Genomic DNA, 57,341 nt, shown 5'->3' on the forward strand with positions numbered 1-57,341 from the left:
GCGCGCTGCATGCACTGCACTCTACTCCTGGAATGTCGGCGAATGAGGTGGGGTATCGGCGACATGCCGAAATTGTCGTTGAACGGTGCTGTTGTTTCGTGCTCCGAAATGATCGACTGATCGCATGGATGATCCTCGAATTGCTGTGGCGCGCACGTACCTCGATGCGCTTCTCTCACACGACGGTAATTCAGTGCCGCTGGCTCCGGATGCCGTGCGACACGAGGCGGGGATCAAAACCGGGTTTTCGGGAAATCACTTGCGGCGCAGCCTGTCCGGCGGTCCACAGTTTCGTCTGGTGCGTGCGATCCGAGATGTGGAATGGAGCGTCGACGGCGATAATGTCGTAGCCGAGTACCTCCTCGACGCAGGGTTGTTCGGCAAGAATCTGATGACGGTCAACGTGCACGAGACCTTCCGGATACCTCCCGACGACCTCCGCATCCACCGCATCACGGCCAAGATCAAGCCCACTCGCGGCAATCGCCTGTGACCCGAGTGTCGCGATGGATACTCTGCTGTGTCCTGATCGTGACCGGTGCGTTGAGCACCGCGGCCTGGCGCTGGCTGTCGTGCGCCGGGATTATTTACACAATCAAGACATCGTGTCCCCGGATGCGGCTGTTGCAGTGTTCGACACCGTCGCGAGTTCACTGGTCAGCAGCATCCGCATCCTCCTCGCCTGCGGAGTTGCCGTCGCCGTTGTCGGTTACGTTGCCGGTGGTTCACGTTCCGCGACGTCAATGCGAAACGGGATCTCGCAACTGATCCGGCGTGAATCCGAACCCGAGGTAAGGGCCGAGGTCAGTACGCGTCGGGAAGTCCCAGGACCACGTCGGTAAGCTCGACCTCTGGTATCTGTAAACAATTTCGACCTGGAGGTAGAAACGCGTGGCTCTCGTCGTCCAGAAGTACGGCGGATCCTCGGTGGCAACCGCCGAGCGCATCCGACGAGTCGCTGAACGGATCGTCGAGACCAAGAAGGCCGGCAATGATGTCGTCGTCGTGGTGTCTGCGATGGGCGATACCACCGATGAGCTGCTCGACCTGGCTCAGCAGGTGTGCCCTTCCCCGCCGGCCCGTGAAATGGACATGCTGCTGACCTCGGGTGAGCGCATCTCCAACTCCTTGGTTGCGATGGCAATTCATTCTCTCGGCGCTGAGGCTCGTTCGTTCTCGGGCTCACAAGCCGGAGTCATCACGACCGGCAGCCACGGAAACGCCAAGATCATCGACGTCACGCCCGGCCGTGTTCGCACGGCGCTCGACGAAGGCTCGATCGTTCTGGTCGCCGGATTCCAAGGCGTCAGCCAGGACAGTAAAGACATCACGACGCTCGGACGCGGTGGCTCGGACACCACCGCCGTTGCGTTGGCAGCTGCGCTCAACGCCGACGTGTGCGAGATCTACACCGACGTCGACGGCGTTTTCTCCGCCGACCCGCGCATCGTCCCCGACGCTCACCGCCTCAAGACGGTTTCCTTCGAGGAAATGCTCGAACTCGCAGCGTGTGGTGCCAAGGTACTCATGCTCCGGTGCGTCGAGTACGCCCGTCGTTACAACGTGCCCGTGCACGTCCGTTCGTCATACACCACCAAGCCCGGAACAATCGTGTCCGGATCGATGGAGGACATTCCTGTGGAAGAGGCCCTGATCACCGGAGTCGCGCACGATCGCGGCGAAGCCAAGATCACCGTTGTCGGATTGCCGGACACACCGGGACATGCTGCCAAGGTGTTCCGCGCTGTCTCCGATGCCGAGATCAACATCGACATGGTGCTGCAGAACATCTCCAAGGTGGAGACCAACAAGACGGACATCACCTTCACGCTGCCGACCGCCGACGGCCCCCGCGCCGTCGAGATCCTGACCAAGCGTCAGGAAGACATCGGCTTCACACAGATCTTGTTCGACGACCACATCGGCAAGGTCTCCCTGGTCGGTGCCGGAATGCGGAGCCACCCGGGCGTCACGGCCACGTTCTGTGAGGCACTGGCCAAGGCCGACATCAACATCGACCTCATCTCGACCTCCGAGATCCGCATCTCCGTGCTGGTCAAGGACACCGAACTCGACGACGCCGTGCGCGTTATCCACGCCGCTTTCGGTCTCGGCGGCGACGAAGAAGCTGTAGTACACGCAGGAACAGGACGGTAATTTCTGATGACAACAATCGCTGTTGTCGGTGCGACCGGTCAGGTCGGCATCGTCATGCGCACTCTGCTCGAAGAACGTAACTTCCCCGCGGACAAGGTGCGGTTCTTTGCATCGGCACGCTCCGCCGGTAAGAAGCTGACGTTCCGCGGCGAAGAGATCGTTGTCGAGGATGCCGCAGCAACGTCCGACGAGGATCTGAAGGGCATCGACATCGCCCTCTTCTCCGCCGGTGCGACGCTGTCTCGTGCGCAGGCTCCGCGCTTTGCCGCGGCCGGTGCGACGGTTGTCGACAACTCTTCCGCATGGCGCAAGGATCCCGAGGTTCCCCTCGTGGTCAGCGAGGTCAACCCACAGGACGCGAAGAACCTGGTCAAGGGCATCATCGCGAACCCGAACTGCACCACAATGGCAGCGATGCCGGTGCTGAAGGTTCTGCACGACGAAGCCGGTCTGCAGCGATTGATCGTCTCCAGCTACCAGGCTGTGTCCGGTAGCGGCATCGCCGGCGTCGAGGAACTCCTCGGCCAGGTGCGCGCCGTTGTCGGCGACGCCGAGAAGCTGGTTCACGACGGCAGCGCTGTCGACTTCCCGGCCCCGAACAACTACGTCGCCCCCATCGCGTTCAACGTCCTGCCGCTGGCAGGTTCGCTGGTCGACGACGGCAGCGGCGAGACCGACGAGGATCAGAAGCTCCGCAACGAGAGCCGCAAGATCCTCGGGCTTCCCGATTTGTTGGTTTCGGGCACCTGCGTGCGCGTACCCGTCGTGACCGGGCACTCGCTCGCGATCAACGCGGAGTTCGCCAACCCGCTCTCGGTTGCTCGCGCCAAGGAACTGCTGGCCGACGCTCCGGGCGTCGAGCTGGTCGAGGTTCCGACGCCGCTCGCCGCCGCCGGTGGCAACGCGTCGCTGGTCGGTCGCATCCGTCAGGACGAGGGTGTCCCCGAAGGCCGCGGACTCGCGCTCTTCGTCTCGGGCGACAACCTGCGTAAGGGTGCCGCGCTCAACACGATTCAGATTGCCGAGCTGCTGGTCGGCTAGTCCTTTGTTCGGTATCGGCCCCGCACCTAGGTGTGGGGCCGATGTCGTTTCGATAGGGAGTTCTAGTCGAGTTCGGAAATAGCGACGAGTCCGCCGAGGTACTCGGCATCCGAATACGCCTTGGCGAGAAGCACACCGAGTTCACCAAGAGCTTCGTGGTCGCCGCCGTACGCAACAAACATGCCCGCTTCGGGATCGGTGCCGAATCGGCCCTCCAGATGTGGTGCGTCGCGACCAACCACTGCATGGGCTACCGAAGCCCAGTCGTAGCCGGAACCTTCGAAGCCCTCTACCTGCTCGAATACCGCTGCCACCTTGCCGAAGTGCTGGTCGGTGAGCATCAGTGACCAGTTTCCGGGAGATGTTTCGAAGAGCTGCAGCGGTTCGATCGATGGTGATGTCATGCGTGTATTGAAGCAGATCCGACCGACAGGTTTCAGTGGTCTGCTAACGCCCGACCGACTGAGCGAGCGCAACGGCAAAGGTGGAAAGTCGTTCTCGGGTATACGTTTCGGGGTCGCTGACAGCCAACCGTCCGAGCATTTCGGCAAACGACATCATGGTGTGTGCGAGGAGAACCGGATCAAGGCCTTCGAGCTTCGGTTCGAGGGCAATCCCGGCGCGCGCTAGTTCTTCGGCGCGGGCGAAGACAGCTCCGCGAGAGAGCTTCAGCAAGCCGTGATACTCGCTTGGGGCGTTTTCGGCAGACGTCAGAATCAGGCGCCAGCGCGTCGGGTTCTCGAGTACGGCGTCGACGAAGGCGCCAACGGTCCCGGTGTATGACGCCGCTGGGCCGAGCTCGCGCAGATCTGTCGGCATGGTTTCGAGCACCTGAGTGATGGCTCGCTCGTGCTCGCGGCGTAGGAGTGCGGCGACGAGATCGGTCCTGGTGTCGAAAATCGTGTAGAGGACAGGCTTGCCGACGCCGGCTTCGGCAGCGACGGATTCCATGTTGAGGTTGTGCAGGCCAACACGACCGGTGACCTCGAATGCTGCGTCGAGGAGTTGTTCGCGTCGTTGCTCGGGCGCCATGCGAGGGGCGTATTTGCGTCGCGGTGTGTCCGTTGTGTCTGCCTGTGACCTGGTCATCGTGTGCCTCACCTCCGCTCCCACCCTAATCTGCCTGCCACTTCTTCGTTAATAATACGCAACCGTTGTATTCGGCATCTGCAATTGTTACGGTGGCGTTGTATTCAATGGTGGTTGGTGGGGCGGCAGAGATGAAGGGGACCTCGAATGTCTGGACTGGCTATGGATCGACCGCGTGAGGATTACGGCTTCTTCGGCCCAGGATCACCCAGTTGGAAGATCTGGGCCGCGCCGACAGCATTGATCGGCTTCCAGCGGTCGGTGGTGCTCGAGCACTTCGACCCCTTCCTTGCCGCGGCGGTGGCAGATATGAGTGGTATCTACAGTGATCCAGCGGGGCGACTCGACCGAACACTGGCATACTTCCTGACCGTCGCGACCGCCGATGGGCGGACGGTGATGGCCTTGTCCGACCATCTCATGACGGTTCATGCTCAGGCCACGGGCATCGAACCGATCACCGGAACTCGTTACAGTGCAAACAATCCGGCCTCGCAACTCTGGATCCATGTGACTGGTTGGCATTCGGTGCTCAAGTGCTACGAAATGTACGGTCCGGGTCCACTTTCTGCCGTCGAAGAGCAGCGGTACTGGGAGGAATGTGTAGTTGCCGCGCAGTTGCAGACATGCAAGGCATCCGACGTTCCACGCTCCCGCGAAGAGGTACGTGAGTACTTTGCAGAAGTCAGGCCCAGATTGTGTACCTCCGAACGTGCCAACCGAGCGATGCACTATCTGCTGAGAACGCCCAGGGCGCAGGGGAAAACGAAGTTCGCGACTTTCAGTCGATTGGTCGCGCCGGCAACAATCGCAACATTGCCTGGCTGGATGCGAACCATGGGTGGATTTGATCAACCGGCGTTGCTGGACAAGGCAATTGCACCGGCAGTGCGAACTGCGGTGCGTGTGGGTAGTTCGCCGAAGAATATGACCGCTGCTCTGAAAGTCATTGCGCCGATGACCGGCAAGGTGCTGGAGCGTCATCTGCGTGACGAGCAACCTCTCGACCCGAGGGTGGTCACGCCGGCGGAAATTCGGGAGCGATTCCCGCGCATCACCAAAGTTCCGCAGGCAGTCTGACTGAACCCACGGCTTTTGGCACCGCATCGAGGTCTCCTTCGATGCGGTGCTCGGCCGTGTTCTGTTGTGCCTGAGACGTTTTCTCAGGTTCGATAGGTGTTGTTTGCCGGTCTGGGGTGTTGCTGCGGGTCGATCGCCGGCGGCGGAATGAACCAGGGTTTGTTGTCGGCGCCCATCCGAATCTCCCATTTGCCAACAAATCCGGTTTTGCGGTGCATGAGCCGATGATGTGAACGACACAGCAGGACAAGGTTGTTCATCACCGTCGGCCCGCCGTTCGACCAGTGACGGATATGGTGGGCGTCGGTCCATGCCGGCACGCACTCACACCCTGGGAAGGCGCAGCCTTTGTCCCGGGCGATCAATGCGACCCGTTGTTCGGCTGTGACCAATCGTTTTCCGGGTCTCGCATCGAGTGGCGCTCCGTGGTCGTCGAGTAGGACTGTCGACAGGAAGCAGTCGCAGCCGAGCAGTCTGGTCTGCGAGACCGACAGTGGTCCCATCCACGGCATGTGGCCCACGTCGAGATCGGAGAGGTCCGGATCGAGTGAAGCTTCTTCCTCTGCAACGGCTTCTTGCGCCGCGCAGTCGCGATGTTCGGCGAGATCTCGGGCATTGATGTGCACGTTCAGATGCGGCCGCTGGCCGCCGTCGATACCGGTTTTTGCGCAATCGAGATAGCGGCGGATCAGTTCGGTGAATCCGTCGGCTGTTCGCTTGGCTGCCGACCGGGCATCGGGGGTTCCATCCGCAGCGGGGGTGGGCATGGTCAGATTCGACAGGGCCGAGAGAATCATTTCGCCGGTGACGGCGTCGAAATCGCCTCGAACGACAACCCGACCGTTCAACGTCGACGCGATCCGGAGCTCGTTCCGGTCGATATCTTCGGCCGGTGGAATGTTGTCGGACTCGAACATTCGCTCCAACGTGGCGATGACGTACCGCAGCTTGGTTGTTGTCGCGTCGACTCCTGATGCTGCAGCCAGGAGAACGTCGATGCACTGGGGAAGTGCCTCGGCCGGCATTCCTTTTGGTGGGGACTCGCAGAACGAAATAATCAGTGCCGCATGATCGAACGAGCAATCTCCGGCGTCGAAGCGTTGTGCGACTGCGGGAAACGCCCGCAGTGCGACGCCAAGGGCGGCGATCTTGTTTCCGGCAGGGATCTGCAGCATCGTATTTGCTGCCAGCCATCGGCCGACGCCGCGGTAGCAGAGCACCTGGTCGTCCGGGCGTAGCGAGAGTTCGTCGACCACGGCCACGCGGATCGCTTCGAGTCGCAAAATCTCCGCGCTCGCCTCGATTGCGGCCGAACGAAGGTCAGCTACCGGCGCTTGCCACAGCCTGGACCGTAATCCCACGGCAGAACCGGAAACCACATCTGACGTATCGATACTCATAGATTCCCCCGATTCGGATCCCCCGATCCGCATAACTCCATCCTAATCGAACACAGTTTCGAGTTCAAGGGTTTTCTCGAACTCTCGACTCGGTCTCGTCGATCAGGATTTCGAGTCCTCGGCGGAAGGCAGTCGGTGTTTGACCTCGAAGCCGCAGGGGTAATCCGGTCCGGATGCCGTCAGCGATAGGGGCCTGTAGTGGATGAACCTGTGGTGGGCAAGCCGCACAAGATCCGTCGACGCGCGGTGCTGCAGGGCTTGGGATTGATGGCAGGACTTGGCGCGCTGTCGGTGGGGTCCGCTTCAGCTCGGGAATCTGCGCACGCAGCTTTGCCTGACATCGACCCGCTGCGGCCGCTCCAATTGCCTTCGCCACGGTTGGAACCCTTTCGTGAGGCGCTGGTATTTCCGCCGAAATTGGCCGGTAGCGACCTGGAGCTTCGTGCCGCGTCGTCGATGCACCGGTTCCATCCTGACCTGGCGCCTTCGCCTTCGCTGGGGTACGGCGGGATGGACTACCTCGGGCCGACGATCGAGGCTCATGTCGAGCAGTCGTTAACGCTGCGGTACGCCAACGACATCACCACGCATCCTCTTGCCGCTGATGTGGATTCGCGTCTGCACGGTCTCAGCGACAACGATCGGACACAGGTTCCCACGTCGCTGCACCTGCATGGCGGTGTCACCGCGCCGCAGTACGACGGGAATCCCGAGTTGATTCAGCGTCCGGGCGAAGGATTGGTGCACGAGTTCGGCAATGCCCCCGGTAACGGGAATCCCAGCGGTAGCGGTAATCACTGGTATCACGACCACGCCATGGGGATGACTCGGCTGAACGTCTACGCGGGCTTGGCCGGTATGTATCTGCTTCGCGACAACTACGACACCGGTACGGCCGGCAATCCGCTCGGCTTACCGTCGGGGGAGTTCGAACTGCCACTGATATTGCAGGACAAGGTATTCACCTCCGACGGACGGCAAAGCGTCAGGTCGACGTGGACAACACCACAGGGTGCCTGGGATCCAGCGACGCCCGGAGACGTTGGCGTGGTGAACGGCGTTGTGTGGCCCAGAATCGAAGTGGCGCGGGGGTTGTACCGCCTGCGTGTCCTCAATGCCGCGTCGTACTCGGTGTGGAATCTGTACTTCGGAAATCGTATGCGATTCTGGGTGATCGGCTCCGAATCCGGATTGCTCGCAGCGTCAGCGCCGACGGATCATGTGCGTCTGAGCCCGGGCGAGCGGGTTGATCTCCTGGTCGACTTCGGCTTGCTCGAACCGGGTACCAGTGTGGAACTGCGCAACGATGAACCGGTGCCTTTGGCTGTGGCGCAACGCGGTACGCAGGTGATGCCCCTGTTCGCGCGGTTCGACGTGAGTAGCGCGAAGGGTTTCACCGGGTCGGTGCCGCAGCAATTGAGTTCCGCTGCCCCACCACCCCCGGCCGTGCCCGACGTAGTCCGCAATCTGACGATCATGCAACTGTCCCGGCCGTCGAGCTATCCGTCGATCACCATGTCGCTCAACAACTTGCGGTATACCGACTCGGATATCGAATTGCCGCGTCAGGGAACCGTCGAGCAGTGGAATCTGATCAACGTCACAGCAGAGCCGCATCCGATTCACCTACACCTGGTGACTTTCCGGGTCTTGGGTAGGCAGAGCATCAACACACCTGCGTACACGGCTGCGTACCCGTTGCCGGATCTCGGGACGCGCTGGACGCCGTCGGCGGACGATTTCGTGACCTCGCCGATGCGGGCGCCGGAAGTGTGGGAGACGGGCGCCAAGGATACCGTCATCGTGGATGCCAACTCCATCACGCGCATCATCGTGCGCTTCCCGACGGCCGACGAACTGGGCTTCGATCCCGACGCCACGTTCCCCCGAGCTGCGGTGGTAGATCCTGCGATGAAGGAACCTGCGATGGAACACAGTGGACACGGTTGTGGATCAGGCGATCTGCAAGGGTACGTCTGGCACTGCCACATGCTCGATCACGAGGATCACGACATGATGTTGAGGTATCGGCTGGTGACGTAACCTTTCGTAGGGAGAGACGTTCCCACGAGGAGGCTGCTGTGTCGGAAGGTGCGCCCACCGGGCCCCTGGACGGATACCGGGTAATCGAGCTCGGCACGTTGATTGCCGGACCCTTCGCCGGGAAACTGCTCGGCGACATGGGTGCCGACGTGATCAAGATCGAGTCGCCGGATCGCCCAGACCCGCTTCGCACCTGGGGACAGGCGGAGCAGGACGGTCACCGATTCTTCTGGACGGTCCACGCCCGCAACAAGCGCTGCGTCACGCTGGATCTGCGGGTCGAGAAAGGTCGGGAACTGTTTCTGGATCTGGTCGAACACGCGGATGTCGTGGTCGAGAACTTTCGCCCGGGCACTCTCGAGAAGTGGGGTCTGGGGTTCGACGTGCTCAGCGAGCGCAATCCGAAACTGGTGCTGGCCAGAGTATCCGGGTATGGGCAGACCGGGCCGAAGGCCAAGAGCGCTGGGTATGCCTCGGTGGCCGAAGCTGTCAGCGGTTTCCGGCACCTGAACGGTTATCCCGGCCAGGCACCGCCGCGTATCGCACTCTCACTCGGGGATTCGCTCGGCGGGATGTTCGCGGCACAAGGTGTGCTGGCGGCGCTTCTGTCCCGTGAGCGAACCGGCCGCGGCCAGGTTGTGGACGTTGCACTCACAGAATCGTGTCTGGCAGTGCAGGAATCGACGATTCCCGACTACGATCGCGGTGGCATCATCCGTCAACCCTCGGGAACCAGGCTCGAAGGAATCGCGCCTTCCAACATCTATCAGACCTCCGAGGGAAACTGGGTGGTCATCGCGGCCAATCAGGACACGCTCTTCGTGCGGCTGTGCACGATAATGGGTCGACCGGAACTGGCGCAGGACGACCGATTCTCCAATCATGTTGCGCGCGGCAAACATCAGGACGAGCTCGACGAGTTGATCGGCGCGTGGGTCGCGCTGCAGGACCCCAGCAGTCTGGTGGAGCGTCTGACGGAGGTGGGAGTTGTTGCCGGACCGATCAATACCGTCGAAGACGTGGTCAAGGATCCACAGTTGATCGAGCGCGGAATGCTGGTCGGTCACTACGACGACCGGATCGGTGAGGACGTCCTGGGCTTGGGCGTTGTGCCGACCTTCAGTGAGACACCAGGTTCTGTGCGGAATGCGGGAGCGTCGTCGCCGGGTCAGGACAACGCCTCCGTCTGGGGTGGACTCCTCGGGCTTTCGGACGACGAGCAGGCAACCTTGCTCGAGAAGGGAGTGATCTGACATGACGGTTACCGACGTCAGCATTCGTGAGGTGGGTCCGCGCGACGGGCTCCAGATCGAGGCCCCGGTGCCATTGTCGGAGAAACTTCGACTCGTAGAAGCTCTTGTTGCAACCGGTGTTCCGCGCATCGAGGCCACGTCATTCGTGTCACCGCGCGCCGTGCCGGCTCTAGCCGACGCAGAAGCGCTGGCAGCAGAACTGCACCGGTGGCCAGGTGTCGAGTTCTCCGCGTTGGTGGCCGGAATCGGCGGCGCAAAACGGGCGGTAGCGGCCGGTATGGGAACCGTCGAATATGTCGTCTCGGCCTCGAACGGTCACAGTGAAGCCAATACTCGATCCACCACCGAGCAGGCTACCGAGCGGATCGGGGAGGTGGTCAAGATTGTTCACGACGCCGGAGGTCGAGTCGAAGTCATCGTTTCGACGGCGTGGGACTGCCCGTTCGACGGACCTACCCATCCTGATCGAGTGTTGCGGATTGCGGAGCAGGCCAGGGAATTCGGCGCCGATCAGTTCTCGATCGCGGATACTATCGGCACGGCAACTCCGGGACGCGTCGCGCAGTTGATCGATGCGGTTGACGCCCATGTCGGCGACTACAACCTGGGCGTTCATTTTCACAACACACGCGGCAGTGGTCTTGCCTGCGCGCTGACAGCGGTGCAGCACGGAGTTCGGAACCTCGATGCCTCCACGGGTGGGCTGGGAGGTTGCCCGTTTGCTCCCGGCGCCAGTGGAAACATCGCCACCGAAGAACTGGTCTACATGCTGGGAGACATGGGCATTGCGACGGGGATCAATCTGGCCGCGTCCATCCGCGCGGCAGGTGTCGCGGAAGAGATTGTGGGTCATGCCGTTCCCAGCAACCTCCTGCGAGCGGGTGACCGGATCAGGTAGCGGGAGCGTCGAGGTCATCGGACCGTACGATATTTCAGCATCATGTCGTGGTCCTCGTGGTCGAGAATATGGCAGTGCCACACATAGCCCTGGATCTGTTGTGCCGCAGTGTGATGGCCAGGGTGAGCTGGGTCGTCCGGGCTGAATAATGCGTCCGGATCGAATCCGAGTTCCTCGGCGGTGGGGAACCTTACGATGATTCGGGTGACGGTGCCGCCGTCGATCCGCACGGTGTCCTTCCATCCGGACTCCCACGGCGCCGGCCCGATCATGGGGCCCCCGAGAAATCCGTCGGCAGCAGGCGTCCACTTGTAGCCGATAGGCGGTTGAGGATGTGCCGCTTGATATTCGAGGGTCTTCAAGGGTGCGCGTCCGAGAATGCGGAACATCACAAGGTGAAGGTGGATGGGATGTGGATCGGGCGTGATGTTGACGATGTCCCATTGTTCTACGGTGCCCTGGCGGGGCATTTCGATGTCGGTGCTGTCGAAGCGCAGATTGTTGAGAGACATGACGGCGGGTGGCAGGCGGAGTGCGTACGGCTGAGAGACGGTGACTGTTCGGATCACCGTGGGAACCTCGAGAGGCGGAAGCGCCGACGGTTGCCGTGCGCCGCCGCGCAGCGAATCCGGCACACCGCCGGTGAACCCGCGACGGGAATCGGCGACAAAACGGCAGAACACCGGCATTGCTACCTCGCCGAGCATTGCAGCCTGGAAGGGTGGTTGCTCGTCGTTGATCAATTCGACGGCATCACCTGCGCGGAAGCCGGTGAAATCCACGAGCACGTCGATGCGTTCGCCGGGTGAAAGCCGAAAGCTTGTCGTGCGTACCGGAGCGTCGAGTAGGCCATGTTCGTTGCCGATGACCGCGAAGTGCATCCCGTTGCTGAAGTGCAGGTTCCACACGCTGTACGACCCGGCATTGATGATGCGGAAGCGGTACAAACCGCGTGCCACATTCATCCGCGGCCATACCTTGCCGTTGACCACACCGACGTCTCCGACGGCACCGCCCTCCCAGGAACCCTGCGGGACGATCGGGGTGGAACGCACGGATTGATACCCGTCGGCCGTGAAGATCTTCTCCTGGAGAATCAGGGGCATCTCGTACTCTTCGGCGGGTAGTCCCAGTGGGTTTCCCTCTCGGCCGGTGTCGAATTCGTCACGCAGGAAATACTGACCGGCCAACCCGGCGTAGACATTCAAGCGGGTGATGCCCATGGCGTGATCGTGGTACCACAAATGGCCCGCGTGCTGTTCGTTCGGAAAATGGTGAGTGATGCTGCGTCCGGGAGCTATGGCTAGAAGCGGATGCCCATCGCTGCCGGGTGGTGTGACACCGCCGTGAAGGTGCAGCGACGACGGGGGAGCCAGTCGGTGATCTTCGGTGACTCCGTGGATGCTGGTGTCCATGTCGTCTGCCAGTGGATGGCGTTCGAGCCGGTTGGTGAAGTTCAGTGTGAGTGCCTCTCCGACATGGCATTCGATGGTGGGGCCCAGGTAGTGGTCACCGCCGAACCCCAGCGACGGCACAGCATCGAAATCCCGGTGGAATTGGTGGCGGTGTACAGCAGCGTCGAGTGAGAGAGTGGTTCCTGTTCCGGAAATAACACGCGGCCGGGGGAGTTCATCGACGAAGGGCGTCATGGGAGGTGAGTGAAAGATCAGTGGACTGCGCAGTTCGCTCCGGGTCGGAGTATGCGTAGCCGACACCAAAGCCGCGCTGGTTCCAGCGAGGCCGATCGCACGAAACAAAGCACGCCTCGTGAACCTTTGGCTCACCGATTGCACCTCCTCCGAGATTCAGTCTTCCATACCGCACCGTATGGTATGGACGTCGGCTATGTCCACAACTCGGTGAAATACAGCTCGGTGCAGAAGAATTCGAAACACCCGCGACGTAGGTCAGGCAACGAACTGGCGCTGCAAAGGTGGACGTGGTGTCACGCAGTGATGCGATGGACCAGCCGTAGGCATCTATGATCGAGGAGTGAGAGTGAGAACTGAACGCGCCCGCGAGAACGGCCTGCGCTGATGGCGCGGGCCAACCGTCTGAGCGTCGAGAGTTGGCTCGACGCGGCCTTTGATCTTCTCGTGCGAGAGGGGGTTTCCGGGGTCAAGATTTCCACGTTGTGCGACGAACTCGGAGTCACCAAAGGCAGCTTCTACTGGCATTTCGACGATCTCGGCGCGCTGATGGAATCGATGGCCGACTATTGGTGCGGCACACAGAACGACGCTGTGCGAGGGCTCGCGTCCGTCGAATCCATTCCGGTGGAGCAGCGATTCGAGATGATGGCCCAACTGCTGATCGACGAGCGCAATTGGTCCGTCGAAATCGCGGTGCGAGAATGGGCACGAAGTGACGAGAAAGTAGCCGAGGCCGTACGTCAGCTCGATCAACGAATCTTCGATATCATCCAGGAAGCACTGTTGGAGTTGAATTTTGACGCCGAAGGTGCGCGCCTGCGGGCAGGTGCTCTGGTGTATGCCGGAATCGGATTCGTTCACGGCCGAGGCAGTCTCCCGACGCCCACCAGCGCCGAGCTCCGAAAAATCTTCACGTTGCTGACGCAGGAAAGCTGATGGCGCAACGTCGACACTCGAATGCCTCATCGCTCATTTGAGCGCAACCATCTCGTGCAGAGTTGATCCTGTCCGCTCGATCATTTCCCCGTCGATCGTCACCTTCAGAACGAAGTCGGAACGGAAACGAAAATATCCGGGGCGGCCGAGAAGTCGATTCAGTACGGGCTTGACCAGTCGGGTTCGGGCTACCGGAACGTCAGCCAGGAAGTCGTGCGCATGAACTACCTCGCGCACCGTCAGCGTGAGATCCACCGACCCCGGAATGTGCAGACGCAGCGTCGACGGAAACGAGCGATTCGCGACGTCGTGGAAGACCGTCGGCCCTTCGGTCATTTCCAGTTCACCGTTGCTCAGAACGACACTGTCACCGCGGGCCAGCATCAGCGGCAGCGACCAGTGCTCGCCGTATTTCTTCTGGGTGTGCACGGTGGCGTAGACCAGTGAGAAGTCGTCGACATACAACCGCCCCCAGTACCAGCGATCGATGATCCGCTTCATGTCCCCGACGCCCCAGTTGTGGTCGTGATAGCCGCGACCACGGGCATCGAGTGTGGCGCCGCCGATAGTGACGGTGCCCGTCACCGAGGCGCGCGGTGCGCCGACAACCCAGGCGAAGAACTCGGTGTCCCCGTACGTGGTCTGTCCGCGTCCGGGCATCCAACTCGGTACCTCGTTGCGAAATTCGAGATCGAACACAATGTCTTCTTCTTCGAGATGCACTCTGTGTACCGGCAGGTCTCCCGAATCGAATTCGGCTACAGCGCTGTTCGGGCCTATCCGAACATCGCACTTGTCCGTTGATGCACTGACGTCGGCGGAGGAATACGGCTTGACGACTTCCCGGCGCGTACCGTCCGGGGAATAGATATGGATTTCGATTCCGGGTTTGCGATTGACGAGTTCGCGCAGTTGTAGCATCGCAACCACGATGTGCCCACTGTCGAGGTGAGCGTCGAAGTACCAGTGTTCGAAAGCAAACTTGTTGTCTGATGGATGCGCGCCGTTGTCGCTCGGGTGCGTTCGAGTGATCTCACCGTCTTTGCGTCCCGGTCCGTTCCACGCTTCCACGATATTCATTGTGGTCATCGAGCAACTCCTATCGGCGTAGTGCGCCACTTGCATCGAATGTGGCCTCGCGGCCCTTCATTTGAGCCTGGTACCAATTTTCGCGGTGCTTGACCATTGCCGCTTCCACTATCGCGCCGGTTCCGGGGACAAAGCGCCTGATCAATTCCATCGCGGTGATGAGTGGCAATCTCAGGACGGGTATGAGTAGCCAGGGAATGACACCGGGCATCCGGTACTTGCGCCGTGTACCAGGGGCCATGAACATCGCGGCGTACACCGAATTGATGCGAAAGTTGTACGCCTCTCGTAGCCGGGTGAGTCCGCGGTGGCCGTCGCGTGGCGCAAAAGCCTTCGGGTAACTCTCGATCAACTCACTGCCGTGCTTGCCGGAGTCGTAGGACCGCGACACGATCGTCATGGCCAGTGCGCGTAGGGAATCCGTGGCAGTTTCCGGGTACCACGTGGTGCGCACCCCCAAAAGGTGTCCCATGTACTTCTGGAAGTGGATCAGAGCCCGGATCTCGGACGGCGTCGTGTGGTAGCCGAGTGTCCACAGTGCGAGGCCAGGGGTGACGCTGCCGGCGATCAAAGTCAGGAGCATGTAGCTCTGACTGATAGGAAGCCCCCACTTCGAGGTATCCCATTCCGAGTGATTGGCTACTCGCGACCGCACGGACACGTGCATCACACGAACCTTGAGAGCTGTTGCACGACCGGCAGATCCACGTTGGAGCAGTGCTCCCGGTTGGGATACGTCGATCCAGAATCGGCAGGTTTCGAGGAACCGGCGTAATGCGTTGTCGCCCGCATACCCGCCGGCGAGGGAGAGCGGCGTGGCAACTGCGGATTCGGTGTAGATTTCCAGTGTTTCCGCTCCCGCGAAACTGAACAGCATTGTGCCCCATCGTCGCCAGATTGCAGCGCCCTGCTCGACCAGTGCCGGATCAACCCAGTCCGGTATTGTTTCGAATTCCTCGAACAGTGCGCGCATGGATTCCGGAGCGTCCGGCACAGCGTCGATACCATGGGTAAGTGCGGTTTCGAGCATGGCGCGGCCGGTTTTCGCCCCGGTCTCGCCGCGATAGACCTCGTCGACAAATCGTTCGGCGACGGGATCTCCGGTGAAGAGATCATTACAGAACTGTTGTGCCTGTTCGGTAGTGGGGAAGATGTCGGCACCGGTCAGCTTTTTGACGATTGTGCGTGCGCGAGCGATTCCGGGTTTCTGTATGCCTTCCCAATAGGGGAACGCCGTAGGGGTTCGATCGCTTGCTGTCATGTCACCGCCTGATAGCAGAGTCGCGAGATAAACCATACTATACCGTATGGTACTGATTGAGAAAGTTTATTTGAAGTCAGCCTGGACTGTTTTCTGTTTTCGATCTACAGTCATCATGTGACCGAGACCACTTCCGATGTGAAAGTAAGCCGTACGCAGGCAGAACGTACAGCCACGATGCGAGGGCGGCTGCTTGACGCTGCCATTGAATCGCTGGTCGAGCTGGGCTACGCACGGACAAGTACTCAGGAGATCGCTCGTCGAGCGGGTGTATCCCGCGGTACTCAACTCCATCATTTCCCGACCAAGGAATCGCTGGTCGTCGCCGCTGTCGAATACCTGGTGGACAAACGGCTGGCGGAAATCCTTTCGGCAGAGGTGGACAGTGGCCGCGGACTGGAGATACTGGCCGACGCGTTTTCCGGTCCACTGTTCTATGCAGCCCTCGAACTGTGGGTGGCGGCGCGCACCGACCCCGCACTGCATGCGGCGACTGTGCCACTCGAGCGCAAGGTGAGTGAGGCGCTCGAGTTCGGTAGCGCCGAAGTCTTCGGTGATCGCTTCGACTCCGAGGCAGTCGAATTGACTGTCGAACTTGTCCGAGGGCTTGCGGTGTCAGCCCTGTTCCGTACCCCGGAAGCCGACGAAGCGCTGCGCGCGCGGCTGCTACCGGCCTGGCAATCCCGAGTGGAGAACAAGTGAAACTTCCCGAACATGTCGAAACACTGATCGTCGGTGCCGGATTCGCCGGTATGGGTCTGGCGGCCAGAGTTCTTCGCGATGACCCGGCAGCGGATGTGGTGTTGATCGAGCGAGCCGCCGACGTCGGTGGCACGTGGCGAGACAACACCTACCCCGGTTGTGCGTGTGATGTGCCGACGGCGTTGTACTCGTATTCCTTTGCCCCGAGCGCAGACTGGAGTCATACCTTTGCACGTCAGCCCGAGATCTATGCCTACCTGAAGAAGGTGGCCGCCGATACCGGCGTCGGAGATCGAGTGGTTCTGAACTGCGAACTCGAGGCCGCGATCTGGGACGAGGGAATGTCACTGTGGCACATACAGACGTCCCAAGGAGCGTTGACGGCGAAGGCTCTGGTCGCTGCGACCGGAGCGCTGTCCACGCCCAAGGTTCCCGACTTTCCCGGTCTCGACCAATTCTCCGGTACCACTTTCCATTCCGCGACGTGGAACCACGAGCACGACCTGCGCGGTGAGCGCATCGCGGTGATCGGTACCGGCGCCTCGGCAGTGCAATTCGTTCCCGAAATTGTGGAGGAGGCTACTCATGTAACCGTGTTCCAGCGAACTCCTGCCTGGGTGATTCCGCGGGCGGATAGATCACTCCCCCCAATTCAAAAGGCTCTGTACACCAAGGTCCCCGCTGCGCAGAAGGCTGTTCGCGGTACCGTCTACGGCTTTCGGGAAGCTTTGGGTGCGGCGATGTCGCATGCCACCTGGGTTTTACCGGCTTTCGAGATGGTGGCAAAGGCGCACCTGCGTCGGCAGGTGAAAGACCCCGGGTTGCGCCGGAAATTGACTCCCGATTTCACCATCGGCTGTAAGCGAATGCTCCTGTCCAACGACTGGTTGCGAACTCTCGATCGGGCGGACGTGAGCCTAGTCGACAGTGGGCTCGTCTCGGTCACCGAAGACGGAGTGGTCGACGGGCACGGAATCGAGCACAAAGTCGACACCATCATTTTTGCGACGGGATTCACGCCGACGGAACCACCTGTCGCACACCTGATAACGGGGAGGAGCGGTGCAACGCTGGCCGAACAGTGGAACGGTAGCCCCAGCGCGTACAAGGGAACGACGGTCAGCGGCTTCCCGAATTTGTTCCTGATGTACGGTCCCAACACCAACCTCGGCCACAGCTCGATCGTGTACATGCTCGAGTCTCAGGCCGAGTACGTCAACGACGCGTTGAACACCATGAAGCGGGAGGGGCTCGACGCCCTCGACGTCGATGAGTCGGTACAGGTGCAGTACAACAAGGGAATTCAGCACGAATTGAAGCGCACGGTGTGGAACAAGGGTGGTTGCTCGAGTTGGTACATCGATGCGGAGGGACGTAACTCGGTGCAGTGGCCGACGTTCACTTTCACATTCCGTTCTCTGCTGGGGAATTTCGATCGGGAGAACTACTCGGCCCGGAAGATCGAAAGCGTCGAGGCATGACGGCAACGCACTACGACGTCGTAGTCATCGGGTCGGGGTTCGGCGGTAGCGTCGCCGCTCTTCGTCTGACGGAGAAGGGCTATCGCGTCGGAGTGCTCGAGTCTGGTCGCAGATTCGCCGACGACGAGCTCCCCGAAACCAGCTGGCGTCTGCGAAAGTACTTGTGGGCACCGTGGATCGGGTGCTACGGGGTTCAACGTATTCACCTGCTCCCGGATGTTCTGGTCATGGCGGGTTCCGGAGTTGGTGGCGGATCACTCAACTACGCCAACACCCTGTATCAGCCGCCCAAGCGGTTCTTCGAGGATCGTCAATGGGCGCACATCACCGACTGGCATGACGAGTTGGCGCCGTACTACGACCAGGCGAAACGAATGCTCGGGGTGCGAACCAACCCTTCGTTCACGCCCTCCGACGCCGTAATGAAGGAAGTCGCGGAAGAAATGGGTGTGGGCGAGACATTCACGTCTACCCCTGTTGGCGTCTTCTTCGGGGACGCCGGAGTGTCGGTGCCCGATCCGTTCTTCGGAGGCAAAGGACCGGAGAGAACCGGGTGTACCGAATGCGGTGGCTGCATGACGGGGTGCCGTGTCGGTGCGAAGAACACATTGGTCAAGAATTATCTGCACTTGGCCGAACATGCCGGGGCGCGAGTTCATCCGCTGACCACTGTGCGGGAACTTCGGCCACGCAAGGGCGGTGGGTATCAACTTCTCGCGCGCCGGACCGACGGTATTCGAAGGCGCGAACAGATTTTCACCGCCGACCAGGTGGTAGTGGCTGCTGGTACCTACGGGACAGCGCGATTGTTGCTCGGGATGAAGGAATCCGGAGCGCTGCCGCATCTGTCGAATGCACTGGGCACTGTGGTTCGCACCAATTCCGAAGCGGTGCTTGCGGCAACATCGAAGTCCCGTCGACGCGATTTCACGCAGGGCGTTGCGATCACGTCGTCGTTCCATCCGGACGATCACACGCACATCGAACCCGTGCGATACGGCAAGGGCAGCAATGCAATAGGTCTCCTGCAGACTGTTCTCAGCGACGGCGGCGGCAAGGTGCCGCGAGTCCTGAAGACGCTGGCAGTTGCCGCACGTCACCCGAGCGCATTTGCCCGGTCTTTATCTGTGCGGAACTGGTCCGAGCGGACTGTCATCGCGCTGGTCATGCAGACGGACGACAATTCGCTCGAACTGTCGAAGAACACAAGAAGGTTCGGGCGTTCTCTGACCAGTCGCCCCGGCCCCGGTGATCCGCCACCGACGTGGATTCCACAAGGTCACACTGCTATTCGTAAAGTTGCGCAGAAGATCGACGGTGATCCAGGTGGTTCCATCGCCGAAATCGTGAATATTCCGATGACGGCACACTTCCTCGGTGGGTGCGCGATAGGTGATTCGCCGTCGACCGGCGTGGTAGATCCTTATCTGCGCGCGTACGGGCACAACGGGTTACACGTGATGGACGGCTCGGTGGTGAGTGCCAATCTTGGTGTGAACCCCTCGCTGACCATCACCGCTCAAGCTGAGCGGGCGTGCGCGCTGTGGCCGAACGCCGGCGGAGATGACGCCCGGCCGGCTGTAGGTGATCCGTACGTTCGGCTCGTCCCGACACCGCCGTCCAATCCGGTAGTGCCCGAGCATGCTTCGGGCGCCCTGAGACTTCCCCTGATTTTTCCAACCGAGAAGGTGCCCGATGTGGAGCGTCCCTGAATCTGCAAGCGAACGCACGGACTGGCCGGCGAGTGATCCGCCGCCGTGGCCGGCGCGGGTGCGGGCCACGTTGTGGTGGCATCGGAGCACGTCGGCGGCACGTGAACTCGGGCCGGAGGGCAGAACTATCCCGATGACCTTGGCGATGATGGTCGATTATCTGGACTCTCCGGTGGGGCCGTATCGAGAAATCTTGGCGAGTCCGGTCCTGCGGGCGCCGGGTAGGCGGATCGGGCCGATACCTCGGATGGCGGTGCCCTTCATCGCAGTGGATTCGGAATCTTCGGTGCACGGTGGCCGCACCCATTGGGAACTACCGAAGGTTCTCGCGCAGTTCGACGGGGATGTCCTGGGCCGTGTGGCTGCGAAGGGGGACGGTTGGCAGGTGAACACCACTGCGCGGGCAAAGGGGCCGCGCCTGCCCATCGTAGGAGCTCTGGGCTTTGCGCAACCCACCGAGGGTGGTCGGTTGGCTCTCGCGTCGGCGCGGCTAACGGGCAGATTCCGTTACGCGCGCGTCGACGTCGAATCCGAGGGATCGACCTTGCCGAACTGGCTGTTAGCAGGCTCGCACCACGGAATTGTCATCACGGACGGAAAGATGAGGACGGGCCCCGCCAAGCGCGTCTAGACCGAGAAACAGGTGAAGGCCGTACAGCAAAACGCTGTACGGCCTTCGGCGTCGACGCCCCACAGGCGCCTCTCGGCGGTAGGTCGCTCGCAGCGACAATGGGGTGGGGCCCGGGGCTTGTTCGGGCGCCGACGGAGTGATCAACGGACGCCCGAGCTGTTTTGTTCCCTGGCCAAGGCTATGAGCCGCGTCACTTATTTGGTTAGGGAACCCTTTTCTTGACTAATTCCAGAAAAGGCGCATACTGGAACCATGCAAGATGACGGGCAGGATCTCGACCTCCGGGCGCAACTGCGTGCGGCCGGGTTGCGAGTCACTGCGCCTCGTCTTGCAGTTCTGAATGCGGTTACAGCCCAACCGCATTCGGACGCAGATTCTGTTGCAGCGCAGGTGCGGCAACAGTTGGGATCCGTATCCACCCAGGCCGTTTACGACGTGCTGAAGGCATGCGTAAGCGCAGGGTTGCTACGACGCATCGAGCCTGCGGGTTCACCCGCACGATTCGAGACGAGAACCGGGGACAACCATCACCACCTCGTCTGTCGTAGCTGCGGCAAGGTCGTCGACGTCGATTGTGTTGTCGGCCAAGCTCCCTGCCTTGAACCGTCCGACCATCACGGCTTCGAGATCGATGAAGCCGAGGTCGTGTTCTGGGGCCGTTGCAACGATTGCCTGAAGAGTTCTGCCGAGTCGGGCATTGTCTCCGACGCGGTTTCACAGAATCACGATGCAGCCCGCTAGCAGTACGGCCCATATTGCCGCACAGCCCATTTGACTTTTAGGAGGCTTCGCCATGACCAAGCCCACCACGAACAACTTCGGTATTCCCGTAGCCAGCGACGACGAGTCGTTGACTGCAGGTACTCAGGGACCGGTCCTGCTTCACGACCATTACCTGATCGAGAAGCTGGCCCAGTTCAACCGTGAGCGCGTCCCGGAGCGCGTCGTTCATGCCAAGGGCGGCGGCGCTTTTGGTGAACTGGTCATCACGAACGACATCAGCAAGTACACCAAGGCCAAGTTCCTGCAGCCCGGGAAGAAGACCGAGTCGCTGGTGCGTTTCTCGACCGTCGCCGGTGAGCAAGGTTCTCCGGACACATGGCGCGACCCGCGCGGTTTTGCCATGAAGTTCTACACCGAAGAGGGCAACTACGACCTCGTCGGCAACAACACTCCCGTGTTCTTCATCAAGGACGCCATCAAGTTCCCCGACTTCATCCGTTCGCAGAAGCGTCTGCCGGGTTCGGGTCTGCGCGATCACGACATGCAGTGGGATTTCTGGACTTTGCGTCCCGAATCCGCGCACCAGGTGACGTGGCTGATGGGCGACCGCGGCATTCCGAAGACGTGGCGCAACATGGACGGCTTCGGCTCGCACACGTACCAGTGGGTCAACGCCGCCGGTGAGCGGTTCTGGGTGAAGTACCACTTCAAGACCGATCAGGGCATCGAGTTCCTGACGCAGGCAGAGGCCGACAGCCTCGCCGGCAGCGATCCCGACTACCACCGCGCGGATCTGTACAACGCAATCGAAGCCGGCAACTTCCCGAGCTGGACCATGAACGTTCAGATCATGCCGGTCGACGAGGCCGAGGGCTACCGCTTCAACCCGTTCGACCTCACGAAGGTGTGGTCCCAGAAGGACTACCCCCTCATCGAGGTCGGCAAGTGGACTCTCAATCGCAACCCGGAGAACTTCTTCGCGCAGATCGAGCAGGCGTCGTTCGAGCCGTCGAACGTCGTGCCGGGCATCGGTTTCAGCCCGGACAAGATGCTCCTCGGCCGTGTGTTCTCCTACGCCGACGCCCATCGTTACCGCATCGGCACCAACTACGCCGATCTGCCGGTCAACGCACCGAAGAACGAGGTGAACTCCTACTCCAAGGAGGGCGCCATGCGTTACAGCTTCAACTCGCCGTCGACGCCGGTGTACGCGCCGAACTCGTACGGCGGACCGCACGCCGATCCGTCGGTTGCCGGTGACGAAGGCCTGTGGTCGTTCGACGGTGAAGCAGTTCGCGCCGGATACATCGAGCACGCTGAGGACGGCGACTTCACTCAGGCCGGAACCTTGGTCCGTGAGGTCCTCGACGACGCAGCGCGTGAGCGCCTCGTGAGCAACATCGTCGGTCACGCAAGTGCCGGAGTAAGCGAAGCAGTTCTGCTGCGCGTCTTCGAGTACTGGAAGAACGTGGACGCCGATCTGGGCAAGCGCGTCGAAGAAGGCGTGCGCGCCGGTCAGTAAGAGGCAACCTCGTACGTAAGAATGCGGGCCGCTGCAAGGGAATCCAACTCCTTGCAGCGGCCCGCTTTTTCTCGTTTCAGAGCAGCCCCCACCAGTAGAACAGCGTTGCAAGAATGAATTCGACGACAAAATCCACGACGATTCTCCTTCACTTTTCACGTACATTCCATGATCCGCGCCAGCCGACACTGTTTCGACTGAGGCTTCGGCGGGCAGTCGAGTCGTAGGACTGTCAGTGCGGCCAATTCGGCACTGCGCAGCCCTTTCGGCACTCGGGTTGAGGAGATGATCGGCCATGATGCGTATCGGCTACACGTTGATGACGGAGCAGGCTGGGCCAAAGGATCTGGTCCGACATGCGGTTCGGGCCGAGCAGGCCGGGTTCGACTTCGAGGTGATGAGTGATCACTACTCGCCGTGGCTGACCGAACAGGGGCACGCCCCGTACGCCTGGTCCGTTCTCGGAGCGATTGCGCACGCCACCGGATCGGTTGATCTGATGACGTATGTGACGTGTCCGAGTATTCGCTATCACCCGGTGGTGATCGCTCAGAAGGCCGCGACGGTGCAGATACTCGCGGACGGGCGGTTCACGCTCGGATTAGGGACCGGCGAGTGTCTCAACGAGCATGTGGTCGGTGACGGATGGCCGTCGATCGATGCCAGGATGGACATGCTGGAGGAAGCGGTTGCCATCATTCGGGCGCTGCATTCCGGAGATCTGGTGACCTGGAAGGGTGAGTACTTCGACGTTCAGTCGGCACGTATCTGGGATTTGCCCGAAATCCCTGTCCCACTCGCGATTGCGATGTCCGGTGACAAGTCCGTCGAGCGATTCGGGCCGATGGCGGACGATCTGATCGGTGTGGAACCTGATTCGCGGCTCGTTCATCAGTGGAAGCATGTTCATGGTCGCGCGTTCGGACTTCCTCCGGCGCGCACGGCAATCGGTCAGATTCCGATTTCCTGGGATGACGATCGAGACGTCGCCATCGCCAGGGCGCATCAGCAATTCCGATGGTTCGGCCTCGGCTGGCCCGTCAACTCCGAGCTGCCGACCCCGGCCGGGTTTGCTGCCGCGTCGCAGTTCGTCCGCAAAGAAGATGTGGCAGAAAACATCCCGTGTGGTCCAGATCTCGACGCGATCGTCGAAGCGGTCAAAGCCTACAAGGATGCGGGCTTCACCGATGTGGCGCTGGTGCAGATCGGTGGCGATACGCAAGACCGCTTTTTCGACGAGGCTGCAAAACCGCTGTTGGAGGCCCTGCACGTCGAATTGGGTTGATCGAGAAGGTCAATCGGGTTCCGCCGAGAGGGCTTGCGTCGAGTCGTGCGCTGCCACCGTGCAATTGAGCCTGTTGAGCGACAAGGGCAAGTCCGAGGCCGCTTCCGGACTCGCCTGCACCGGTTCCGCGAACAAAGCGCTCGAACATCGCTTCTCTCTCGGTCGGGGCTATCACGGCACCGTTGTCGTCGACGACGATCGTGGCGGATCCCGTGCTCACCCCGGCCCGGACGGTGATTTCGACCGCGTCGGCGTGGCCGTGCCGGACGGAGTTGGTGACGGCGTTGGTCAGCACCAGACGAATGCCTGCGGGAAATGCCTGGACCGAAAGCTCGTCCGGCGCTTTCAAACGGACGGCGACCTGGGGGTGCAGTCGAGCGACATCTGCGACGGCGCGATCGGCTACCTCCACGAGATCGACGTCGGCGCAGTCCTTCGGATCGGCCACGTCACCCAGGGCGAGTGTTTCCAGATCGGTGAGGGTGCGCTCGATCTGGCGCTGCGCCTCCAACAACTCGCCGGCCAGTTCGCGGCGTTGACTTTCCGTGAGGTCCAGCGTCGCGAGAACTTCCAGATCGGTGCGCATCGACGTCAGCGGGGTACGCAGCTCGTGAGCGGAGACGCGAGCGAAATCGCGTGCCGACTCCAGCGCTTCCTCGGTGCGGCTTCGATCGCTTTCGATCCGGCTGAGCATGCTGTGGATTGCTTCGGACAGTTCCTCGGCTTCGCGCGTCCCACGGACTGACGGTGCCCGGAGGGAGAGTCCTTCGACGTCGAGGTTGTTGCCGATCGAACTGGTGGTCTCGGTTAATTGCTGCAGGGGGCGGACAGCTCGGCCGGTGAGGAACCAACCGAGCCCGGCCGCGGCGAGAATCGCGACCACTGCCGCAGCCGCCACCTGGAACTGCTGCTCGCGGATTGCCTGCGCGAGTGGATCTTCGGGGATGGTGACGGCGAGTGCAGCTCCGCTGTCGCCCGGGAGGAGCACATCTCGACTGCGGACGTCGGTAGTAGCCAACGCGCTGATACCCGTGGCATTGAAGCCGGGGTCGACTACGAGCGGTTGTGTTGTTGCGGTGGGTGACTCGAACAGAATTGCAGCCGGAGAAGTCGACGCAATGCCGAGAGTGACCGAATCGAGAGTGCGTTCCAGTTGTTCGGAGCCGCCCACGCGCAGGAAGACCGCAAACGCAATTCCGATCGCGGCAATGACGATGCCGGCGGCCAGACCCGACGCGATGGCTACTCGGGTCTGCAGTGACAACGGCCGCTTCACCGTTCGGCCCTCAAGACGAAGCCGACCCCGCGGACTGTGTGGATTACCCGAGGTGCACCGTCGATCTCGAGTTTCTTGCGTAGGTAGGTGACAAACACATCGACGACATTGGTGTCGGCGGCAAAATCGTAGCCCCAGACGAGTCGCAGGAGTTGTGCGCGGTTCAGCACCACGCCGGCATGCTCGGCGAGGACGGACAACAGGTCGAATTCTCGTTTGGTGAGTTCGATTCGCCGGCCGCCGATATGGGCGCGATGACCGCGGAGATCCACAGTCAGAGGTCCCACTGTGATCGGGTGATCGAGAGTCGGGGCGCTTCGCGTCGTGCGTCGTAGCAAGGCGCGCAGTCTGGCAACAAGCTCCGCCAACTCGAAAGGCTTGGTGAGGTAGTCGTCGGCGCCCGCCTCCAACCCGGCAATGCGATCACCCACCGAACTTCGGGCGCTGAGTACACAAATCGGAACGTCGTTGCCGATCGCCCGCAAGGCTGTCACTACCCCGACACCGTCAAGGCCGGGCATGTTGACATCGAGAACGAGGGCAGACGGGCACTGCTTGCTCACCGAGGCCAAGGCAGAACGGCCGTCTACCGCTGTTGCCGTGTCGAAGCCGGACAGTCGCAGTCCACGTTCGAGCGAATTCAGTACCTTTGCGTCGTCGTCAACGATCAGGATGCGCTCGCGTGTACTCACCCCAGCCATAGTGCCACCGGATTTCGGTCGACGGCCTCGCGCCGAGCGAGGGCCACCGCTTTCTCATCAACTCCTAAGAAACCGACAACAGATCTGCAGGGTTGGCTTCATAGCCTCGGGTTTCTCGGATGCGACCGCGCCGAGAATTCGAGAACGTTCGATCAAGGAGAGCAACGATGACGCGATTGACAGTGAACGGCAAGCGGGCCAGGCGGACCGGTGTGGTGGTGGCGTCCATGGCGGTACTCGGCCTGGCCGTGACTCCGGGAATCGCCTGGGCTTCCAACCCCATTGCCGACGGATCGCCGGTGGCCGTGCGATCCATCGCGACTGCTCCGTCCGAGCCCGGTGTGGAACCGGAAGTAGCGTGCGGTGCCGCGACGCCGATTTCCGACGAGGAGCTGCAGAAGCTCATCGACGAGGGCAAGGTTGTGCGCGCGGAGGAGGCCGGTACAGCGGCGCTCACGATTGAAGTACCGAGCGAAGCTGCGACCTTCATTGCACGTGAGGGAATGCCAGCGCTGCCGACCGTCGAGTGGGCCCCGGCGATCGAGGGTGTTCCGGCAGAAGTACTCGACGTGGCGGGGGTCGCTCCGCTGGTTGAAGGGGTTGCTCTGTCTTGCGCTGTCGCCGCGGGGTGACACGCGAAAGGGCTCAGCGGGGTGACACGCGAAAGGAGCTACGCATGAACCGTTTTGACCGGGAACGGTACGACCGTACTGAACTCGAGAACGACGACGGTGAAGTCTGTCGGTAGCACTTGCTACGTTCGTGGCGGTCTCGGCGAGCATGCCGAGGCCGTCGCCATCGGCGTCATGTGTGTGGTGTCTTGGGTCGAGTCCGATGGACTCGACGCAGGGCGCGTTTCGAAAGGTGTTGTGTTTCATGGTCATGGGCCCCACCCACGCGATGTCCGGTGCTGCTGTGGGTCTGGTGGTTGCCGAACTCTTGCCCCTCGACTGGGGTGGGCCTACCTCCACTGCCGAAACCCTGACGTTTGCCGGGGTGTGTGCGGGTGCTGCGTTGCTTCCGGATCTCGACACGAGCCAGTCGACGGTTTCCCGGTCGTTCGGACCACTGAGCAAGGCGCTGGCACAGGGTGTTGATGCGATATCGGTTGCCTTCTATCGGATCACCAAAGGCAAGAAGGACGGTAAGCGGCGTGGTGGTCACCGGACACTCACCCACACGGCGTTGTTTGCGGCCGGGTTGGGCGCCGGCGTTTCCGCGCTGGTTGTCCAGTTCGGAAAGCCCGCAATCGTCATCACGTTGTTCTTCTGTCTGGGGCTGGCGATTCGCGGTCTCGCGGGGGACTTTGCGAAGGACAAGGGCTGGCTGGTCGTCTCCGCGTTGGCGCTGGTCCTGTCTGCGGTGACGTGGCAGCAGTATCCGAGTGAGGCTGGGTCCACCGGATTGGGCGTCGCAGTTGCGCTCGGATGTGCGACGCATTGTCTGGGTGATGCCATCACCAAGGAAGGCGTGCCGTTTCTTGCGCCGCTCATTCCGTTGGGTGGCAAACGGTGGTGGGAACAGCGACTTCCGTCGTTCCTGTCGATCCGCGCGGGTGGCAACCTCGAAAAGGTGTTGATCGGCCCGGCGCTCACGCTCCTCACTGTCTGGCTGATCGTCGGTGCGTTCGACGGTGCGTCCGAAGCCATCTATGCGGTGTTCTCACCGACTCCGTAACCTTTTATTACGGAACCACTGGCATCGTAATGGAACTTGTTCTAGGTTCATCTCTAACGTAAGTCCGATTCGGCAGAGACGAGTAGTCCGTGGAACGCAGCGGTTCAGCAGATCAAAGCGCAGTGGATCGACCATCCAACGCCGGATCCGTCAGCAGGCGGGGATTCCTGGCGGCCGGGGTCGGCGCCGCTGCGCTCGCAGGCCTGACCTGGTCGCCGGCCGGAGCGGTGCCATGGGGCCCACAATCCACCCTCGCTCCGCCGCCCGACTTCCCGGCCGGTATCCCGCTTTCCCAGCAGGCCTACGCCAACTGGTCCAAGGAGATCGTTCTCGATCACGTGTGGACGGCAACGGCTCGCAGCTCCGATGACGTGGTGACCCTTGCCAACTGGGCGCACCGCAACGGGTACACCGTCCGCGCTCGCGGCACGATGCACGGGTGGAGCCCGCTGACAGTGGTCCCGGGTGCACCAGTGGATCGAGTGCTGTTGGTGGACACAATGGTTCACCTGAATTCCGTCGAGGTGCACAGCGACGGAGAGCAATCCGTCGTAACCGCCGGTGCCGGTGCCAGCATCGAGTCGATCCTCACGGCGCTGCAGGACCATGGCTTGGGTTGGGCCAACTCTCCGGCCATCGGGGATCTGTCCATTGCCGGCGCGCTCGCCATCGGAGCCCACGGCGCAACCTATCCTGCAGCGGGAGAAACCATTACCCCCGGACAGTCGTTCGGATCACTGAGCAACCTGATCACGGCCATGACCGTCGTGGTGTGGGACAGCAGTTCGGGTAGCTACACGCTCCGCGAATTCGCCCGCTCCGATGTCGAGAGCACGGCATTTCTGACCCATCTCGGGCGCACATTCGTCACCTCCGTCACCCTGCAAGCCGGCGAGAACTACCGGCTGCGCTGCCAGAGTTTCACCGATATCCCGTGGCAGGAACTCTTTGCGCCGCCAGGATCACCGGGTCGCACCTACGAGAGCTTTGTCGAAGCGTCCGGACGCGTCGAAGCTATCTGGTTCCCCTTCACGTCCACGCCGTGGCTGAAAATCTGGACACCGACGCCGGTCAAACCGCCCGAGTCGAGGGAAGTGCACGGCCCGTACAACTACTTCTTCTCCGATGCACTCCCCGAAGCAGTCACCACCCCACTCGGGATGGTGGCCAAGGGGTTGCAAGCGGCTACGCCGCTGTTCGGCGCTTCCCAGTTCGGCGCTGTTGCAGCCGGATTGGTGCTCACGGACACCGACGACCTGTGGGGCTGGTCCAAGGACGTGCTGTTCTATCTGCGACACACCACGGTGCGAGTAGTCGCGGGCGGCGGTGCGGTCATCACGAAGCGTTCCAACATCGCCCGTGTCATCCACGAGATGACAACGTGGTTGAACGAGCGGATGACGCACCTCGCGTCGATGGGGCAGTATCCCGTGAACATGCCCTTCGAAGTGCGCTTGTGCGGCGTCGACGACAATGGCGAAGTCCTGGTGGACAGTGCCGGCGTGCCGGATCTATCGGCGGTGCGGCCGCGGTCGGATCGCGACGACTGGGACACCGCCATCTGGATGAATGTGGTGTCCATTCCCGGAACTCCGGGTTTGCCGGCGTTCCTTCGGGATATGGAACGGTGGATGGTCGCGAACTACTCCGGTGATTACGCCACCTTCCGGCCCGAATGGTCGAAGGGTTGGGCATTCACCAACGACGCCGCCTATCAGGACGACGAATTCCTCACGCGCACAATCCCTGCCACCTTCCGGGCGGGCGGTGACGGAAATTGGGACGCCGCCCTCGCGACCTTCGACAAATACGATCCGCATCGAGTCTTCAGCAACACCTTCATCGACCGGTTCATGCCGTCTGCCTGAGTCTCACCGTGCAAGTTTTTCTGGCGTCAGCCGACGTCCGCTGCTGCCTTCGTTTCCTGCTCGGGTGACGAGAACGGCTTGTTCGGGATGAGTGCCGTGGCGATCAGGCCCACTACAACAAATCCGGCCGCAAGGTATCCGCCGAGTGTGATGCCATGTGTCATCGCGGATTGGGCTGCGTCGGCAACGAAGGCAGTGCTCGGCGAGCCGGCCAGCGAGTCGATGGCCGCGCCGGCGCTGTCGGTGACCGCCCGCGTCAACTGATCGGCCTGAGCTTGGTCGACACCGGATTCGGTGAGGTCGTTGTTCAGAGTGGAATTGAGAGTGCTGAAGAAGACCGTGGTGAGGATGGCGATACCCAGTGCGGATCCGAGTTGGCGGAACGCACTCTGAATGCCGGAGCCTTGACCGGCGCTCTGTTCGGGAATTTCCTCGAGCACGACGTTGGTTACCTGCGCCGTCGCGAAACCGACGCCGATGCCGTAGAAGAACAGCACTGCGGCAATGGTCCACCAGGGGCTGTCTGTCGCAGCGATGAATCCGAGACCAGCGAGGCCGAGCGCTTCGAGAGCCAGGCCGATACGGACCAAGCCCAACGGCGAGACCTTCGATGCCAGTCCGAAACTGGCGCCACTGGCGACAAAGCTGCCGATGGCAATGGGGACCAGGGCGAGTCCGGCTTGGAGTGCGCTGTATCCAAGCGTGAACTGAAGCCAGAGTGGAAGCACCGCAACGATTCCGAACTCACCGAGTCCGATGATCAGCGTCGCGATGTTGCCGTTGCGGAACGACGAGATGGAGAACAACCGCACGTCCATCAGTGCCCGCGACGGATCGTCACTACGGGTGAGCATGGTTTGCCGGTAGGCGAATGCGCTGAGCGAGATGACGGCGAGAACTAGCGCGATCAGAACCGGTGACGGTCCGCTGGACCATGACAGGCCGAACAGTTCGAAGGGCTGCTTCGTGGTCAGCCACCCGTATGTACGTCCCTCGACGAGGCCGAAGGCCAGCAGGCCCAGGCCGGCGACGGACAATGCCGCTCCGGTGGCGTCGATGCGCCCAGTGGTGCGCGGTGAGGGCGCGATGAACAGCACTGCGCCGATGAGAATGAGCGCAGCAAGCGGAATGTTGATCCCGAATGCCCAACGCCACGAAGCGTGTTCGGCAAGCCAGCCGCCGAGCAATGGGCCGAGGGCGGAAGCTGCACCGATGGTGGAACCCCACACTGCGAAGGCCTGGCCGCGGGCTTTGCCGGTGAACATCGCGTTCAGAAGCGACAGTGAAGTGGGCAGGATCATGGCCGCGCCGGCGCCCTGCAGGAATCGCGCCAAGATGAGCAGACCGCCGTTCGGCGCCAATCCGGCCAGCAGGCTCGTTGCGCCGAACACGACGACACCGGCGATGAAGATGCGGCGGGCGCCGACCAGGTCGGCAACTCTGCCGACCAGAAGCAGGAGTGCCGCGAACACGATTGCATAGGACTCTTGGATCCATTGAGCCTGAACGGAATTGATTCCGAGATCTTCGATGATCGAGGGGACTATGACGTTGACGATGGTGGTGTCGACGACGATCAGTGCCACGCCGAGTGCAATGGCGATCAGGCCCAACCACTTGCGGGTGGTGGGTGAGATGTTCATGAATAAACCTCCATTGTGAAGTAACTTCATCATGAAGGTATATTTGGGACGGTAAGTTGTCAATGTGCGCGCTGGGCTCGACCGGCCGCCGTCTGACACAGGAAAGGTGGGATCACCGAGGTGGATGCACCGCGCGACATCTCCGTGGAGCGGGAGCGGCTGATGGATGAATTCCGCGCGTACGGTGCGACGTTCACCGAATTCAGCCATCGATTCGCGTCGTGGCTTGGTCTGCATTCCACCGACGCAACTGCTCTGATGGAAATCACCGCGGCTGAGGAGAAAGGTGCGCCGCTCTCACCCGCACGTCTTGGAGAGCGGATCTCACTGACGTCGGGCGCCACTACCGCGTTGCTCAACCGCCTGGAGAAGGCGGGACATATCGTCCGGACCCGCGAGAATGCAGACCGTCGAGTGGTCACGCTGCACAGCAGTGCGCATGTGCAGGACCTGGCTGACGAGTTCTTCGGACCACTCGCCGTACGACTCGACGCCATGATGGAGAAATACCCGCCTGAACTGCTCAGTCGATTCGAGGAATTTCTCGTCGACCTGCACTCGACGATGAACGAACACCTCGAGCAAGACACTCGCTGAACAAAAAATGCCGCTCGACTCCGGAGAGTCGACCGGTTCACGCCCTAGTTTGCAGCGGTCCCGCGATCCACCGTTCGATGTCGGCATGGGTCCGTAGGCGGACAATCGTGAGGTCCGGTCGCCGATCTCGCAGTGCCGCGATCCGGAGTGCACTCGTACGGTGCGTGTTCCAGGCCCAGCGAACGATGTGATCTCGGTCGGAGAAGAACGTGTGTAGTGGTGGCTCGATATTGCCGTTCCACAAGACTTTTCGCCCCAGCCGCCTCTGTACCGTCCGAACGATAACCTGGCGCATCACGGTGCCGCGCGACAGGTCCAGCCACACAAGAAGATCCGCTTCATCGGCGAGTAGATCGCGAACGGACCGGTACTGCCATTCCGTCACCCACCGCGGCGCCGAACTGAATGTTGTGACGTCGACCAGGAATTGCTCACGCGGTGTCCAGTTCGGGCCGTGATAGAGACCGTCGATCTCGACGTGTTCGATGCCGAGAAGCGTTCCAATTCGGGAGGCCAAGGTCGTTTTTCCGGAACCGGATGTTCCCGCTACGAGAATGCGCTTCGGGCATCCGGGCAAGCGATCTTCTGGACCGACAAGAGGCACGAGAACACTGTAGCCATCGGCCGAATCAAAAAAACGGCGAGGGGAATAGCAATTCCCCTCGCCGTCTTCTGTCGTAACTACTTTCCGAGCTTGGCCTCCAGGTCTTCGAGAACCAAGTTGGCGCCTGTCGGTCCGAGACCCAGGAACCAGGTTTCGTCGCTGACTTCGCTGGCGCGACCGTCCTTGACGGCGTCCATCGTTGCCCACAAGGGGCCGGCCGTGACGGTGGTTTGACCGGTGTCAGCGGGACTTCCGTAACTGGAGTAGAAGATCTGATCGCCCTCGGCTTGGGTGATCGTTTCCGGGCTGACCTCGACGGCCAGTTCGTCGATGTCCTGGATTGCCGGACGGGGGAGTCCGACGTCCTTCAGGATGACGCCGATGAAGGACAGGTTTCCGTACAGACGCAGCTTGCCGGACATGAAGCGGACCAGCGAGATGGTCGGGGAACCGTCGATCGACGCGCGGACCTCGTCGGCATGGGTCTGGTAGTCGTTGAGGATCTGCTCGGCCTTCGTCTCTTCACCCAGCGCGTCACCGGCAAGGAGGAAGTTCTCCTTCCACGGGAATCCGGGACGGATGCTGAAGACCGTCGGCGCGATCGCGGACAGCTGCGGGTACAGCTTGTCCTGGCGCAGTTTGCTGCCCAGGATCAGATCGGGCTTCAGGGCAGTGATGGCTTCGAGGTTGAGATTGTTGGTGGTGCCGACATCGGGGACGCCCACCAACTTGTCGGCGAGGTACGACGGCTGGCCGGCTGCGCTTTCCGGGCTGGCGATACCGACCGGGGTGATGCCGAGTGAGAGGACTTCGTCCAACTCTCCGCTGTCCAGGACGACGACGCGGGTCGGCTTCGTCTCGAGTGTGACCTCGCCCAGTGCATGTGTGACGGTGCGCGGGAACTCGCCGGGAGCGGAGTCACTACCGAGCTTCGCGGTTTCCGTGTCGGCGGTGCTGAACAGCTTGCCGCCGGTCGCGACGTCGGTGTTTCCGTTGGCGTTACTTCCGGCGTCGGAAGTTCCACAGGCTGTTGCTGCAAATACTGTCGCCAGCGCAACCATGGCGATCCGGACCGATGTGCGGGTCCGGAATGAAGTACGAGTGAGCATTAGGCAAGGCTACGCTTGTGGTATTGGGCACTTTTAGCTGGTCTCGGGGCGAACATTGCTGATCCCGACTAACGGAACCTACTCCGCATTTTGCATTCGGCGACTCGGTAAAAGTGTTAGCTTCGCGAAAGACCTGCCAATTGTGAGCGAAGACACGTGAGGAACCCGATGACCCTGAACGTTGCCGATCTGTTCGAGGCCGTTGCCGATGCGATTCCCGATCGAACACCGCTGATTCTCGAGGAAAGGCGCCTCACTTATCGGGAACTCGAACTACGGTCCAACCGATTGGCGCACCACCTTCAGTCCGTCGGCGTCAAACCGGGGCAGCACGTCGGAATCCACATGAGGAACTGCGTTGAATATGTGGAAGCGCTACTGGCCTGCATGAAGATCAGGGCTGTTCCGATCAACGTCAACTTCCGCTACACCGACGTCGAACTTGCGTACGTCTATACCAACTCGAAGATGGTGGCATTACTGGTCGAGGACGAATTCGCGGAGATTGCATTGGGCGTTGTACCGCAGTGCCCCGAGATCGACCACGTTCTCATCGTCGGCGACGAGTACGAAACTGCACTGGCCGCAGCGTCCGACGTCCGGGATTTCGAGACTCGCTCAGACGATGACCATTTCATCATCTACACCGGCGGAACTACGGGGATGCCCAAGGGGGTTGTCTGGCGGCACGAAGACTTCTTCTTCGCTGCTCTGTCCGGAGCCAACCTCAGCGGACCGCCGCGTCATAGTCTCGAAGAAGTGGTCGATGCGGCGATTGCGAATACCAATCCCACTGTGCTGCTGCTTATTCCACCGCTCATGCATGGTGCTGCCATCTACTCGCTGCTCACTGCCTTTCTGATGGGAGCGCCGCGAGTCCTGACCCGGAGCTTCGACCCCCTCGACGTGCTCAGGCTCGTCGAGGCCGAGAAGATCACCGGCATCACTGTTGTCGGCGACGCGATCGCCCGTCCGATCGCCGATGCGATCGCCGATGCCGACGGTAAGTACGACATCTCCTCGTTGAAACTGATCGGATCCGGCGGCGCGCTGTTCTCGCCGAACCTCAAGGAAGAGTTGAAGTCTCGAATTCCCGGGTTGGTGATCAAAGATGCGTTCGGTGCCTCCGAATCCGGTAACGACGGCGTCGTCGAATTCGGCGAGGACGGAACGAAGCGAATTCGGTCCAACCCCAACATGATTCTGGTCGACGAGGAATTCCGTCGGATCGAACCGGGATCGAATACTGTCGGCTACATCGCACGAGCGGGGCATGTGCCACTGGCCTACTTCGACGATCCGGAGAAATCAGCCGCGACGTTCCCCGTTGTCGACGGTGTACGGATGGCAGTCCTGGGCGATATGGGAACGATGGAAGTGGACGGCACGATCGTGCTGCTCGGACGCGGTTCCATGTGCATCAACTCGGGCGGAGAGAAGGTGTATCCCGAAGAGGTGGAACAGGCGCTCAAAACTCACCCAGCGGTTTTCGACGCCCTGGTGGCGGGTGCACCCGACGCGCGGTTCGGGGAGAAGGTGGCTGCGGTCGTCCAGATCAGGCCTGGGTTCGAAGATGTGGAACCAGACGCCCTGTCCGAGCACTGCCGGATTCATGTGGCGGGGTACAAGATTCCCCGTTCGATCGTTCTTGTTCCGGCGATCCTTCGCTCACCGAGCGGAAAAGCGGATTACCGTTGGGCGAAGGAAACCGTCGCTGGGGTGTAGGCGCCGCGGAGCGGTTTGCGGACACCTGTGCTGGAGATCGATCGCTGGGAGTCGTGTGTGGCTGGGAACGATGCAAGTGCAGGGCATGTGTTTGTTGTCCGCGGACGGCTCGAATCGGTTGACTGGGACGCAGCTGTCGTCTCGACGAGCGGTAGTTTCCTACCACGCGAGCACTGGTGGCCTGTGCTTGGACTCACTGCACAGTTGGACTTCGCACCGGCCGGCGCTGGTCGGGTTCGGTCCTTTCCGAAGGAGGGGCGTCCAGCTTGGCTGTTGAATGTCGCGTCGCGGATTTCGGTGGACTGGTTGGTGGAGGGCGTCTACGAAGTCCTTGACGTGATCGCCAGAACTGGAATTCAGCCGGGCGGTAGCCGAGTCAAACCGCTCGTTGCATTGCCGACGTTCGGAGTGGGCTTGGGTGGCCAGGGTGGAGTACGCGGCCACGTAATCAAGGCACTGATCGACGCCGCAGCAGTGTGCGCCGACAAATACGACTTCGATATAGCATTTGTCGTTGCCAATGCCGCCGATTATGCTGCCTACCAATCTGTTCGGCGTGGGCATCTGTGTAGCGCCGGAGTACCTCCGCAGGTCCAGCAGCTAGCAGATCGACTGCGTGCCGGTGACGTCTCGTTGTTGTTGGGTGCGGGAGTCAGTATTCCGGCCGGATTGCCTTCGTGGGACAGTCTCCTTGACCGGATTCGAAGCGAAGCGCTTCCGTCTATCGATGCCGAATTGTTCTCCGGTCTCGGAGTTTTGGATCGCGCACAACTGCTGTCCAAGGCATTGCATCCTCAAGGATTGGGCGCCAGCGTTGTCGAGTTGACCGGGGGTGGCGCCAAGCCGACGCTGTCTCATTGCCTACTTGCTTCACTGGGCGTGACCAAAGTGGTCACCACCAACTACGACTCGCTCTACGAGAAAGCTTTCGAATCTGCTCACGGCCGAGGTTCGATAGCGGTGCTCCCAAGGGAGGAAGCAACCGCAAGCCGCCCCTGGATACTCAAGATGCATGGCGACAGCGGAGACCCGGACAGTATCGTGCTGAGCAGACGAGATTTCGTCAGATACGACGCAGAGCGGCGCCCGCTGGGATCAATTGTTCAGTCCCTCATGGCTACTGGTCACCTGGTTGTTGTCGGGGCTTCAATGACCGATGACAACGTGCTCAGGCTTGCTCACGAGGTGCTCGCTCTCGACGAACATAACGGTCGACAGAGAAAGATCGGAACAGTGATAACTCTGCGCCAAGACAATCTGCGAACTGAATTATGGAAGAATGACTTCGACTATGTCGCGGCGTCGGAAGCAGATAACGACTCTGCTGCCGCTCGCGATCTCGAGATATTTCTCGACAACCTTGCAATTCTGACAACCGTCGACACGCCGTATCTCTTGGATGTGAACTACAGCGGGTTGCTCGATGGTGAAGAGATCGCACTTGCAGATTCCTTGCGCGAAGTTGCCAAGATCGTTCGTTCTCTGCCGGAAGCAAGTCGCGAACGATGGGGAGTTCTGGAAGCGACGCTGCACAGGTTGGGTGCGGAGACGCAGCCTATGCGTCGTCGCCGGGGTGTAAACGATCGGGCGAACATTTCGCGAAGCGGGTAGTTGTTGTTTACCCTTTTCATGCCCGCTTTGTCTCGATTATGCTGGATCGGAGATTTGTCGTGCCTGCCAAACAACTGACTTCAGTGGATTTCGAATTGATTCCCGCAAATATGGAAACCCGCTCCACTGATGTCCTGACGATTTTCCTGTTCGATTCGGGTGACTCGACTCCGCTCGACAAGAAGGAACTACTCGAGTTCCTCGGTGCACGCGCGTCGAGGATCCCACAATTGCGGTGGACCGTGACCACAGTTCCCGGCGGGTTCGGGTTTCCCTATTGGATCGACTCCGCACCCTTCGATATCACCAAGCATGTCGAAGACAATGTCGAAATATCCTCGTGGAAAGGTGTTTTCGAATACTTCGCCGACATTGCCGCACGGATCGTCGATCCCTACGAATGTCTGTGGCGGCTGCACGTTGTTCGAGGTGTTCGTGATGCCCCAGGGGTGCAGGGTGAAGCAACGGTGGTGATCCTCAAGGGCTCGCATGCATTAGGTGACGGGCATGTGTACAACGCGATTGTTCACGACCTGTTCTCGTCGAAGCATTTACCCGACTTCATTCCGGAACTCACGGCGCCGAACCCGTGGTGGTCGTCTGTCAAAGGACTCCTCGGAACTCCGCGCCGGTATGTCCGCGCATTTCGTGCTCTGCCGGAAACCCGGAAATACGACGCACCGGATTCCGGCGGTGGTGCCGTGACCTTTACGGGTAAGCGTTCGGCTTCCGCGATCATGCTCGATCTGGTGGCGATTCGAGAAGCCAAGAAAATGTGGCCAGGCGTGACAGTGACGGCTATCGCCCAGACGATCATCTCGTTGTCACTGGAAGAACATTTTGGTGACAAGAGTCCACGCTCGATGCAGGTGATGTCGGGCGCGCCCGTAGGGGCAGAGGTGCGCGGACAGAATCACATGGGTTGCTATCACGTCGATTTGGCGATGGATAAACAAGATATTGCGGAACGACTTGCCTCGATCACCACAAACAACGACCACGGCAAAGTGGAATATCCTGACGCATATCGGGCCGTACGTGCGCTGCAATACGAACTTCCGGCTATTGCGGTCAAACCTGAATTGTCATCGGATCCGAAACTGGGAACTGTAGCGAGCAGCGTCAATCGTGGACCGGCCGTCATGACTCTCGGCGATTCAAGAATCGTTTCGACTACGTCATTTCCGTACGTGTCGCCGCGGAGCCCGTTCAATCACGGGATCTACTCGGTGGGTGACGTGCTTGCGATCTCGGTACTCAGCGGAACCCCGGACAGCGGTGACATCGACGTCTACGCGGCTGTCCTGGAGAAGAACGCGGCCCGCGTCCTGGCGTGCCTCGAGGAACGAAGTACTAAAGCCACGGCTCGATAGGCTTCTTCACCCACATGATCTTCTCGTCGGCGTGCGTGCGCTGCGCCTCAGCGCGATCAGGATGCGCCGCTGCCCACTGATCCTTCTCGTCGATGAGACCGGCTGCGATGGTCCAGGTCTCCCGGGTGCTCGGGGGATTCGCGTCGGCGGCACGCGCGAGTTTGCGCAGTCGATCGTCGGGCATGTCGAGTAGTTCGGCGGCGGTGATCCCACGATTCCATGCGAACTTGGCCAGACCCACCGCCTTCTCACGTCGACTGCGACTGGCGATGTCGTTGTGCGCGAAGTCCTCGTTCTTGCCCATGGGTAACCACCTCCTGGAGAGCACGGTACAACAAAAGAAGGCACCTTCTCCGCGAGGAAAAAGTGCCTTCTTCAAGTTCTTCACTGTCGGGGTGGCGGGATTTGAACCCACGACCTCTTCGTCCCGAACGAAGCGCGCTACCAAGCTGCGCCACACCCCGTGTCGAACCTCGGTTAGCTTACAGCACGAAGTCGGCAGGCATTAAATCCGCAGGTCAGTTGCGTAAAACCGGCGCAGCTGAGTGAGCGGAACCGCGCTCGGTGGAGTGCTCCGGTTCGCGGCCGGTAGACGGCACCAACGTCAACAGGGTTGCCTCGGGGCGGCAGCAGAAACGTACCGGAGCCCACGGCGAGGTTCCGATGCCGGCAGACACGTGAAGCTGTGTGTGAGCACCCCACTTGGACGGGCCCTTCACGCGGGAGCGGTCCAACTCGCAGTTGGTGACAAGCGCGCCGTAGAACGGCAGGCACAGCTGCCCGCCGTGTGTATGGCCGGCGAGAACAAGGTCGTAGCCGTCCTCGGCGAACCGATCCAACACCCGGGGTTCGGGGGAGTGCGTCAAACCGAGCTTGAGCTGAGCCAGGGGATTGGGCGGGCCCGCGATGGTGTCGTAACGATCGCGCTTGAGATGCGGATCGTCGACGCCTGCCGTCGCGATCTTGATGCCAGACACCTCGAGTTCGCGTCGTACATGCGTCACGTCGAGCCAACCACGTTCGGTAAATGCAGCCCGCAGGTCTCCCCACGGCAGCGGATCGCCCGTGATGCGCTTCTTCTTGTCGAAGAGGTAGCTCAACGGGTTCTTCGGCTTCGGAGCGAAGTAGTCGTTGCTGCCGAACACGAATAGACCGGGGCGTGCGAGCAGGTCGCCCAGTGCCTGGACAACTGCGGGGACACTGCGCTGGTGCGACAGGTTGTCGCCGGTGTTCACCACGAGATCCGGGTCGAGGCTTTCGAGCTCACGCAACCAGTTCTGCTTCAATCGCTGGTTAGGCATCATATGCAGATCGCTGAGGTGGAGAACCCGCAACGACGACGACCCCGGCTCGAGTACGGGCATCGTCACCTCGCGCAACGTAAAAGCATTGCGTTCGATGCCGGATGCGTACCCGATTCCGAGTGCAGCGACGCCCGCGGCACCAAGTGCGGTGCGGGTCAGGTTGGTGCGGAACTGGTCAGACACCAGTCAAGGATATAACTAAGGGGACGGGAGGCGGGGCGTGCGCGTAGCGTTTCCCCCATGTCCGACACGACAGCAACGCTCAAAGACAAACTCCGTTCCGACATGGTCGCATCCATGAAGGCCAAGGATCCGCTTCGCACCGGCACCCTCCGGATGCTCATCGCAGCAGTTCAGACCGAAGAGGTTGCCGGTAAGGAAGCGCGAGTCCTCACCGACGAAGAAATCATCAAGGTTCTTGCCAAGGAATCGAAGAAGCGCGGGGAATCCGCCGAAATCTACACCGAGAACGGCCGTGGTGAACTTGCCGCGAAAGAGCGCGCCGAAGCGCAGATCATCGACGAGTACCTGCCGACGCCGTTGACCGACGCAGAACTTGTCGACGTCGTCGACACGGCGATGGCGCAGGTAGCCGAAGAGCTCGGCGAGCGTCCGGGTATGCGTCAGATGGGTCAGGTCATCAAGGCCGCCAGTGCTTTGGCCAAGGGTAAGGCTGATGGCGCGCGTATCTCCGCTGCCGTGAAGTCTCGCCTGTAGGCGTCACCGACAGCGCTTGTCAGCTCCACCGACAAAAGAGAACGGCCGCAACCTCGTGTGAGGGTGCGGCCGTTCTTTCGTGCGGGTGCTAGCGCGGTTGTGGCGCTCCGGGTGCCGGCGAATCGGGTGCCGGTGAGGCCGGAGCAGGTGAGCCGTCCGGTGCCGCCGGTGCCGCCGGTGCGCGTACCGACCCGTCACTGATGTAGATCGTGATGGTGGAACCCGGTATCGCCGAGCCGGACGGAGATGCGCCGGTGACAGTTCCGGCACGCGCGCCCGATGCGGACGTCACCGCGTTGACGGTGAATCCCGACTCCTGCAGGCGGGACGTGGCAGCGGACTGGCTCAATCCGACAACCTCGGGAACCTGTCCGTTCTGCGAGCCACGTGCATACTTCTGATCGATCGGCGGAAGCGCCGTCGGACCGAAATTGTTGGCAACCGGCATCATCGCGGCGAACCAGCTCCGAGCCGGTTCGGTACCGCCGTACAGGTTTCCGCTGTAGCACGGGCGAAGCGGAGTCGAGCAGATCTCACCCGGAGTCGGGGAGTCGCCGAAGATGTAGACGGCCGCGGCCAGATTGTTCGTGAAGCCGAGGAACGCCGAAGACTTGTGGGTCTCCGTGGTACCAGTCTTACCGGACATCGGCAGAGACCATCCAGCGCTGCCTGCGGCACCCGCAGATGTACCTGCACCCACGTCGTCGCGGCTGAGCGCATTGGCGAGGGTATCGGCCAATCCGGGCTCGACTACCTGCTCGCAGCCCTGTTCCGTGACCGTCACCGGCTTGCCGTTGCGGTCGACGACGGAATCGATCGGACTGGGCGGGCACCACTTGCCGTGCGACGCCAATGTTGCCGCGACGTTCGACAGTTCGAGCGGATTGATCCAGGTCGGGCCGAGCGTGAACGAGCCGAGATTCTGTTCCTTCTGGAAGTCGGCCATGCTGCGATCGTCGAAGCCCGACGTATTGGGCTCGGCGTACGAACGCAGGCCGAGACGCACGGCCATATCGACTGTCGGCGTCACACCGGTTGCTGCGATGAGCTTCACGAACGCGGTGTTGGGCGACTGCGCGAGAGCATCCGTCACCGACATCGTCGCCGGATAGTTACCGACGTTCTCGACGCAGTACGTGGACACCGGACATCCCGCCGCGCCGCCACTACCGAAGCCCTTGGCGTCGAAGCGGCGGGGAACATCGAGCATCGCGTCGATGCCGAGGCCCTTCTCCATGGCGGCGGCGGTGGTGAAGACCTTGAACACCGAGCCGGCACCGTCACCGGACAGTGAATACGGCTGAGCCAGGACGGTTTCGCTGGCGTCGGCGTCGAGACCGTACGTGCGGCTGCTGGCCATCGCCACGACCTTGTGCGAGTCCTGGCCGGGCCGAATCACGCTCATGACGTTGGCGATGCCGTCGAGGTCCGCCTTGGCGTTTGCGTTGAGACCAGCCTTGGTGGATGCCTGCACCGCCGGGTCGAGCGTGGTTTTGATGAGGTAGCCGCCCTCATTGATCTGCTCGCGACTGATCCCGGCGTCCGAGAGGTATTTGAGTGCGTAGTCGCAGAAGAATCCGCGGTCACCGGCCGCGATGCATCCGCGCGGCAGCGTGTTGGGGGTGGGTAGAACACCCAACGGTTCGTCTTTGGCCGCCCGGAACTCGTTGGCCCGGTCGGAAATGTTGGTGATCATGGTGTCGAGCACGGTGTTGCGGCGCTCGGTGACACCTTCGACGTTGGTGTACGGGTTCAAGGCCGAACTCGACTGAACCATGCCGGCGAGCATCGCGGACTGCGGAACGCTCAAGTCCTTGGCGTCGATGCCGAAGTACGTCTGAGCGGCATCCTGGATTCCGAAGGAACCGTTACCGAACGGCACCAGGTTCAGGTAGCGGGTGAGGATCTCGTCCTTCGTGAGTTCCTTGTCCAGGGTGAGCGCCATCCGGATTTCGCGGATCTTGCGAGCCGGAGTGGTCTCGATCGCGGCGCGGCGCTCGGCATCGGTTTTTGCGACGACCAACAGTTGGTAGTTCTTCACGTACTGCTGATCGAGCGTCGACGCACCCTGCTGGACCTCACCGGAGGTGGTGTTGGTCAGGAAGGCGCGCAGCGTTCCCTGCCAGTCCACTCCCTTGTGATCGGGGAATCGACGGTCCTCGATGGAGACGATCGCCAACTTCATGTTGTTCGAGATCTGGTCGCTCGGGACTTCGAACCGGCGCTGCTCGTACAGCCAGGCGATGGGATTGCCCGCCGAATCGACCATCGTCGATACCGCGGGGACCGTGCCGTCGACCAACTCAGCTGAAACGTTGTCGACCGTGTCCGCGGCTCGATTGGATGCGAATCCGAGTCCGCCTGCCAGCGGAAACATCACTCCGGCAACGAGGACACCGGCCAAGGCAGAGCTTCCGGCGAGCTTCGCCACTGTTTTTGCAATCGACACGATCTACAGAGTACGTGTGCGCACCCCATGGACGTGGCACGCGAAGAATTCGTGCCGAATAAAACGTCCTGAACACCCGGTTTGTACTGCCGTACCAAAAAAGGTGGACGCCCGTCTTGCGTCTGGGCGTTTCTTTACCTAAATTGTGTGAACGGTGTGATTGACATAACACTCGATCACGAATGTGTCTCAGCTTTCGTCGTGATATCCCGCGACGGAAGCAGAGATGTTGTGCTGCTCGCCCTCGAGGCGACGGACATACTTTGTAGAGGGGACCAGAGAATGTACACAGCCACCCCGAGTAGCCGTTTGGATGTCGAACAAGCAGAGGCTCGCATCGCCTGGGTAACACAGGCACGCTGCCGCGAAGTAGATCCGGATCAGCTTTTCGTTCGAGGTGCCGCGCAACGTAAGGCAGCAACAATCTGCCGACACTGCCCGGTCCTGATGCAGTGCGGCGCCGACGCTCTCGACAACCGCGTCGAATTCGGAGTGTGGGGCGGGATGACCGAACGCCAGCGACGCGCTCTCCTCAAGCAGCACCCCGACGTCGACTCGTGGTCCGAATTCTTCGAGGATCGACGCCACCAGCAGTCAACTGCTGTCTGACCTAGCTTTTTCTGGTCTAGCCTTTCCTGATCTAGCCCTTCCGAGTGAGCTGGTCGCCCACAGCGCGCAGTGCCTCGAGGTCTGACACCTCGAACGGCAGTGACGGAACGCCGATCAGCGGCACCCTCGGATGAGCTGCGGTAAACCGGCTCAGCAGCGCCACCTCGCGTTTGGCGATTGCTGCCCGGTGAGCATGAATGCGAAGTACCGCCTCCGTCAGCGCCTCGGCGTCGGTCGGATTCTCCTTGGCTGAGAGTTTGTCCGCGGCCGTTGCCGCGTGATCAGCCGGCAGTGCGGTCAGAGTCGGATGTGTTCGGTTCAACACCAACCCGGCAAGCGGCATCGAATCTCCGGCCAGGCGGTCCACGAAAAACGCCGCTTCCCGCAACGCGTCAGGTTCCGCAGCAGCGATCACCAGAAAATGGGTGCCTGGCTGACGCAGGAGTTCGTACGTCTTGGTTGCGCGCTCGCGGAAGCCGCCGAACATCGAATCGAGCGACTGAACAAACGCCGACGCGTCAGCGAGCATCGCACTTCCGACGATCGTCGACACACCCTTGAGTGCCAATCCCATGGCGCCGGCAACAAGCTTGGTCAAACCCCGCCCCGGAGCTGAGAGCAACCGGATCATCCGGCCGTCGAGGAAGGTTCCCAGTCGCTGCGGAGCGTCCAGGAAATCGAGTGCGTTCCGGGACGGCGGCGTATCCACGATCACCAGGTCCCACTTGTCGTTCGACGCGAGCTGTCCCAGCTTCTCCATCGCCATGTATTCCTGAGTTCCGGAGAACGATGTGGCAACGGTTTGGTAGAAGGGGTTCGCGAGGATCTGCTGAGCCTTCTCGGGGCTGGAGTGCTCGAGCACCATCTCGTCGAACGTGCGCCGCATGTTGAGCATCATCGCGTGCAACTCGCCCGTTGCTTCCGGACCGAGTTTCACCGGTTGTGGTGTGTTGTCGAGTTCCGCGACGCCCAGAGCCTGAGCCAGCCGCCTCGCCGGATCGATCGTGAGAACGACGACGCGTCGGCCCTGCTCGGCCGCCCGCAACGCCAGCGATGCCGCCGTGGTGGTCTTGCCGACGCCGCCCGCGCCGCAACACACCACAATTCGTGCGGTCGGATCGTTGATGATCGCCGAGATGTCGAGCACCGGAGCACTGCGGCGGCCGGTTCTGGAACTGCCGACCATGACATTGTCAGGGACCGCGTTTTCGGTGGTTTCGGTCATCGGACACCCTGTTCCATGAGGTATTCGGCCAGTTCGTAGAGGCCACCCAGATCGACGCCGTCGGCCAGAGCAGGCAAGTGCAGTCGGGCGCCGTCGATCTCCTGCAGTTTCTCCGAACTGGATTCCTGCGCTTCGAGAACAGACGCGTGCTCGATGGTTTCGGTCAGCAGTCCGGCGAAGTCGTCGTCCGACAGTTCGAGGCCGACATCCGTGAGCGTGGATCGAATGGACGCGGCATCGATCTCTCCGGCCGCAGCACCCGCCAGAGTGCCCTCCGGCAGGAACTTCGGGCTGGTGCGGTTGACGATGATCGCGCCGAGATTGAGCTCGTCGCGCGCCAATTCCAAGGCGGCATCCGCGGTTTCCTGCACGGGCAGAGCCTCGAGTAGCGCCACCAGATGCACCACTGTTTCCGGCGAGTGCAGCAGTCGCACGACGCCCTCACTCTGCGAATGCACCGGCCCACCTTTGGCGAGATCGGCCATAGCCTTCGTGACGTCGAGGAAACTGCCGATCCGGCCCGTTGGCGGGGCGTCGACGACAACGGCGTCGTATACGCGCTTCCCGGTCCGATCGGTGCGGATGACGCACTCCTTGATCTTGCCGGTGAGCAGTACGTCACGCAGGCCAGGTGCAATGGTCGTGGCGAACTCGATGGCGCCGAACTTGCGCATCGCGCGGCCCGCGAAGCCCAGGTTGTAGAACATCTCCAAGTACTCGAGGAAAGCCGTCTCGATATCGACGGCCAACGCCATCACCTCGCCGCCACCTTCGGCAGCTGCGACTTTCGTTTCCTGCGGGGGCAGCGGTGGCACGTCGAAGAGCTGCGCAATTCCCTGGCGGCCCTCCACTTCCACCAGCAGAACGCGTCGGCCGCCTTCGGCTAACGCGAGCGCCAAGGCGGCGGCTACCGTCGACTTACCGGTCCCGCCTTTTCCCGACACAAAATGCAGGCGGGCCTTCGATGCGGACTCCGGCCAGCTCTTGCTCAGCTCATCTTGGGATGCAACCACACCGCGAGCCTATAAGTCTGGGGCCGAAGATGTGCGCGGGATAGGCTCACCGCATGAGTGAATTGACTTCCTGGGAATACACCGTTACTCCGTTGCTGGTCCACAACCCGAAGGCCATCCTCGATAATTGGGGCGTCGACGGTTGGGAGCTGGTGACGGTTCTTCCGAGCGCGTCGGGCGAACAGCACGTCGCATACCTCAAGCGTCCGAAGGTTGCAGGCGCATGACCGAAACAACACAGACCTGGTCAGCGCGTCTCGCGGAACTCGGCATCGAACTGCCCGCGGTTGCGGCGCCGGTCGCTGCCTATGTCCCTGCGGTTCGTAGTGGCGATCACGTCTACACCTCGGGCCAGTTGCCTTTTGTCGACGGAAAGCTGTCGCTGACGGGCAAGCTAGGCGCGGACGCGTCGGATGCTGACGCAAAGGCCGCCGCGCGTGTCTGCGCGCTCAACGCTCTTGCCGCGATCAACGCCCTGGTTGGCATCGACAACCTGGTTCGTGTGGTCAAGGTCGTCGGATTTGTCGCCTCCGCGCAAGGCTTCACCGGTCAGCCCGGCGTGATAAACGGCGCGTCCGAATTCCTCGTCGAGGTCTTCGGCGACGCAGGCATTCACGCTCGCTCCGCTGTCGGTGTTGCAGAACTTCCCCTCGGCTCCGCTGTCGAGGTGGAACTGATCGTAGAAGTTCGCTGATGACAACGGTTCATCCCGCATACGCGCAGCTTCGCCGCGTCACCGACATCGCGTCGGTCATGCTCGAGAACAACCCGGGCATGATGACGCTCGACGGCACCAACACCTGGATTCTGCGAGCGCCGGGCAGTGACGAGTTTGTAGTTGTCGATCCCGGTGACAACGACGAAGAACATCTGCAGCGAGTGGCCGGAGTCGGCGCGGTGGCGTTGGTCCTGATCACGCATCGGCACTTCGATCACACCGGCGGAGTGAGCCGTTTTCACGAATTGACTTCGGCGCCAGTGCGTTCCGTTTCTCCCGAGTTCCTGCGGGGCAGCGGTACGACGCTTGTCGACGGTGAACTCATCGAGGTTGCCGGGCTGCGCCTGCGTATCGTGGCAACTCCCGGTCATACCGCGGACTCGGTCTCGATCGTCATCGAGAACGAGGGCAGTGTGCTGACCGGCGACACGATACTCGGCCGTGGCACAACGGTTCTCGATGATTCGGACGGCGATCTGGGGGACTACCTCGCATCGCTGCGTGCGCTCATCGAACTCGGTGACGGGCGAACCGTTCTTCCTGGGCATGGCCCGGAATTGCCTGACCTGCAGGAGATTTCGAAGCACTACCTCGCGCATCGCGAAGAACGGCTCGATCAGGTGCGAGCGGCATTGGTCTCGCTCGGCGATTCCGCGTCGGTACGCGACGTGGTCGAGCACGTCTATTCGGATGTCGATCCGAAACTCTGGCCGGTGGCAGAAAAGTCGGTCAACGTGCAGTTGGCGTATCTGCGTCGTTGAACTGTGTTGCGGAACTGCCGCCGGGGCGAGCGAAGCGACGGGGATGTGCCTGTTATGCCAATTGAGGTATAGCTGGCGGCAGTTTTTGCATTTGTTTGATATGGGTTCGGGGCCAATAGTTAGTCCATGACCTCACAATGCGACGGATGGATCCGCAACTACGTGGATGGCTCCTACGTCGAACCCGACGCGTCGTCGAGCTTCGACCAGGTGGACCCCGCAACCGGCCGTGTTCTTGCCAAGGTCCACGAGGCCGACCGGGCCCTGGTCGATCGGGCTGTGACCTCGGCCAGACGTGCTCTGGACAACGGTTGGGCGGATACACCGGTCCGGGAGCGCACCGCGCTGCTGCGACGGGCCGCGGATCGGATCGAGGAGCGGTTCGAGGAATTTGTCGCCGCGGAGATGGCGGATACGGGCAAGCCGATCACGCAGGCGCGCGAACTCGACGTTGCTCGTGCCCTCACGAACTTCCGTACGTTTGCCGACATCGTCGCCGCAGCGGGGCAGGAATCGTTTGTCACGGATCTGGCCGGCGGCAAGCAGGCGCTGAACTACGCGATCCGCAAGCCGCTCGGTGTGGTTGCGGTCATCGTGCCGTGGAACCTGCCACTGCTTCTCCTGACCTGGAAGGTGGCGCCCGCGCTGGCGTGCGGAAACTCCGTGGTGGTCAAGCCTTCCGAAGAGACGCCGGCGACGGCGTCGTTGCTGGCCGAGGTGCTCGAAGAAGTCGGCCTGCCTGCCGGCGTCTACAACGTCGTGCACGGATTCGGTGCGAATTCTGCGGGCGAGTTCCTCACCACCCACCCCGGTATCGACGGTGTCACCTTCACCGGGTCTTCGGCAACCGGCTCGCACGTGATGAAAACCGTTGCACCACGGGTGCGTCCGGTCTCGTTCGAGCTCGGCGGCAAGAACGCCGCGATCGTGTTCGACGACGTCGACATCGACGAAGCGTTGACGGGTCTGACCAAATCGGTGTTCACCAACACAGGCCAGGTCTGCCTGTGCACCGAACGGGTGTACGTGCACCGCAGCATTTTCGACGACATCGCCGGTGGGCTGGTCGAGCGGGCAGCAGGATTGCGTCTGGGTGACCCGACGCTCACTGCGACGACGACAGGCCCGCTCATCTCGCAGGCGCACCGGAAGAAGGTTCTCGACTACTTCGAGATCGCCGAGCAGGAGGGCGCGAAAGTGCTTACCGGTGGCGGAATTCCGGATCTCGGGCAGGACTTGTCCGGTGGATCGTGGATCGAACCCACCCTGTGGACTGGCTTGACCAACAAGAATCGCGTCGTGCGCGAGGAGATCTTCGGACCCGTCGCAGCACTCATCCCGTTCGATACCGAGGCAGAAGCGATCGCCTTGGCAAACGACACCGAGTACGGCTTGGCGGCCTCCGTGTGGACCAACGACCTGCGCCGCGGACACCGCGTCGCGCAGAAGATGAACGTCGGAATCTCCTGGGTCAACACGTGGTTCACCCGTGAACTGCGATCCCCCTTCGGCGGTATGGGCCTGTCCGGCATCGGACGTGAGGGTGGCGAGTCCTCGCTGCACTTCTACACCGAACCGACAAATGTGTGTGTGCAACTGTGAACATCGAAACCGCAGGAAGTTCCAGAGAAATGAGCGAGGCGTGATGACAGCCCCAGAAGACACCGTATCCGCGCTCGCGCGTCGCCTCGACGACGCTGCGCAGAGTCTCACCGACACACCGAGTCTCGCCGACGATCACACTATCGATATCGACGACGCCTACCGGATTCAGAACGAACTCATCGAACGACGCACTGCCCGTGGCGAATCCGTCGTGGGCATCAAGCTCGGCTTCACCAGCCAGGCGAAGATGGCGCAGATGGGTGTTTCCGAAGTGATCGTCGGGCAGTTGACCGACACGATGGCGGCGGAGGACGGCGGTGATCTGGACTTGTCGGCGTTCATTCATCCCAAGATCGAACCCGAAGTCGCGTACCGGCTGTCGAAGGACGTCGATCTCGACGACCCGAGCGTGGACATCGAATCCTGCGTCGACGCGGTTGCTCCGGCGATGGAGATCATCGATTCGCGCTACCGCGACTTCCGGTTCACCTACACCGATGTTGTCGCCGACAACACCAGTGCCGCCGGATATGTCATCGGCGCGTGGCAGCCGATGCGCAGTGCCGCGAACTTGGTGGTGCGCATGGAGGTAGGCGGCGAAACGGTTACCGGTTCGACGGCAGCAATTCTCGGAGATCCCGTGCGCGCGTTGCATGCCTTAGTGGATATCGCCCGCCGTCGGCACATTCCGCTCCGGGCCGGCTACGTGATTCTGGCCGGCGCAGCGACTGCTGCCGTGCGACTCGACGAGGGAGTCGCACAGTGCAGCATCGACGGACTGGGTACCGTCTCGGTGAAGGGTGTACGGCGATGAGTGGGGCGCAGGTCATCGAGAAGCTGGCAAAGCCTCGCGGAAAATTCCCGCACGTCAAGGTGGTAGGCGACTTCGTCTACGTCTCCGGCACCAGTTCCCGCCGGCCCGACAATACGTTTGTGGGCGTCGAGGTCGACGAGATGGGCACCACGGCGCTCGACATTCGGGCGCAGACACGCGCAGTCATCGAGAACATCGCGGCGATCCTCGCCGAGGTGGGTGGTGAACTGCGTGATCTGGTTCAGGTCACGTCATACCTGGTGTCGATGAACGACTTCGGCGGATACAACGAGGTCTACGCCGAACTATTCGATGAAAACGGACCGACGAGAACCACAGTGGCAGTTCACCAATTGCCCCACCCGCACTTGCTCATCGAGATATCCGGTGTGGCCTACGTGCCTGCCTCCCGACGGCTGTCAATCGAGAACCCCGCCGCCCGACGGCTGTCAATCGAGAACACGGAGAACGCATCATGACCACCATTCCTCCCGTCATCGACTTCAAGAAATGGATCGACGACAACCGTCACCTGCTGCAACCACCCGTCAACAACCAGACGATGGCACTCGGAGACGACTTCATCGTGCAGGTTGTCGGTGGGCCCAACCAGCGGACCGACTACCACCTCGACCCGTACGAGGAGTGGTTCTACCAGGTCGAGGGCGACATTCACGTCAATGTCATGACCGAGGACGGACCGGTGCGGGTCGACATCCGCGAGGGCGAGAGCTGGCTGCTGCCGGGAAATCTGCCGCATTCACCGCAGCGCCCCACTGCAGGATCGATCGGCCTGGTGATCGAAAGAGTGAGACAGGAAGGAACATTGGAGCACTTCCAGTGGTACTGCCTGGAGTGCAATCACAAGATCTACGAAGTCGAACTTCAGGTACGCGACATCGTGGCCGACCTTCCGCCCGTCTTCGTCACGTTCTACGAGAGTGAAGACGCCCGCACATGTGACAACTGCGGCACGCTCCATCCCGGCAAGGGTTGAGCGATGAGCAACATGATCGACATTCACACCCACTACGTACCCAACGGGTGGCCTGATCTCACGGCTGATGCCGGCCCGGACGCGCCGTGGCTGAAAGTGGAGTCGGAAACCGAAGCCATGATCATGATGGGCACCAAGGAGTTCCGACGGATCCAGTCCGACGCTTGGGACGCCGAGGTGCGCCTGCGTGACATGGATGCCGACGGTATCCATACCCAGGTCGTCTCGCCGACACCGGCATTCTTCAACTACGGCCGAACAGGCGAGCAGGCCAGTCGTATCTCTCGGATCTTCAACGACCTGGCGCTCGAGATCGTTGAACCGGCAAAAGATCGACTTATCCCGTTCTGTCAGGTTCCGTTACAGGACACCGATGCTGCGTGCCGCGAACTCGAACGATGCATCGCCAACGGGCACCGAGGCGTCGAGATCGGCAATCACGTCGGCGACCTCGATCTCGACAGCGAAGGAGTCGTGACATTCCTGCAGCACTGCGCGTCACTGGATGTTCCGGTCTTCGTGCACCCGTGGGATATGGCGTCCTCGCCGCGCCTGGATCGGTGGATGGCGCAGTGGCTCACCGCAATGCCCGCAGAAACGCATCTGTCGATACTCGCGCTGATTCTCGGCGGCGTGTTCGACAAGATCGACGACCGACTCAAGATCGGATTTGCCCACGGCGGCGGATCTTTCGCGTTCTGGCTCGGTCGGATGGAAAACGCCTGGCACGGCCGCAACGACATTATCGGTACATCGGAATTCCCGCCGTCGCACTATCTGGGCCGGTTCTACGTGGATTCTGTCGTCTTCGACGAACGCGCATTGCGACTACTGGTCGACACAGTGGGCGTTGACCGGGTGATGGTGGGAAGTGATTACCCGTATCCCCTCGGCGAGCGACCGGTAGGTGAGGTGGTGCGCAAGAGTGAGTTCTTGGACGAGACTGCACGCCAACTGATCTCGCGGGGAAATGCGGAACGCTTCTTGGGGATCGGCTGATCCTTCAGCTATACCATTTCCGGTATGCCGCACGGTGATTTCGGCATTTGTGAGTCATGTCTCTAATGAGCATAATTCAGACAACCTTTGAAACATGCTCGGCAAAAACAGATTTCACCGTTCCGTACTGCCACTCATCCAATCGATAGGTATCCGCGATGACCACAAGCGTAACCAGTGACGGAAAGCCGTTGCCGGAGAAAGCTGCCCGCAGCCGGGTTGCCATGGCAACCCTCGCCGGCACAACCCTCGAATGGTACGACTTCTTTCTTTACGGAACAGCCGCAGCGCTGATCTTCAACAAGCAGTTCTTCCCGAGTCTGAGTCCGACCGCCGGCACCCTCGCAGCCTTCAGCACCTTTGCGGTCGGGTTCATCGCCAGGCCCGTCGGCGGCTTGGTGTTCGGGCACTTCGGTGACCGGATCGGTCGCAAGGCGACGCTTGTGGTGTCTCTGGTGATGATGGGAGTCGGGTCCACACTGATCGGACTCATTCCGAATTACGATTCCATCGGTTTCTGGGCGCCGGTACTTCTGGTGGCGATGAGAGTTGTCCAGGGCATCGGCCTCGGCGGTGAGGGCGCCGGTGCCACGCTGATGTCGATGGAGCACGCGCCAGCCGGACAGAAGAACCTGTATGCGGGTTTCCCGCAGATGGGCACCCCAGCCGGACTTGTTCTGGCCAATGGCATCTTCCTGACCACCAGTGCATTGATGTCGGACTCGGCCTTCCAATCGTGGGGTTGGCGCATACCGTTCCTGCTCAGCTTCGTTCTGGTGGCGATCGGTCTGGTGATCCGGTTGCGGGTTACCGAATCGCCCTCGTTTGCCGGGATCATGGAGAAGGGCGAGATAGTCCGGTTCCCGCTGCGTGAGTCGCTCAAGGTCGGGTTCCCCCGGTTGTCACTGACGCTGGCCGCGTGTTTGGCGAACTCCGCCGTGGCATATGCCTTCATGGTGTTCACTCTGTCGTACGGAACTCAACATCTGGGCTACGACAAACAATTCCTGGTTCTCAGTGTCACCGCGGCAGCGGTCCTGTGGTTCCTTTCCATCCCGATCTGGACCAAGGTGGCCGACAAGTACGGTCGACGGCACATGTTCATCGGAGGATCCGCCGCAATCCTGTTGTGGTGCATCGCGTTCTTCCCGCTGCTGAACACCGAGAACAAGGTCGTTGCAGTTGTGGCGTTCCTGGGAATGGGACTGATCATTCCGGTGACTCATTGTGTCCAGGGAAGCATCATTGCCGACACGTTCCCGGCCAAGGTTCGATACTCGGGTTCGTCGTTGATTCTGCAGAGTGGTGCAATTCTGGGCGGCGGATTGGCTCCGATGATTGCGACGGCTCTGCTGGACGCCACGGGATCATCTGTGGGCGTGACGTGGTACCTGGCGTCGATCTGCTCGATCAGTCTGGTTGGCGCGATAGCGCTGTTCAAGGTGGTGCCCGACTCATCGCGGGGATTGCAGCACGAAGAGCAGCGGGTGGCAGAAAACGCCTGACGTGTAACGATATTCGAAGCCCGCTCCCGTTCCGGGAGCGGGCTTTCGAACGTTTACTGGTTCATGAGTTCTTCCGCGAAACTGCGCAACGACGCGATAAGTGCCTGTGCCGACGGACTGGACGTCCTCGTCGCCGACGACGTGAGACCGACGCTGTGACCGATGGGATCCAGGGTGATCGGGAGTGTGGTCAAGCGGGTGTCGTCGCGATGAATCAGACTCGGAAGGACTGCGATCATGTCGGTTTCCAGCAAGAGCTGTCGCACCGTGAGGAAAGACGTTGCCTCTACCCGGTTCTCGGGTAAGGGGAGACCGTTCCTGGCGAAGAACTCCTCGAGTTCGCGTCGGAGCACCGTTTCGACGCCGGGCAGGATCCAGGGGAACTCGCGGAGTTCATCGAGCTGCACCTCGTCACGGTTAGTCAGTGGATGATCCACGCGGGTAACAAGTTCAACTGACTCGGCGTAGAGATTGCGTCTGACGGCGCGGTCGTCTGTCGGTGCTGTGAGTCGGCCGACGATGAGGTCGATACGACCGGCCTCCAAGTCGGTGAGTAACTGCTCCGGAGTGCCTTCGCGGACGATCACGGTCAGTAGCGGATGCTGAACTTTCAGCCGCGCAATGGCGCCGGGCAGCAAGACGTTGGAACCGGCGAGATGTGTTCCCACGATGACGGTTCCGCGGTGTGCGTCGGCCAATTCGACGACGTGTCGGCCCGCTTCGGTGAGCTGAGCGATGACCGCCCGAGCGTGAGTGGTGAAGGCCTCGCCGAATATTGTCGGGGTGATGCCGCGTGGTCCGCGATCGAACAGGGAGACGCCGAGGATGGACTCTATGTCGTGGAGGCTGCGGGTTGCCACAGGTTGTGTGATGTGCAGTGCGGCAGCGGCGCCGACCACGCTGCCCTGACGGCTCAGGGCGTCGACCAGAAGCAGGTGGCGAAGTTTGAGTCGCCCGTCGAGGAGCTTGGGCATGTCCATATCTGCAATCCTAGCGGGGATTGCCGCCCGAAGTTGCTCAGGTAAAGGTGATTCCGATCGGTTCGTCGGGCGAGAACTTCTTCCAGGTGTTCTCGTTGTCCGGACTTCCGTTATGTGCAAACGAAGTCCAGAGCGTGCGGATGCGTCTACCCATTTCGTCGACGGTGGGCCAGTCGGCTATGCCCAGCATGGGTGAACCGTGCCAAGACTTTTCGGTGCCGAGGATGAACGGAAGTTCGATGCAATGCGTAGCACCGAAGATGTTCTCGGGAGGTGTCCAGTCGAATCGGTAGGTGTAGACCGAGGTACCCGCCTGAGTGAAGGTATCGGCCAGTTCTGCGACCGTCTCGGCAAACATGTTCTGCGTCAACGTGGTTTCGTCGGCCATGGAGCCGCCGGGGAGCCCGCGAACGAAGGCGGATCCCTCGTCGTGGGTATATCCGATGACTACCTCTGTCACGCCACTGTCGGCGCTTCCGGTAAGTGGTGCAACGTCGGATATCGGGGCAAAGGGTGGCTGAACAACATTTTCAGACCGTCTGCCGAACTCGACGGCTGTGGCGCGGAAGGCGTCCAGGATTAGGGGGAGGGGAGCGGTATTCGGATCGCCGTCGAGCAGTCGGGCAAAGGTCCCGCCGTTCTCGATCGCAGCGGTCTTGGTGAAGTTGAGGTCCAGCCGCGGGGTGCTTTGCAGAATTGCTCGGTGGAACAAAGGCCGAGAGTTATTACTGTTCAACAGGTTCACGATGGAATGAGCGCCGGCGGACTGGCCGAACACGGTGATCGAATTGGGATCACCACCGAATCCCGCGATGTTCTCGCGTACCCACTCGAGGGCCGCGATCTGATCGTGGACGCCGAGGTTGCCCTCGCTGACGCCCTCGAGGAGGAGATAGCCGAGTACGCCTACGCGATAGTTGACCGATACGACCACGACATCGCCTTCGGCCGACAACGCGCCGCCGTCGTACCACGCCAGTGAACCTCCGCCGCTGGAGTATCCACCGCCGTGCAGCCACACCATGACGGGCCGGCTACCGGACAACGAGGGCGTCGTGACGGTGACGGTGAAACTGTCCTCACTCTGCTCAGGCTCGGGGTGCGGCGCTCCCATGACACGCTCGAGTCGCGACGGTGGTTGAGGAAACACGGTGCCTGGCATGGTGGCGTCGAGAATGCCGGTATGAGATGCGGCAGGTTCGGGCCGTTGGAATCTGGCCGCGGTTGCGTAGCGGATCGCGCCGAAATACAACGAACCGTCGCGTCGGATGCCGCGGAACTTCCCCGCCGCCGCGGAAGCGATTATCTCGGACATGCATCCCCTCGGAGTCGTATTTGCCTCCATCGAGCATGCCAGCGCTCGCACGTGACACAAATGCCTATGTGGTTGCGCGCTATACCCGTCGCGCCGAGCGTCGGAAACGACTTCGGCCGCCCCCACCGATGTGGGAGCGGCCGAAAGAGTCGAGACGGTAGAACTAGCGTGCGCGACGCGCGAGACGCTCGGAATCCGAGATCAGGACGCTCTTGCCTTCGAGGCGCAGCCATCCGCGATGAGCGAAGTCGGCCAGAGCCTTGTTGACGGTCTCACGGGAAGCGCCGACCAGCTGGGCGATCTCTTCCTGGGTGAGGTCGTGAGTGACGCGCAGCGCGCCACCTTCCTGGGTGCCGAAGCGCTGTGCGAGCTGCAGCAGTGCCTTGGCGACACGGCCGGGAACGTCCGTGAAGATCAGGTCGGCGAGCGTGTTGTTGGTACGACGCAGGCGACGTGCGAGAACGCGGAGCAGCTGCTCGGCGATCTCGGGGCGCTGCTGGATCCAAGCCTTGAGAGCGTCGCGGTCCATGCTCACGGCACGAACCTCGGTGACGGTGGTGGCCGTCGAGGTGCGGGGACCCGGGTCGAAGATGGACAGTTCGCCGAACATGTCGGACGGACCCATGATCGTCAGCAGGTTCTCGCGACCGTCAGGTGAGCGTCGACCGATCTTCACCTTGCCGGACACGATGATGTACAGGCGGTCACCGGGTTCACCCTCGTTGAAGATGACATGTCCACGGGGGAAGTCGACGGGTTGCAGCTGCTTGGTCAGCGCCGCTACCGCTGAGGGCTCGACTCCTTGGAAGATGCCGGCTCTTGCCAGGACGTCGTCCACGTGCGCTCCTTGTTGGGATTTGTTCGTTTGTGGTGTCATTTTTTGCGCTATCTAACTTTGTACCCGGTTGTGCTTGGTTTGTACTCACGAACCGCCCAGACGCCGGCCTTCACTCGTGCGAGCGAGACGCTGCGTCAGACACAGTCCGTGTTGAATACAACAGGTACGGCATCGAAGTCTACGTCCCACGCGCTCGGCACGAGTGATTGATGCCACGAAAGCGTCGAAATTATCCTGATGGCGAATAAAATTGACTACCTTGTATGCCTCTTCGATCGCCTTAGCGAGTGGGCAGTTCTTCTGCGCCCGATTGCCGCGGAGCGATGGCCGGTCGACCCTTCCGGCGCAGGTGGAAGCGGGCAAACGCATGCGGGAACCCATCGGTCGCCAGCGACGCGACGTCGTCGGGACCAGCCTGGTCGAGGAACTCCGCCACCTCGTTCTCCCGAACCGAGAGTCGACGCAGTCTCCGTTCGACCCGTTCCATGGCCAGCGCAAAAAGCATCAACAGCACTGGGAAGAGAATCACGGCGAGTCCTTGCATAGAGGAGAGTAAACACGGCCAACATCTCGGAATCGACACGACCAAATGTCATGTCGGGGAGTATCCGTACAGTTGTCTGAGTGCAGACCACCCCGACCGAGCGCTCAGCGACCCGCCGGTCTGCCGGCGCTCGCGACGAGGAATCCCATCTCGCGCTGGTCCGTCGCGCGCGTCGGATGAACCGGAAACTAGCCGTTGCCTTCCCACATGTGTACTGCGAACTCGACTTCACGACGCCCCTCGAGTTGACGGTGGCGACAATCCTGTCGGCGCAGTGCACCGACGTCCGCGTCAATATGGTCACCCCGACGTTGTTCGCCCGTTATCCCGACGCCAAGGCCTACGCCGAAGCCGACCGGACCGAGCTCGAGGAGTACATCCGGTCAACGGGCTTCTACCGGAACAAGGCCAACTCGCTGATCGGATTGGGTCAGGCGCTGCTCGAGCGTTACGACGGCGAAGTGCCGAACAAACTTGCAGACCTCGTGACGTTGCCGGGAGTCGGTCGCAAGACAGCCAACGTGGTTCTGGGAAATGCGTTCGACGTCCCGGGAATCACCGTCGACACCCACTTCGGGCGTTTGGTGCGTCGGTGGAAGTGGACGGAGGAAGAAGATGCCGTCAAGGTCGAACATGCTGTCGGGGCTTTGATCGAACGTAAGGAATGGACCCTGCTGTCACATCGAGTGATCTTCCACGGACGACGCGTCTGTCACGCGCGTAAGCCGGCGTGCGGAGTGTGCGTTCTGGCCAAGGACTGCCCGTCCTACGGCCTTGGTCCTACCGACAAAATTGAAGCTGCTGCGCTG

55 protein-coding genes and 1 tRNA gene (1 of these 56 only partly in view) are annotated in these 57,341 nt (G+C 61.3%); 35 read left to right on the forward strand and 21 right to left on the reverse strand.

Annotated features, from left to right (window positions below):
- Positions 1–124 precede the first annotated feature (124 nt).
- From R4P64_RS05425 to R4P64_RS05440, 4 genes are all read left to right on the forward strand, one after another.
- Complete coding sequence (locus R4P64_RS05425) at positions 125–493, forward strand: hypothetical protein (protein ID WP_317819644.1); 369 nt, start codon at positions 125–127, stop codon at positions 491–493.
- Between the two features lie 112 nt (positions 494–605).
- Positions 606–842 (forward strand): hypothetical protein, encoded by a 237-nt coding sequence (locus tag R4P64_RS05430; protein ID WP_233364838.1) that lies wholly within the window; start codon positions 606–608, stop codon positions 840–842.
- Between the two features lie 49 nt (positions 843–891).
- Positions 892–2,157, forward strand: a complete 1,266-nt coding sequence (locus R4P64_RS05435) for an aspartate kinase (RefSeq protein ID WP_317819646.1) — start codon at positions 892–894, stop codon at positions 2,155–2,157.
- A 6-nt stretch (positions 2,158–2,163) separates the two neighbouring features.
- On the forward strand, positions 2,164–3,198 hold the full coding sequence (locus R4P64_RS05440) for an aspartate-semialdehyde dehydrogenase (RefSeq protein ID WP_033235894.1): 1,035 nt from the start codon (positions 2,164–2,166) through the stop codon (positions 3,196–3,198).
- A gap of 62 nt (positions 3,199–3,260) precedes the next feature.
- Here the strand turns inward: R4P64_RS05440 and R4P64_RS05445 are convergent, their stop codons facing one another.
- Both R4P64_RS05445 and R4P64_RS05450 read right to left on the reverse strand, forming a co-directional pair.
- Positions 3,261–3,602 (reverse strand): Imm51 family immunity protein, encoded by a 342-nt coding sequence (locus R4P64_RS05445; protein ID WP_033235895.1) that lies wholly within the window; start codon positions 3,600–3,602, stop codon positions 3,261–3,263.
- A 43-nt stretch (positions 3,603–3,645) separates the two neighbouring features.
- Positions 3,646–4,287, reverse strand: coding sequence for a TetR/AcrR family transcriptional regulator (locus R4P64_RS05450; RefSeq protein ID WP_317819649.1), 642 nt, complete (start codon positions 4,285–4,287; stop codon positions 3,646–3,648).
- 147 nt (positions 4,288–4,434) lie between these two features.
- Between R4P64_RS05450 and R4P64_RS05455 the strand changes: the two genes are divergently transcribed.
- Positions 4,435–5,367, forward strand: coding sequence for an oxygenase MpaB family protein (locus R4P64_RS05455; RefSeq protein ID WP_317819651.1), 933 nt, complete (start codon positions 4,435–4,437; stop codon positions 5,365–5,367).
- Between the two features lie 83 nt (positions 5,368–5,450).
- Here R4P64_RS05455 and R4P64_RS05460 read toward each other — a convergent pair whose 3' ends face one another.
- A complete protein-coding gene (locus R4P64_RS05460; RefSeq protein WP_317819653.1) occupies positions 5,451–6,767 on the reverse strand; it encodes an HNH endonuclease signature motif containing protein in 1,317 nt (438 codons plus the stop codon).
- Positions 6,768–7,034: 267 nt separating this feature from the next.
- Between R4P64_RS05460 and R4P64_RS05465 the strand changes: the two genes are divergently transcribed.
- Genes R4P64_RS05465 through R4P64_RS05475 form a run of 3 tightly spaced genes read left to right on the forward strand, consistent with a single transcriptional unit; the run spans position 7,035 to position 10,961 of the window.
- A complete protein-coding gene (locus R4P64_RS05465) occupies positions 7,035–8,810 on the forward strand; it encodes a multicopper oxidase family protein (RefSeq protein ID WP_317819762.1) in 1,776 nt (591 codons plus the stop codon).
- A gap of 38 nt (positions 8,811–8,848) precedes the next feature.
- On the forward strand, positions 8,849–10,063 hold the full coding sequence (locus R4P64_RS05470; RefSeq protein ID WP_317819655.1) for a CoA transferase: 1,215 nt from the start codon (positions 8,849–8,851) through the stop codon (positions 10,061–10,063).
- A 1-nt stretch (position 10,064) separates the two neighbouring features.
- Entirely contained in the window at positions 10,065–10,961 is an 897-nt protein-coding gene (locus R4P64_RS05475; protein ID WP_317819657.1) for a hydroxymethylglutaryl-CoA lyase, read from the forward strand.
- 14 nt (positions 10,962–10,975) lie between these two features.
- Here the strand turns inward: R4P64_RS05475 and R4P64_RS05480 are convergent, their stop codons facing one another.
- Positions 10,976–12,610 (reverse strand): multicopper oxidase family protein, encoded by a 1,635-nt coding sequence (locus tag R4P64_RS05480; RefSeq protein WP_317819658.1) that lies wholly within the window; start codon positions 12,608–12,610, stop codon positions 10,976–10,978.
- 387 nt (positions 12,611–12,997) lie between these two features.
- On the opposite strand from R4P64_RS05480, the gene R4P64_RS05485 reads away from it, so the two are divergent.
- Positions 12,998–13,549 carry a TetR/AcrR family transcriptional regulator gene (locus tag R4P64_RS05485; protein WP_317819659.1) on the forward strand — a complete coding sequence of 184 codons (552 nt, stop codon included), beginning with the start codon at positions 12,998–13,000 and terminating at the stop codon, positions 13,547–13,549.
- Between the two features lie 33 nt (positions 13,550–13,582).
- Here the strand turns inward: R4P64_RS05485 and R4P64_RS05490 are convergent, their stop codons facing one another.
- Together R4P64_RS05490 and R4P64_RS05495 are read right to left on the reverse strand one after the other, a co-directional pair.
- Positions 13,583–14,638 (reverse strand): lipocalin-like domain-containing protein, encoded by a 1,056-nt coding sequence (locus R4P64_RS05490; protein WP_095887731.1) that lies wholly within the window; start codon positions 14,636–14,638, stop codon positions 13,583–13,585.
- Between the two features lie 10 nt (positions 14,639–14,648).
- Positions 14,649–15,899 (reverse strand): oxygenase MpaB family protein, encoded by a 1,251-nt coding sequence (locus tag R4P64_RS05495; RefSeq protein WP_317819661.1) that lies wholly within the window; start codon positions 15,897–15,899, stop codon positions 14,649–14,651.
- Between the two features lie 177 nt (positions 15,900–16,076).
- Here R4P64_RS05495 and R4P64_RS05500 point away from each other — a divergent pair, with 177 nt between their 5' ends.
- From R4P64_RS05500 to R4P64_RS05530, 7 genes are all read left to right on the forward strand, one after another.
- On the forward strand, positions 16,077–16,601 hold the full coding sequence (locus R4P64_RS05500; RefSeq protein ID WP_230590310.1) for a TetR/AcrR family transcriptional regulator: 525 nt from the start codon (positions 16,077–16,079) through the stop codon (positions 16,599–16,601).
- Positions 16,598–18,082 carry an NAD(P)/FAD-dependent oxidoreductase gene (locus R4P64_RS05505; protein WP_317819663.1) on the forward strand — a complete coding sequence of 495 codons (1,485 nt, stop codon included), beginning with the start codon at positions 16,598–16,600 and terminating at the stop codon, positions 18,080–18,082. The genes R4P64_RS05500 and R4P64_RS05505 overlap by 4 nt, the downstream gene beginning before the upstream one ends.
- A complete protein-coding gene (locus R4P64_RS05510; RefSeq protein ID WP_317819665.1) occupies positions 18,079–19,794 on the forward strand; it encodes a GMC family oxidoreductase in 1,716 nt (571 codons plus the stop codon). Before R4P64_RS05505 ends, R4P64_RS05510 begins: the two co-directional genes overlap by 4 nt.
- Positions 19,778–20,425 (forward strand): hypothetical protein, encoded by a 648-nt coding sequence (locus R4P64_RS05515; protein WP_116103747.1) that lies wholly within the window; start codon positions 19,778–19,780, stop codon positions 20,423–20,425. Before R4P64_RS05510 ends, R4P64_RS05515 begins: the two co-directional genes overlap by 17 nt.
- 252 nt (positions 20,426–20,677) lie before the next feature.
- On the forward strand, positions 20,678–21,166 hold the full coding sequence (locus R4P64_RS05520) for a Fur family transcriptional regulator (protein WP_033235908.1): 489 nt from the start codon (positions 20,678–20,680) through the stop codon (positions 21,164–21,166).
- 52 nt (positions 21,167–21,218) lie between these two features.
- Complete coding sequence (locus R4P64_RS05525) at positions 21,219–22,670, forward strand: catalase (protein WP_092805841.1); 1,452 nt, start codon at positions 21,219–21,221, stop codon at positions 22,668–22,670.
- Positions 22,671–22,965: 295 nt separating this feature from the next.
- Positions 22,966–23,955: an LLM class F420-dependent oxidoreductase gene (locus tag R4P64_RS05530; protein ID WP_033235910.1), complete on the forward strand. Its 990-nt coding sequence runs from the start codon at positions 22,966–22,968 to the stop codon at positions 23,953–23,955.
- Here the strand turns inward: R4P64_RS05530 and R4P64_RS05535 are convergent.
- Both R4P64_RS05535 and R4P64_RS05540 read right to left on the reverse strand, forming a co-directional pair.
- Positions 23,852–25,231 (reverse strand): HAMP domain-containing sensor histidine kinase, encoded by a 1,380-nt coding sequence (locus R4P64_RS05535; RefSeq protein WP_317819669.1) that lies wholly within the window; start codon positions 25,229–25,231, stop codon positions 23,852–23,854. The genes R4P64_RS05530 and R4P64_RS05535 overlap by 104 nt on opposite strands.
- Complete coding sequence (locus R4P64_RS05540; RefSeq protein ID WP_033235912.1) at positions 25,228–25,932, reverse strand: response regulator transcription factor; 705 nt, start codon at positions 25,930–25,932, stop codon at positions 25,228–25,230. Before R4P64_RS05540 ends, R4P64_RS05535 begins: the two co-directional genes overlap by 4 nt.
- A gap of 167 nt (positions 25,933–26,099) precedes the next feature.
- On the opposite strand from R4P64_RS05540, the gene R4P64_RS05545 reads away from it, so the two are divergent.
- The 3 genes from R4P64_RS05545 to R4P64_RS05555 all read left to right on the forward strand — a co-directional run bounded on the left by R4P64_RS05545 (position 26,100) and on the right by R4P64_RS05555 (position 29,477).
- A complete protein-coding gene (locus tag R4P64_RS05545; protein ID WP_317819671.1) occupies positions 26,100–26,564 on the forward strand; it encodes a light harvesting protein subunit alpha in 465 nt (154 codons plus the stop codon).
- A gap of 244 nt (positions 26,565–26,808) precedes the next feature.
- Positions 26,809–27,609, forward strand: a complete 801-nt coding sequence (locus tag R4P64_RS05550) for a metal-dependent hydrolase (protein ID WP_317819673.1) — start codon at positions 26,809–26,811, stop codon at positions 27,607–27,609.
- A gap of 122 nt (positions 27,610–27,731) precedes the next feature.
- The gene (locus R4P64_RS05555; protein ID WP_045066877.1) at positions 27,732–29,477 is read left to right on the forward strand and encodes a cholesterol oxidase substrate-binding domain-containing protein; all 1,746 of its coding nucleotides are present in this window, start codon (positions 27,732–27,734) and stop codon (positions 29,475–29,477) included.
- A gap of 26 nt (positions 29,478–29,503) precedes the next feature.
- Here the strand turns inward: R4P64_RS05555 and R4P64_RS05560 are convergent, their stop codons facing one another.
- Positions 29,504–31,120, reverse strand: a complete 1,617-nt coding sequence (locus R4P64_RS05560; protein WP_317819675.1) for a DHA2 family efflux MFS transporter permease subunit — start codon at positions 31,118–31,120, stop codon at positions 29,504–29,506.
- 120 nt (positions 31,121–31,240) lie between these two features.
- On the opposite strand from R4P64_RS05560, the gene R4P64_RS05565 reads away from it, so the two are divergent.
- Entirely contained in the window at positions 31,241–31,717 is a 477-nt protein-coding gene (locus R4P64_RS05565; RefSeq protein WP_317819677.1) for a helix-turn-helix domain-containing protein, read from the forward strand.
- 37 nt (positions 31,718–31,754) lie between these two features.
- Here R4P64_RS05565 and R4P64_RS05570 read toward each other — a convergent pair whose 3' ends face one another.
- Together R4P64_RS05570 and R4P64_RS05575 are read right to left on the reverse strand one after the other, a co-directional pair.
- Positions 31,755–32,321, reverse strand: coding sequence for an AAA family ATPase (locus tag R4P64_RS05570; RefSeq protein WP_317819678.1), 567 nt, complete (start codon positions 32,319–32,321; stop codon positions 31,755–31,757).
- A gap of 77 nt (positions 32,322–32,398) precedes the next feature.
- Positions 32,399–33,430, reverse strand: a complete 1,032-nt coding sequence (locus tag R4P64_RS05575; RefSeq protein ID WP_317819679.1) for an iron-siderophore ABC transporter substrate-binding protein — start codon at positions 33,428–33,430, stop codon at positions 32,399–32,401.
- A gap of 168 nt (positions 33,431–33,598) precedes the next feature.
- Between R4P64_RS05575 and R4P64_RS05580 the strand changes: the two genes are divergently transcribed.
- From R4P64_RS05580 to R4P64_RS05590, 3 genes are read left to right on the forward strand one after another with little or no spacing between them, the layout of a single operon-like run.
- The gene (locus tag R4P64_RS05580; protein ID WP_317819680.1) at positions 33,599–35,155 is read left to right on the forward strand and encodes an acyl-CoA synthetase; all 1,557 of its coding nucleotides are present in this window, start codon (positions 33,599–33,601) and stop codon (positions 35,153–35,155) included.
- Between the two features lie 57 nt (positions 35,156–35,212).
- A complete protein-coding gene (locus R4P64_RS05585) occupies positions 35,213–36,766 on the forward strand; it encodes an SIR2 family protein (RefSeq protein WP_116103737.1) in 1,554 nt (517 codons plus the stop codon).
- Between the two features lie 59 nt (positions 36,767–36,825).
- Complete coding sequence (locus R4P64_RS05590) at positions 36,826–38,139, forward strand: wax ester/triacylglycerol synthase domain-containing protein (protein ID WP_317819681.1); 1,314 nt, start codon at positions 36,826–36,828, stop codon at positions 38,137–38,139.
- On the opposite strand, the gene R4P64_RS05595 is transcribed toward R4P64_RS05590, so the two are convergent.
- From R4P64_RS05595 to R4P64_RS05605, 3 genes are all read right to left on the reverse strand, one after another.
- Positions 38,120–38,443: a hypothetical protein gene (locus R4P64_RS05595; RefSeq protein WP_045066546.1), complete on the reverse strand. Its 324-nt coding sequence runs from the start codon at positions 38,441–38,443 to the stop codon at positions 38,120–38,122. The two genes, R4P64_RS05590 and R4P64_RS05595, sit on opposite strands and share 20 nt — an antisense overlap.
- An 86-nt stretch (positions 38,444–38,529) precedes the next feature.
- Positions 38,530–38,603: transfer RNA gene (locus R4P64_RS05600), tRNA-Pro, on the reverse strand.
- 54 nt (positions 38,604–38,657) lie between these two features.
- Complete coding sequence (locus R4P64_RS05605; RefSeq protein WP_033235920.1) at positions 38,658–39,626, reverse strand: metallophosphoesterase; 969 nt, start codon at positions 39,624–39,626, stop codon at positions 38,658–38,660.
- A 57-nt stretch (positions 39,627–39,683) separates the two neighbouring features.
- On the opposite strand from R4P64_RS05605, the gene R4P64_RS05610 reads away from it, so the two are divergent.
- Positions 39,684–40,160, forward strand: coding sequence for a GatB/YqeY domain-containing protein (locus tag R4P64_RS05610; protein ID WP_033235921.1), 477 nt, complete (start codon positions 39,684–39,686; stop codon positions 40,158–40,160).
- A gap of 88 nt (positions 40,161–40,248) precedes the next feature.
- Here the strand turns inward: R4P64_RS05610 and R4P64_RS05615 are convergent, their stop codons facing one another.
- Positions 40,249–42,591, reverse strand: a complete 2,343-nt coding sequence (locus R4P64_RS05615; RefSeq protein WP_141485617.1) for a penicillin-binding protein — start codon at positions 42,589–42,591, stop codon at positions 40,249–40,251.
- A gap of 300 nt (positions 42,592–42,891) precedes the next feature.
- Here R4P64_RS05615 and R4P64_RS05620 point away from each other — a divergent pair, with 300 nt between their 5' ends.
- Entirely contained in the window at positions 42,892–43,218 is a 327-nt protein-coding gene (locus tag R4P64_RS05620; protein WP_033235923.1) for a WhiB family transcriptional regulator, read from the forward strand.
- A gap of 31 nt (positions 43,219–43,249) precedes the next feature.
- On the opposite strand, the gene R4P64_RS05625 is transcribed toward R4P64_RS05620, so the two are convergent.
- Positions 43,250–44,404: an ArsA family ATPase gene (locus R4P64_RS05625; RefSeq protein ID WP_051730659.1), complete on the reverse strand. Its 1,155-nt coding sequence runs from the start codon at positions 44,402–44,404 to the stop codon at positions 43,250–43,252.
- Between the two features lie 35 nt (positions 44,405–44,439).
- Positions 44,440–45,456, reverse strand: a complete 1,017-nt coding sequence (locus tag R4P64_RS05630; protein ID WP_033235925.1) for an ArsA-related P-loop ATPase — start codon at positions 45,454–45,456, stop codon at positions 44,440–44,442.
- A 53-nt stretch (positions 45,457–45,509) separates the two neighbouring features.
- On the opposite strand from R4P64_RS05630, the gene R4P64_RS05635 reads away from it, so the two are divergent.
- The 9 genes from R4P64_RS05635 to R4P64_RS05675 all read left to right on the forward strand — a co-directional run bounded on the left by R4P64_RS05635 (position 45,510) and on the right by R4P64_RS05675 (position 52,855).
- Entirely contained in the window at positions 45,510–45,683 is a 174-nt protein-coding gene (locus tag R4P64_RS05635; protein WP_092805866.1) for a hypothetical protein, read from the forward strand.
- The gene (locus R4P64_RS05640; protein ID WP_033235926.1) at positions 45,680–46,150 is read left to right on the forward strand and encodes a RidA family protein; all 471 of its coding nucleotides are present in this window, start codon (positions 45,680–45,682) and stop codon (positions 46,148–46,150) included. The genes R4P64_RS05635 and R4P64_RS05640 overlap by 4 nt, the downstream gene beginning before the upstream one ends.
- On the forward strand, positions 46,150–46,935 hold the full coding sequence (locus R4P64_RS05645; RefSeq protein ID WP_233364821.1) for an MBL fold metallo-hydrolase: 786 nt from the start codon (positions 46,150–46,152) through the stop codon (positions 46,933–46,935). Before R4P64_RS05640 ends, R4P64_RS05645 begins: the two co-directional genes overlap by 1 nt.
- A gap of 126 nt (positions 46,936–47,061) precedes the next feature.
- The gene (locus R4P64_RS05650; RefSeq protein ID WP_045066550.1) at positions 47,062–48,537 is read left to right on the forward strand and encodes a 2-hydroxymuconic semialdehyde dehydrogenase; all 1,476 of its coding nucleotides are present in this window, start codon (positions 47,062–47,064) and stop codon (positions 48,535–48,537) included.
- A gap of 43 nt (positions 48,538–48,580) precedes the next feature.
- Positions 48,581–49,354: a 4-oxalocrotonate decarboxylase gene (locus R4P64_RS05655; protein WP_317819686.1), complete on the forward strand. Its 774-nt coding sequence runs from the start codon at positions 48,581–48,583 to the stop codon at positions 49,352–49,354.
- A complete protein-coding gene (locus tag R4P64_RS05660; protein ID WP_317544864.1) occupies positions 49,351–49,833 on the forward strand; it encodes a RidA family protein in 483 nt (160 codons plus the stop codon). Before R4P64_RS05655 ends, R4P64_RS05660 begins: the two co-directional genes overlap by 4 nt.
- A complete protein-coding gene (locus R4P64_RS05665; protein WP_095887754.1) occupies positions 49,830–50,351 on the forward strand; it encodes a 3-hydroxyanthranilate 3,4-dioxygenase in 522 nt (173 codons plus the stop codon). Before R4P64_RS05660 ends, R4P64_RS05665 begins: the two co-directional genes overlap by 4 nt.
- Before the next feature lie 3 nt (positions 50,352–50,354).
- Positions 50,355–51,350 carry an amidohydrolase family protein gene (locus tag R4P64_RS05670; protein ID WP_033235931.1) on the forward strand — a complete coding sequence of 332 codons (996 nt, stop codon included), beginning with the start codon at positions 50,355–50,357 and terminating at the stop codon, positions 51,348–51,350.
- A gap of 158 nt (positions 51,351–51,508) precedes the next feature.
- On the forward strand, positions 51,509–52,855 hold the full coding sequence (locus tag R4P64_RS05675; RefSeq protein ID WP_033235932.1) for an MFS transporter: 1,347 nt from the start codon (positions 51,509–51,511) through the stop codon (positions 52,853–52,855).
- Between the two features lie 53 nt (positions 52,856–52,908).
- Here R4P64_RS05675 and R4P64_RS05680 read toward each other — a convergent pair whose 3' ends face one another.
- The 4 genes from R4P64_RS05680 to R4P64_RS05695 form a co-directional block, all read right to left on the reverse strand.
- Positions 52,909–53,835, reverse strand: coding sequence for a LysR substrate-binding domain-containing protein (locus tag R4P64_RS05680; RefSeq protein WP_033235933.1), 927 nt, complete (start codon positions 53,833–53,835; stop codon positions 52,909–52,911).
- A gap of 37 nt (positions 53,836–53,872) precedes the next feature.
- Positions 53,873–55,150, reverse strand: coding sequence for a carboxylesterase family protein (locus R4P64_RS05685; RefSeq protein ID WP_317819688.1), 1,278 nt, complete (start codon positions 55,148–55,150; stop codon positions 53,873–53,875).
- Positions 55,151–55,313: 163 nt separating this feature from the next.
- On the reverse strand, positions 55,314–55,988 hold the full coding sequence (locus R4P64_RS05690) for a Crp/Fnr family transcriptional regulator (RefSeq protein ID WP_003943506.1): 675 nt from the start codon (positions 55,986–55,988) through the stop codon (positions 55,314–55,316).
- 280 nt (positions 55,989–56,268) lie between these two features.
- Complete coding sequence (locus tag R4P64_RS05695; RefSeq protein ID WP_033235936.1) at positions 56,269–56,532, reverse strand: hypothetical protein; 264 nt, start codon at positions 56,530–56,532, stop codon at positions 56,269–56,271.
- A gap of 80 nt (positions 56,533–56,612) precedes the next feature.
- Between R4P64_RS05695 and nth the strand changes: the two genes are divergently transcribed.
- On the forward strand, positions 56,613–57,341 hold the 5' portion of the coding sequence (gene nth / locus R4P64_RS05700; RefSeq protein WP_045066560.1) for an endonuclease III. The gene runs 48 nt beyond the window's last position; the window shows 729 of its 777 coding nt (coding positions 1–729); the start codon lies at positions 56,613–56,615; its stop codon lies beyond the right edge, outside the window.

Origin of the sequence: Rhodococcus sp. IEGM 1366 (assembly GCF_033142425.1) — a bacterium.
GTDB classification, from domain to species: Bacteria; Actinomycetota; Actinomycetes; order Mycobacteriales; family Mycobacteriaceae; genus Rhodococcus_F; species Rhodococcus_F globerula.

Coding starts and splice junctions, on each gene's coding strand:
- R4P64_RS05425 (WP_317819644.1), top strand. CDS start 125: ATGGATGATCCTCGAATTGCTGTGGCGCGCACGTACCTCGATGCGCTT.
- R4P64_RS05440 (WP_033235894.1), top strand. CDS start 2,164: ATGACAACAATCGCTGTTGTCGGTGCGACCGGTCAGGTCGGCATCGTC.
- R4P64_RS05445 (WP_033235895.1), bottom strand. CDS start 3,602: ATGACATCACCATCGATCGAACCGCTGCAGCTCTTCGAAACATCTCCC.
- R4P64_RS05450 (WP_317819649.1), bottom strand. CDS start 4,287: ATGACCAGGTCACAGGCAGACACAACGGACACACCGCGACGCAAATAC.
- R4P64_RS05455 (WP_317819651.1), top strand. CDS start 4,435: ATGTCTGGACTGGCTATGGATCGACCGCGTGAGGATTACGGCTTCTTC.
- R4P64_RS05460 (WP_317819653.1), bottom strand. CDS start 6,767: ATGAGTATCGATACGTCAGATGTGGTTTCCGGTTCTGCCGTGGGATTA.
- R4P64_RS05465 (WP_317819762.1), top strand. CDS start 7,035: ATGGCAGGACTTGGCGCGCTGTCGGTGGGGTCCGCTTCAGCTCGGGAA.
- R4P64_RS05475 (WP_317819657.1), top strand. CDS start 10,065: ATGACGGTTACCGACGTCAGCATTCGTGAGGTGGGTCCGCGCGACGGG.
- R4P64_RS05480 (WP_317819658.1), bottom strand. CDS start 12,610: ATGACGCCCTTCGTCGATGAACTCCCCCGGCCGCGTGTTATTTCCGGA.
- R4P64_RS05485 (WP_317819659.1), top strand. CDS start 12,998: ATGGCGCGGGCCAACCGTCTGAGCGTCGAGAGTTGGCTCGACGCGGCC.
- R4P64_RS05490 (WP_095887731.1), bottom strand. CDS start 14,638: ATGACCACAATGAATATCGTGGAAGCGTGGAACGGACCGGGACGCAAA.
- R4P64_RS05495 (WP_317819661.1), bottom strand. CDS start 15,899: ATGACAGCAAGCGATCGAACCCCTACGGCGTTCCCCTATTGGGAAGGC.
- R4P64_RS05500 (WP_230590310.1), top strand. CDS start 16,077: ATGCGAGGGCGGCTGCTTGACGCTGCCATTGAATCGCTGGTCGAGCTG.
- R4P64_RS05510 (WP_317819665.1), top strand. CDS start 18,079: ATGACGGCAACGCACTACGACGTCGTAGTCATCGGGTCGGGGTTCGGC.
- R4P64_RS05515 (WP_116103747.1), top strand. CDS start 19,778: ATGTGGAGCGTCCCTGAATCTGCAAGCGAACGCACGGACTGGCCGGCG.
- R4P64_RS05520 (WP_033235908.1), top strand. CDS start 20,678: ATGCAAGATGACGGGCAGGATCTCGACCTCCGGGCGCAACTGCGTGCG.
- R4P64_RS05525 (WP_092805841.1), top strand. CDS start 21,219: ATGACCAAGCCCACCACGAACAACTTCGGTATTCCCGTAGCCAGCGAC.
- R4P64_RS05530 (WP_033235910.1), top strand. CDS start 22,966: ATGATGCGTATCGGCTACACGTTGATGACGGAGCAGGCTGGGCCAAAG.
- R4P64_RS05540 (WP_033235912.1), bottom strand. CDS start 25,932: ATGGCTGGGGTGAGTACACGCGAGCGCATCCTGATCGTTGACGACGAC.
- R4P64_RS05545 (WP_317819671.1), top strand. CDS start 26,100: ATGACGCGATTGACAGTGAACGGCAAGCGGGCCAGGCGGACCGGTGTG.
- R4P64_RS05550 (WP_317819673.1), top strand. CDS start 26,809: ATGGTCATGGGCCCCACCCACGCGATGTCCGGTGCTGCTGTGGGTCTG.
- R4P64_RS05560 (WP_317819675.1), bottom strand. CDS start 31,120: ATGAACATCTCACCCACCACCCGCAAGTGGTTGGGCCTGATCGCCATT.
- R4P64_RS05575 (WP_317819679.1), bottom strand. CDS start 33,430: ATGCTCACTCGTACTTCATTCCGGACCCGCACATCGGTCCGGATCGCC.
- R4P64_RS05580 (WP_317819680.1), top strand. CDS start 33,599: ATGACCCTGAACGTTGCCGATCTGTTCGAGGCCGTTGCCGATGCGATT.
- R4P64_RS05595 (WP_045066546.1), bottom strand. CDS start 38,443: ATGGGCAAGAACGAGGACTTCGCGCACAACGACATCGCCAGTCGCAGT.
- R4P64_RS05610 (WP_033235921.1), top strand. CDS start 39,684: ATGTCCGACACGACAGCAACGCTCAAAGACAAACTCCGTTCCGACATG.
- R4P64_RS05620 (WP_033235923.1), top strand. CDS start 42,892: ATGTACACAGCCACCCCGAGTAGCCGTTTGGATGTCGAACAAGCAGAG.
- R4P64_RS05625 (WP_051730659.1), bottom strand. CDS start 44,404: ATGGTCGGCAGTTCCAGAACCGGCCGCCGCAGTGCTCCGGTGCTCGAC.
- R4P64_RS05635 (WP_092805866.1), top strand. CDS start 45,510: ATGAGTGAATTGACTTCCTGGGAATACACCGTTACTCCGTTGCTGGTC.
- R4P64_RS05640 (WP_033235926.1), top strand. CDS start 45,680: ATGACCGAAACAACACAGACCTGGTCAGCGCGTCTCGCGGAACTCGGC.
- R4P64_RS05645 (WP_233364821.1), top strand. CDS start 46,150: ATGACAACGGTTCATCCCGCATACGCGCAGCTTCGCCGCGTCACCGAC.
- R4P64_RS05650 (WP_045066550.1), top strand. CDS start 47,062: ATGACCTCACAATGCGACGGATGGATCCGCAACTACGTGGATGGCTCC.
- R4P64_RS05655 (WP_317819686.1), top strand. CDS start 48,581: ATGACAGCCCCAGAAGACACCGTATCCGCGCTCGCGCGTCGCCTCGAC.
- R4P64_RS05660 (WP_317544864.1), top strand. CDS start 49,351: ATGAGTGGGGCGCAGGTCATCGAGAAGCTGGCAAAGCCTCGCGGAAAA.
- R4P64_RS05665 (WP_095887754.1), top strand. CDS start 49,830: ATGACCACCATTCCTCCCGTCATCGACTTCAAGAAATGGATCGACGAC.
- R4P64_RS05670 (WP_033235931.1), top strand. CDS start 50,355: ATGAGCAACATGATCGACATTCACACCCACTACGTACCCAACGGGTGG.
- R4P64_RS05675 (WP_033235932.1), top strand. CDS start 51,509: ATGACCACAAGCGTAACCAGTGACGGAAAGCCGTTGCCGGAGAAAGCT.
- R4P64_RS05680 (WP_033235933.1), bottom strand. CDS start 53,835: ATGGACATGCCCAAGCTCCTCGACGGGCGACTCAAACTTCGCCACCTG.
- R4P64_RS05685 (WP_317819688.1), bottom strand. CDS start 55,150: ATGTCCGAGATAATCGCTTCCGCGGCGGCGGGGAAGTTCCGCGGCATC.
- R4P64_RS05695 (WP_033235936.1), bottom strand. CDS start 56,532: ATGCAAGGACTCGCCGTGATTCTCTTCCCAGTGCTGTTGATGCTTTTT.